The sequence below is a fragment of the Herbidospora cretacea genome (genome assembly GCF_001570605.1).
Taxonomy (GTDB): domain Bacteria; phylum Actinomycetota; class Actinomycetes; order Streptosporangiales; family Streptosporangiaceae; genus Herbidospora; species Herbidospora cretacea.
This window is the reverse complement of sequence record NZ_BBXG01000010.1, coordinates 12,592-68,229: the sequence shown is the minus strand read 5'-3', so window position 1 is coordinate 68,229 and position 55,638 is coordinate 12,592. Positions and strand designations below refer to the sequence as shown.

At 70.0% G+C, this 55,638-nt stretch carries 58 protein-coding genes (1 of these 58 only partly in view); 20 read left to right on the top strand and 38 right to left on the bottom strand.

Annotated features, from left to right (window positions below; all coding sequences use genetic code 11):
* A protein-coding gene (locus tag AW270_RS21270; protein ID WP_157522351.1) for a hypothetical protein crosses the window boundary here: on the top strand, positions 1-248 show its 3' portion. It extends 991 nt beyond the left edge of the window; the window shows 248 of its 1,239 coding nt (coding positions 992-1,239); its start codon lies beyond the left edge, outside the window; it ends in the stop codon at positions 246-248.
* A 143-nt stretch (positions 249-391) separates the two neighbouring features.
* Here the strand turns inward: AW270_RS21270 and AW270_RS21265 are convergent, their stop codons facing one another.
* The 3 genes from AW270_RS21265 to icmA all read right to left on the bottom strand — a co-directional run bounded on the left by AW270_RS21265 (position 392) and on the right by icmA (position 4,627).
* Positions 392-1,801, bottom strand: a complete 1,410-nt coding sequence (locus tag AW270_RS21265; protein WP_061296883.1) for an NAD-dependent malic enzyme — start codon at positions 1,799-1,801, stop codon at positions 392-394.
* 70 nt (positions 1,802-1,871) lie between these two features.
* On the bottom strand, positions 1,872-2,804 hold the full coding sequence (locus AW270_RS21260; RefSeq protein ID WP_061296882.1) for a tetratricopeptide repeat protein: 933 nt from the start codon (positions 2,802-2,804) through the stop codon (positions 1,872-1,874).
* 161 nt (positions 2,805-2,965) lie between these two features.
* Entirely contained in the window at positions 2,966-4,627 is a 1,662-nt protein-coding gene (gene icmA, locus AW270_RS21255) for a coenzyme B12-dependent isobutyryl-CoA mutase large subunit (protein WP_061296881.1), read from the bottom strand.
* 165 nt (positions 4,628-4,792) lie between these two features.
* Here icmA and AW270_RS21250 point away from each other — a divergent pair, with 165 nt between their 5' ends.
* Entirely contained in the window at positions 4,793-6,532 is a 1,740-nt protein-coding gene (locus tag AW270_RS21250) for a S8 family serine peptidase (protein WP_061296880.1), read from the top strand.
* A gap of 30 nt (positions 6,533-6,562) precedes the next feature.
* Here AW270_RS21250 and AW270_RS21245 read toward each other — a convergent pair whose 3' ends face one another.
* Positions 6,563-7,087, bottom strand: coding sequence for a MarR family winged helix-turn-helix transcriptional regulator (locus AW270_RS21245; protein ID WP_061296879.1), 525 nt, complete (start codon positions 7,085-7,087; stop codon positions 6,563-6,565).
* Positions 7,088-7,222: 135 nt separating this feature from the next.
* Between AW270_RS21245 and AW270_RS21240 the strand changes: the two genes are divergently transcribed.
* A complete protein-coding gene (locus AW270_RS21240) occupies positions 7,223-8,500 on the top strand; it encodes a hypothetical protein (protein ID WP_157522348.1) in 1,278 nt (425 codons plus the stop codon).
* Between the two features lie 73 nt (positions 8,501-8,573).
* A complete protein-coding gene (locus AW270_RS21235) occupies positions 8,574-9,215 on the top strand; it encodes a DUF4230 domain-containing protein (protein ID WP_061296877.1) in 642 nt (213 codons plus the stop codon).
* Here AW270_RS21235 and AW270_RS21230 read toward each other — a convergent pair.
* From AW270_RS21230 to AW270_RS21220, 3 genes are all read right to left on the bottom strand, one after another.
* Positions 9,212-10,105 carry a sulfotransferase family protein gene (locus tag AW270_RS21230; RefSeq protein ID WP_061296876.1) on the bottom strand — a complete coding sequence of 298 codons (894 nt, stop codon included), beginning with the start codon at positions 10,103-10,105 and terminating at the stop codon, positions 9,212-9,214. The two genes, AW270_RS21235 and AW270_RS21230, sit on opposite strands and share 4 nt — an antisense overlap.
* 65 nt (positions 10,106-10,170) lie before the next feature.
* The gene (meaB, locus tag AW270_RS21225) at positions 10,171-11,097 is read right to left on the bottom strand and encodes a methylmalonyl Co-A mutase-associated GTPase MeaB (RefSeq protein ID WP_157522345.1); all 927 of its coding nucleotides are present in this window, start codon (positions 11,095-11,097) and stop codon (positions 10,171-10,173) included.
* Positions 11,094-12,251, bottom strand: coding sequence for an acetyl-CoA C-acetyltransferase (locus AW270_RS21220; RefSeq protein WP_061296874.1), 1,158 nt, complete (start codon positions 12,249-12,251; stop codon positions 11,094-11,096). Before AW270_RS21220 ends, meaB begins: the two co-directional genes overlap by 4 nt.
* Before the next feature lie 82 nt (positions 12,252-12,333).
* On the opposite strand from AW270_RS21220, the gene mce reads away from it, so the two are divergent.
* Positions 12,334-12,756: a methylmalonyl-CoA epimerase gene (gene mce / locus AW270_RS21215; protein WP_061296873.1), complete on the top strand. Its 423-nt coding sequence runs from the start codon at positions 12,334-12,336 to the stop codon at positions 12,754-12,756.
* Between the two features lie 189 nt (positions 12,757-12,945).
* A complete protein-coding gene (locus AW270_RS21210) occupies positions 12,946-14,241 on the top strand; it encodes a DivIVA domain-containing protein (protein WP_061296872.1) in 1,296 nt (431 codons plus the stop codon).
* Between the two features lie 272 nt (positions 14,242-14,513).
* On the opposite strand, the gene AW270_RS21205 is transcribed toward AW270_RS21210, so the two are convergent.
* Both AW270_RS21205 and AW270_RS21200 read right to left on the bottom strand, forming a co-directional pair.
* On the bottom strand, positions 14,514-15,461 hold the full coding sequence (locus AW270_RS21205; protein ID WP_063819288.1) for a LuxR C-terminal-related transcriptional regulator: 948 nt from the start codon (positions 15,459-15,461) through the stop codon (positions 14,514-14,516).
* 219 nt (positions 15,462-15,680) lie between these two features.
* A complete protein-coding gene (locus AW270_RS21200; protein WP_061296870.1) occupies positions 15,681-16,076 on the bottom strand; it encodes an ATP-binding protein in 396 nt (131 codons plus the stop codon).
* Between the two features lie 193 nt (positions 16,077-16,269).
* Here AW270_RS21200 and AW270_RS21195 point away from each other — a divergent pair, with 193 nt between their 5' ends.
* The gene (locus AW270_RS21195; RefSeq protein WP_061296869.1) at positions 16,270-17,475 is read left to right on the top strand and encodes a helix-turn-helix domain-containing protein; all 1,206 of its coding nucleotides are present in this window, start codon (positions 16,270-16,272) and stop codon (positions 17,473-17,475) included.
* Positions 17,472-18,008: a GNAT family N-acetyltransferase gene (locus AW270_RS39665; RefSeq protein WP_061296868.1), complete on the top strand. Its 537-nt coding sequence runs from the start codon at positions 17,472-17,474 to the stop codon at positions 18,006-18,008. Before AW270_RS21195 ends, AW270_RS39665 begins: the two co-directional genes overlap by 4 nt.
* On the opposite strand, the gene AW270_RS21185 is transcribed toward AW270_RS39665, so the two are convergent.
* Genes AW270_RS21185 through AW270_RS21170 form a run of 4 tightly spaced genes read right to left on the bottom strand, consistent with a single transcriptional unit; the run spans position 17,995 to position 20,878 of the window.
* Positions 17,995-18,753 carry an alpha/beta fold hydrolase gene (locus AW270_RS21185; protein WP_061296867.1) on the bottom strand — a complete coding sequence of 253 codons (759 nt, stop codon included), beginning with the start codon at positions 18,751-18,753 and terminating at the stop codon, positions 17,995-17,997. The two genes, AW270_RS39665 and AW270_RS21185, sit on opposite strands and share 14 nt — an antisense overlap.
* 55 nt (positions 18,754-18,808) lie before the next feature.
* Positions 18,809-19,519, bottom strand: a complete 711-nt coding sequence (locus AW270_RS21180; protein WP_061296866.1) for an alpha/beta hydrolase — start codon at positions 19,517-19,519, stop codon at positions 18,809-18,811.
* Positions 19,520-19,535: 16 nt separating this feature from the next.
* Positions 19,536-19,829: an Rv1322 family protein gene (locus AW270_RS21175; RefSeq protein ID WP_061296865.1), complete on the bottom strand. Its 294-nt coding sequence runs from the start codon at positions 19,827-19,829 to the stop codon at positions 19,536-19,538.
* A gap of 5 nt (positions 19,830-19,834) precedes the next feature.
* Positions 19,835-20,878 carry a 3-hydroxyacyl-CoA dehydrogenase gene (locus AW270_RS21170; protein ID WP_061296864.1) on the bottom strand — a complete coding sequence of 348 codons (1,044 nt, stop codon included), beginning with the start codon at positions 20,876-20,878 and terminating at the stop codon, positions 19,835-19,837.
* A 57-nt stretch (positions 20,879-20,935) separates the two neighbouring features.
* Between AW270_RS21170 and nucS the strand changes: the two genes are divergently transcribed.
* From nucS to AW270_RS21135, 7 genes are all read left to right on the top strand, one after another.
* Positions 20,936-21,598 carry an endonuclease NucS gene (gene nucS / locus AW270_RS21165; protein WP_061296863.1) on the top strand — a complete coding sequence of 221 codons (663 nt, stop codon included), beginning with the start codon at positions 20,936-20,938 and terminating at the stop codon, positions 21,596-21,598.
* A 14-nt stretch (positions 21,599-21,612) separates the two neighbouring features.
* On the top strand, positions 21,613-22,296 hold the full coding sequence (locus tag AW270_RS21160) for a hypothetical protein (protein WP_061296862.1): 684 nt from the start codon (positions 21,613-21,615) through the stop codon (positions 22,294-22,296).
* A gap of 83 nt (positions 22,297-22,379) precedes the next feature.
* Entirely contained in the window at positions 22,380-23,210 is an 831-nt protein-coding gene (locus AW270_RS21155) for an ABC transporter ATP-binding protein (RefSeq protein ID WP_174549879.1), read from the top strand.
* Entirely contained in the window at positions 23,207-24,004 is a 798-nt protein-coding gene (locus AW270_RS21150; protein WP_061296861.1) for an ABC transporter permease, read from the top strand. Before AW270_RS21155 ends, AW270_RS21150 begins: the two co-directional genes overlap by 4 nt.
* Positions 23,980-25,209 (top strand): sensor histidine kinase, encoded by a 1,230-nt coding sequence (locus tag AW270_RS21145; protein ID WP_061296860.1) that lies wholly within the window; start codon positions 23,980-23,982, stop codon positions 25,207-25,209. The genes AW270_RS21150 and AW270_RS21145 overlap by 25 nt, the downstream gene beginning before the upstream one ends.
* Positions 25,206-25,823: a response regulator gene (locus AW270_RS21140; protein WP_061296859.1), complete on the top strand. Its 618-nt coding sequence runs from the start codon at positions 25,206-25,208 to the stop codon at positions 25,821-25,823. Before AW270_RS21145 ends, AW270_RS21140 begins: the two co-directional genes overlap by 4 nt.
* A 110-nt stretch (positions 25,824-25,933) precedes the next feature.
* A complete protein-coding gene (locus AW270_RS21135) occupies positions 25,934-26,542 on the top strand; it encodes a TetR/AcrR family transcriptional regulator (RefSeq protein ID WP_245674792.1) in 609 nt (202 codons plus the stop codon).
* 194 nt (positions 26,543-26,736) lie between these two features.
* Here AW270_RS21135 and AW270_RS21130 read toward each other — a convergent pair whose 3' ends face one another.
* The 4 genes from AW270_RS21130 to AW270_RS21115 are packed head-to-tail and all read right to left on the bottom strand — an operon-like array spanning position 26,737 to position 30,515.
* Positions 26,737-27,330, bottom strand: a complete 594-nt coding sequence (locus AW270_RS21130; RefSeq protein ID WP_061296857.1) for a response regulator transcription factor — start codon at positions 27,328-27,330, stop codon at positions 26,737-26,739.
* Positions 27,327-28,511, bottom strand: a complete 1,185-nt coding sequence (locus AW270_RS21125) for a sensor histidine kinase (RefSeq protein WP_082801721.1) — start codon at positions 28,509-28,511, stop codon at positions 27,327-27,329. Before AW270_RS21125 ends, AW270_RS21130 begins: the two co-directional genes overlap by 4 nt.
* Positions 28,512-28,530: 19 nt before the next feature.
* Entirely contained in the window at positions 28,531-29,640 is a 1,110-nt protein-coding gene (locus AW270_RS21120) for an ABC transporter permease (RefSeq protein WP_061296855.1), read from the bottom strand.
* Positions 29,637-30,515, bottom strand: coding sequence for an ABC transporter ATP-binding protein (locus AW270_RS21115; protein WP_061296854.1), 879 nt, complete (start codon positions 30,513-30,515; stop codon positions 29,637-29,639). Before AW270_RS21115 ends, AW270_RS21120 begins: the two co-directional genes overlap by 4 nt.
* A gap of 112 nt (positions 30,516-30,627) precedes the next feature.
* Here AW270_RS21115 and AW270_RS21110 point away from each other — a divergent pair, with 112 nt between their 5' ends.
* Positions 30,628-31,215 carry a cob(I)yrinic acid a,c-diamide adenosyltransferase gene (locus AW270_RS21110; RefSeq protein ID WP_061296853.1) on the top strand — a complete coding sequence of 196 codons (588 nt, stop codon included), beginning with the start codon at positions 30,628-30,630 and terminating at the stop codon, positions 31,213-31,215.
* On the opposite strand, the gene AW270_RS21105 is transcribed toward AW270_RS21110, so the two are convergent.
* Entirely contained in the window at positions 31,166-31,822 is a 657-nt protein-coding gene (locus tag AW270_RS21105) for a DUF998 domain-containing protein (protein WP_082801720.1), read from the bottom strand. The two genes, AW270_RS21110 and AW270_RS21105, sit on opposite strands and share 50 nt — an antisense overlap.
* Positions 31,823-31,956: 134 nt before the next feature.
* Between AW270_RS21105 and AW270_RS21100 the strand changes: the two genes are divergently transcribed.
* Positions 31,957-32,280: a YciI family protein gene (locus tag AW270_RS21100; RefSeq protein ID WP_061296852.1), complete on the top strand. Its 324-nt coding sequence runs from the start codon at positions 31,957-31,959 to the stop codon at positions 32,278-32,280.
* Positions 32,277-34,199 (top strand): RNA polymerase sigma factor, encoded by a 1,923-nt coding sequence (locus AW270_RS21095; RefSeq protein WP_061296851.1) that lies wholly within the window; start codon positions 32,277-32,279, stop codon positions 34,197-34,199. The genes AW270_RS21100 and AW270_RS21095 overlap by 4 nt, the downstream gene beginning before the upstream one ends.
* Here AW270_RS21095 and AW270_RS21090 read toward each other — a convergent pair.
* The 18 genes from AW270_RS21090 to rpmE all read right to left on the bottom strand — a co-directional run bounded on the left by AW270_RS21090 (position 34,164) and on the right by rpmE (position 50,038).
* A complete protein-coding gene (locus tag AW270_RS21090; protein WP_061296850.1) occupies positions 34,164-34,544 on the bottom strand; it encodes a DUF2550 domain-containing protein in 381 nt (126 codons plus the stop codon). The genes AW270_RS21095 and AW270_RS21090 overlap by 36 nt on opposite strands.
* 21 nt (positions 34,545-34,565) lie before the next feature.
* Positions 34,566-34,967 carry a F0F1 ATP synthase subunit epsilon gene (locus AW270_RS21085; protein WP_061296849.1) on the bottom strand — a complete coding sequence of 134 codons (402 nt, stop codon included), beginning with the start codon at positions 34,965-34,967 and terminating at the stop codon, positions 34,566-34,568.
* 54 nt (positions 34,968-35,021) lie between these two features.
* Positions 35,022-36,461 (bottom strand): F0F1 ATP synthase subunit beta, encoded by a 1,440-nt coding sequence (gene atpD, locus AW270_RS21080; RefSeq protein ID WP_061296848.1) that lies wholly within the window; start codon positions 36,459-36,461, stop codon positions 35,022-35,024.
* A gap of 1 nt (position 36,462) precedes the next feature.
* Entirely contained in the window at positions 36,463-37,365 is a 903-nt protein-coding gene (locus AW270_RS21075) for a F0F1 ATP synthase subunit gamma (RefSeq protein WP_061296847.1), read from the bottom strand.
* A gap of 3 nt (positions 37,366-37,368) precedes the next feature.
* Positions 37,369-39,018: a F0F1 ATP synthase subunit alpha gene (gene atpA / locus AW270_RS21070; protein WP_061296846.1), complete on the bottom strand. Its 1,650-nt coding sequence runs from the start codon at positions 39,016-39,018 to the stop codon at positions 37,369-37,371.
* Between the two features lie 22 nt (positions 39,019-39,040).
* Positions 39,041-39,844, bottom strand: a complete 804-nt coding sequence (locus tag AW270_RS21065) for a F0F1 ATP synthase subunit delta (protein ID WP_061296845.1) — start codon at positions 39,842-39,844, stop codon at positions 39,041-39,043.
* Positions 39,844-40,389 carry a F0F1 ATP synthase subunit B gene (locus AW270_RS21060; protein WP_061296844.1) on the bottom strand — a complete coding sequence of 182 codons (546 nt, stop codon included), beginning with the start codon at positions 40,387-40,389 and terminating at the stop codon, positions 39,844-39,846. The genes AW270_RS21065 and AW270_RS21060 overlap by 1 nt, the downstream gene beginning before the upstream one ends.
* A 32-nt stretch (positions 40,390-40,421) precedes the next feature.
* Complete coding sequence (gene atpE / locus AW270_RS21055) at positions 40,422-40,646, bottom strand: ATP synthase F0 subunit C (protein WP_061296843.1); 225 nt, start codon at positions 40,644-40,646, stop codon at positions 40,422-40,424.
* 67 nt (positions 40,647-40,713) lie between these two features.
* Entirely contained in the window at positions 40,714-41,508 is a 795-nt protein-coding gene (gene atpB / locus AW270_RS21050; protein WP_061296842.1) for a F0F1 ATP synthase subunit A, read from the bottom strand.
* 61 nt (positions 41,509-41,569) lie between these two features.
* Positions 41,570-41,785 (bottom strand): hypothetical protein, encoded by a 216-nt coding sequence (locus AW270_RS21045; protein ID WP_061297013.1) that lies wholly within the window; start codon positions 41,783-41,785, stop codon positions 41,570-41,572.
* Positions 41,786-41,836: 51 nt separating this feature from the next.
* Complete coding sequence (locus AW270_RS21040) at positions 41,837-42,256, bottom strand: Cg1360 family ATP-synthase-associated protein (protein ID WP_061296841.1); 420 nt, start codon at positions 42,254-42,256, stop codon at positions 41,837-41,839.
* 118 nt (positions 42,257-42,374) lie between these two features.
* Positions 42,375-43,538, bottom strand: a complete 1,164-nt coding sequence (locus AW270_RS21035; RefSeq protein WP_061296840.1) for a glycosyltransferase family 4 protein — start codon at positions 43,536-43,538, stop codon at positions 42,375-42,377.
* A gap of 57 nt (positions 43,539-43,595) precedes the next feature.
* Complete coding sequence (locus tag AW270_RS21030) at positions 43,596-43,982, bottom strand: hypothetical protein (protein WP_061296839.1); 387 nt, start codon at positions 43,980-43,982, stop codon at positions 43,596-43,598.
* A gap of 12 nt (positions 43,983-43,994) precedes the next feature.
* Complete coding sequence (locus AW270_RS21025) at positions 43,995-47,051, bottom strand: dermokine domain-containing protein (protein ID WP_061296838.1); 3,057 nt, start codon at positions 47,049-47,051, stop codon at positions 43,995-43,997.
* Positions 47,052-47,137: 86 nt separating this feature from the next.
* The gene (locus AW270_RS21020; RefSeq protein WP_061296837.1) at positions 47,138-47,785 is read right to left on the bottom strand and encodes an L-threonylcarbamoyladenylate synthase; all 648 of its coding nucleotides are present in this window, start codon (positions 47,783-47,785) and stop codon (positions 47,138-47,140) included.
* A 13-nt stretch (positions 47,786-47,798) separates the two neighbouring features.
* Positions 47,799-48,653 carry a peptide chain release factor N(5)-glutamine methyltransferase gene (gene prmC / locus AW270_RS21015; protein WP_061296836.1) on the bottom strand — a complete coding sequence of 285 codons (855 nt, stop codon included), beginning with the start codon at positions 48,651-48,653 and terminating at the stop codon, positions 47,799-47,801.
* Between the two features lie 4 nt (positions 48,654-48,657).
* Positions 48,658-49,707, bottom strand: a complete 1,050-nt coding sequence (prfA, locus tag AW270_RS21010; RefSeq protein ID WP_061296835.1) for a peptide chain release factor 1 — start codon at positions 49,705-49,707, stop codon at positions 48,658-48,660.
* Positions 49,708-49,819: 112 nt separating this feature from the next.
* The gene (gene rpmE, locus AW270_RS21005) at positions 49,820-50,038 is read right to left on the bottom strand and encodes a 50S ribosomal protein L31 (RefSeq protein ID WP_061296834.1); all 219 of its coding nucleotides are present in this window, start codon (positions 50,036-50,038) and stop codon (positions 49,820-49,822) included.
* A 325-nt stretch (positions 50,039-50,363) separates the two neighbouring features.
* On the opposite strand from rpmE, the gene AW270_RS21000 reads away from it, so the two are divergent.
* Both AW270_RS21000 and AW270_RS20995 read left to right on the top strand, forming a co-directional pair.
* A complete protein-coding gene (locus AW270_RS21000; protein WP_061296833.1) occupies positions 50,364-51,458 on the top strand; it encodes a hypothetical protein in 1,095 nt (364 codons plus the stop codon).
* A 143-nt stretch (positions 51,459-51,601) separates the two neighbouring features.
* Positions 51,602-52,702 carry a hypothetical protein gene (locus tag AW270_RS20995; RefSeq protein ID WP_061296832.1) on the top strand — a complete coding sequence of 367 codons (1,101 nt, stop codon included), beginning with the start codon at positions 51,602-51,604 and terminating at the stop codon, positions 52,700-52,702.
* Positions 52,703-53,495: 793 nt separating this feature from the next.
* Here the strand turns inward: AW270_RS20995 and AW270_RS20990 are convergent.
* A complete protein-coding gene (locus AW270_RS20990; RefSeq protein ID WP_061297012.1) occupies positions 53,496-54,140 on the bottom strand; it encodes a response regulator transcription factor in 645 nt (214 codons plus the stop codon).
* Between the two features lie 5 nt (positions 54,141-54,145).
* Positions 54,146-55,438 carry a sensor histidine kinase gene (locus AW270_RS20985; RefSeq protein ID WP_061296831.1) on the bottom strand — a complete coding sequence of 431 codons (1,293 nt, stop codon included), beginning with the start codon at positions 55,436-55,438 and terminating at the stop codon, positions 54,146-54,148.
* Positions 55,439-55,638 lie beyond the last annotated feature (200 nt).

Sequence of the window (55,638 nt, the reverse complement as noted above, 5' to 3'; positions counted from 1 at the left end):
ACTGGTGGGACCGCGAGGAGGACCACGGCCCCGGCCACGGGCCGGCAGAGGGTTGGGGCGAGGCCGAGGGCATCGGCTGGTGGAACCGCGACCGCCTTCACGACGCGGACACGCTCCCCTTCACCGGCCCGCCCGCCGACCTGTGGGGCAAGGTCGCCACGGCGGGCGGCCTGGTCATCATGGGCGGCGTCTTGTGGTGGCTCGCCCGCGTGTGGCCCCGCCACACGTTCCCGATGACCCGCCGCTAGAACGAACCACGGCCATGGCACGCGCGTCAACGTGCCGGGAGAAAACCGAAGCGGCTCGGCCCGGACAACCGGACCGAGCCGAATCCCGTGATCGGTCGCGGTGCCGGGCTTCGCGCGGCACCGCCCCCGTCACGTACAGAGGATCAGGCCTCGGTGAAGCCTCTGGCCTTGCCGCCCGCCGACTCACGGACCGCCGCCGCGACGGCACCCGCCACGTCAGGGTGGAAGACGCTGGGCACGATGTAGTTCGGGCCGAGCTCCTCCGGCGAGACGACCGCCGCCAGGGCATGGGCCGCGGCCAGGAGCATCTCCTGGGTCACCCCGTTGGCCTGGGCGTCGAGCAGCCCCCGGAACACCCCCGGGAAGGCCAGCACGTTGTTGATCTGGTTGGGGTAGTCGGACCGGCCGGTCGCCACGACGGCGGCGTGCTCGCGGGCGTCGTCGGGTGACACCTCGGGCTCGGGGTTGGCCAGGGCGAAGACCACCGCGTCGGAGTTCATCGTCGCGATGTCGTCGCCGTTGAGGATGCCCGGCGCGGACACGCCGATGAAGACGTCGGCGCCCTTGACCGCGCCGCGCAGGTCTTCGCAGTAGCCGTCGGCGTTGGTGTGCTCGGCGATCCAGCGCAGCGAGTCGTCGAGGTCGTCGCGGCCCAGGTGGACCGCGCCCAGGTAGTCGCACACGATGACGTTCCGCGCCCCGGCGGCGAGCAGCAGGCGCAGGACCGCCGTCCCGGCCGCGCCGGCGCCGGCCAGCGTGATGCGGACGTCGGACAGTTCCTTGCGGACGACGCGCAGCGCGTTGGTCAGCGCGGCCAGCACGACGATCGCGGTGCCGTGCTGGTCGTCGTGGAAGACGGGGATGTCGACGAGTTCGCGCAGACGGCGCTCGATCTCGAAGCAGCGGGGCGCCGAGATGTCCTCCAGGTTGATGCCGCCGAAGCCGGGCGAGATGGCCCGGACGATCTCGACGATCTGGTCGGCGTCCTGGGTGTCGAGGCAGATGGGCCAGGCGTCGATGCCGGCGAACCGCTTGAAGAGGGCGGCCTTGCCCTCCATCACGGGCAGCGCGGCGGCGGGGCCAATGTTGCCCAGGCCCAGGACGGCCGAGCCGTCGGTCACGACGGCGACCGAGTTGCGCTTGATGGTCAGGCGGCGGGCGTCTTCGGGGTTGCGGGCGATCGCCATCGAGACGCGGGCCACGCCGGGGGTGTAGGCCATCGAGAGGTCGTCGCGGTTCCGGAGCGGGACCTTCGACTTCATCTCGATCTTGCCGCCGAGGTGCATCAGGAAGGTCCGGTCGGAGACCTTGTGGATGGCCACGCCCTCGACCTCGCCCAGGCGGTCGACGATCGCCTGGGCGTGGTCGGTGTCGCGCGCGGCGCAGGTGACGTCGATGCGCAGCTTCTCGTGTCCGGCGTTGGTCACGTCGAGGGCGGTGACGATGCCCCCGGCGTTCTCGACCGCGTGGGTGAGCTGGCTCACCGCCTTGCCCCCCGCGGGCACTTCCAGACGGACGGTGATCGAATAGGACACGCTGGGCACGGTAGCCACGTCAACCCGCTCCTTTGCGCATTGGGTGTGGGTCCAATCGTGCCACCATCCAGCAGGTGATATGCCCGGATCAGAAGAGCGCCGAGGCGAGCCCTCGTCGTGCCTTGGCCACCGCGGGGTCGTCGGCGGGCAGGGTCTCGAACAGGCTGAGGAGATGGACGCGGGCCTTGTCGCGGTCGTCTCCGGCGGTCTTGCGGATCAGCGCGATGAGCCGGTTGAAGGCCTCGTCGACCTGACCGCCGAGGAGTTCGACGTCGGCGGCCTGGGTCTGGAGGGCGACGTCGGCGGGCGACTGGGCGGCGCGGGCCAGCACGTCGGAGGGGTCGAGGTCGAGGGTGCGGCTGAGCAGGCCGACCCCGGCCAGGCCGATCTTGGCCTCTTCGTTGCCGGGCTGGCGGGCGAGCAGCCGCTGGAAGGCCTGGGCGGCGGCGTCGAGGTCGCCGTCTTCGATGGCCATGTCGGCGGCCAGCAGGTCGGGGTCGACGGCCGGTTCCTGCGGGGTCTCCTCGTCGCCCTCACCGGGCGGCGGCAGCGCGACGCCGAGCTGCTCGAAGACCTGGGCGATGGCCTGGCGGAGCTGCGGCTCGGACAGCGGGCCCTCGAACAGCGGCATGAGCTGCCCCTGGAAGGCCAGGTAGACGGTGGGGATGGCGCGCATCCGCAGCGCCTGGGCCAGTTCGGGGTTGGCCTCGACGTCGACCCGGGCCAGCAGCCAGGCGCCCTTGGCCTCGGCGGCGAGCTGCTCCAGCGCGCGGCTGAACTCCTGCACCTGCGCGGCGCGCGGCACCGTCGCCTCGACGACGATCGGCACCCCCATCGAGCGTTCCACGACCTCGGCCGTGAACGTCGCGGCGTTCGCGTCGATGATCTCCGGCGCCGCTCCGGGGGCGGCCGGGTTCTGCGCGGCGGCCTCCCGCCGGGCCTGCGCGTCGAGGGCCTGCTTACGGGCGCCGAGATCGATGGCCCCATAGAGCGATCCTGGTCGAGAAAAGTCCGCTGCCATAAGCCCAATCCTGCCGTATCGGCGAGGGCCCCCACTCCCCACCCCGATCAACCCGGGATTCTTTCTTTCCGTTACGGCTCCGCCTGCCCCGGCCTCCTCCCGCCGCCCCGGGCGCCCGCCTGCCATGGCGCCCAGGGCCGCTGGAGTCCCCGCCGCGACGACTAGAAGCGGGGCGGTTCGGTGTAGGTCCCCCACTCGTCCCGCAGGACGTCGCAGATCTCGCCGAGCGTGGCCTCGCGCCGGGCGCACTCGATCATCGGCGGCACCATGTTCCCGGTCCCCCGCGCCACCTCGACGAGCTCGCGCAGGGAGGCGTCGACCGCCGCCTGGTCACGGGAGGACCGCCGGGCGGCGAGCACCCGGTTCTGCTCCTTCTCCACCTCGTGGCTGATCCGCAGGATCTCCAGCGGCTCCTCGGTGGTGGCGGTGTGGCAGTTGACCCCGACGATCTTCTTCTCGCCTTTCTCGAGCTTGCGCTGGTAGTCGAAGGCCGCCTCGGCGATCTCCGACATGAACCACCCGTCCTCGATCCCCCGCAGGATGCCCCCGGTCATGGTCCCGTCGGGCCCCATCCGGCGGATCTTCGCGAAGATCGCCTCGGCCTCCTCCTCCAGGCGGTCGGTCAGCGCCTCGACGTACCAGGAGCCGCCGAGCGGGTCGGCCACGTTGACGACCTCGGTCTCCTCCATGATCACCTGCTGGGTGCGCAGCGCGATCTCGGCCGCCTTGGCCGACGGGAGGGCCAGCACCTCGTCGAGGGCGTTGGTGTGGAGCGACTGCGTCCCCCCGAGCACGGCGGCCAAGGCCTCGATGGCGGTCCGGACGATGTTGTTGTCGGGCTGCTGCGCGGTCAGCGACACCCCGGCGGTCTGGGTGTGGAAGCGCAGCCACTGGGCCTTGTCGGTCTTGGCGCCGTAGACGTCGCGCATCCAGCGCGCCCAGATGCGGCGGGCGGCCCGGAACTTGGCGATCTCCTCGAAGAAGTCGACGTGGGCGTCGAAGAAGAACGACAGGCCGGGGGCGAACACGTCGACGTCGAGCCCCCGCGACAGGCCCAGCTCCACGTAGCCGAACCCGTCGGCGAGGGTGAAGGCGAGCTCCTGCGCCGCCGTGGAACCGGCCTCGCGGATGTGGTAGCCGGAGACCGACAGCGGCTTGTAGGCGGGGATCTCGGCGGCGCAGTACTCCATCAGGTCGCCGATGAGGCGCAGGTGGGGCTCGGGGGCGAACAGCCACTCCTTCTGCGCGATGTACTCCTTGAAGATGTCGGTCTGCAGGGTCCCGTTGAGGGCGCGGGCCGGGACGCCCTGGCGTTCGGCCGCCACCACGTACATGCAGAAGATCGGCACCGCCGGGCCGCTGATGGTCATCGACGTCGTCACCTCGCCCAGCGGGATGCCGTCGAAGAGCAGGTCCATGTCGAGGGCGCTGTCGATCGCGACGCCGCAGTGGCCGACCTCGCCGAGCGAGCGGGCGTCGTCGGAGTCGCGGCCCATCAGGGTCGGCATGTCGAAGGCGACCGACAGGCCGCCGCCGCCCGCGCCGAGGATCATCTTGTAACGCTCATTGGTCTGCCTGGCGTTGCCGAAGCCGGCGAACTGGCGGATGGTCCAGGGCCGCCCCCGGTAGCCGGTCGGGTGGAGGCCCCGGGTGAAGGGGAACTCCCCCGGCCAGCCGATGCGCCCGAACCTCGGATCAGGCGCGGTGGGCCCGTAGACCGGGTCGACCGGCAGCCCCGACAGGGTGCGGAACTCGCGGTCGCGTTTCGGCGCGGCGTCGAACCTGGCCTGCCAGCGTGCCCGGCCGGAGTTGATCTCGTCCATGTGACCTCCCGCCCAGATACTAGGACGTCCTACTAGTTATCGCCACAGTTGGAGAGATCAACACCGCAATGTCACACCTTGGTAGCGAATTTCAACAGGGCTATGACACAGCCCGTCAATCACCAAATATGAGCGTCGTCCCAATCTGCCTACAGGGAGGTGGCAGTGAAGCGCAGCATCGTCATCGCGTCCGCCGTGGTGTTAGCCGCAGCGGCGCTGGCGGCGCCCGCAGCGACGGCGCAGGCTCAGGCCCCAGCCGTCGCGGCCGACACCACTAGTGAGTACGTCGTCCTTTACAAGGAAGGCGCCGATCCCGCCCAGGCCCAGAAGGCCGTCCAGGCGGCCGGCGGCTCCATCGTCAAGGTCAACACCGCCGTCGGCGTCGCCACGGTGACCAGCGGCAACGCCGCTTTCGCGACGGCCGTCACGGCGAGCCCGCTGATCGAGGGGGTCGCCCACAACCGGGCGATCGGCCATGCCCCCGCGGTCAACGCGCGCGCCAAGGCCGCGCTCAAGAAGGCCGTCGAGTCCCGCGCCGTCGAGAAGGACGGCCGCGGCCACGGGCAGGGCCCGCTCGGCATAAAGTGGGGCAAGAAGCCCTCCGCCGAGCCGCTCGACGAGGCCCAGTGGGACCTCGACCAGATGAAGGCCAACGAGGCGCACAAGTACGAGACCGGCGACAAGCGGGTCCTCGTCGGCATCCTCGACACCGGCGTCGACGGCACCCACCCCGACATCGCCCCGAACTTCAGCAACCGGCTGAGCCGCAACTTCACCACCGACGTCCCGGTCGACGCCAACGGCGACGTGATCGACGGTCCGTGTGAGGACGAGCCGGACCAGTCGTGCAGCGACCCGGCCAACGTCGACGAGGACGGTCACGGCACCCACGTCGCCTCGTCGATCGCCTCGCCGCTGAACAAGCTGGGCATCGCGGGCGTGGCCCCGAACGTGACGATCGTCAACATCCGGGCCGGCCAGGACTCGGGCTACTTCTTCCTGCAGCCCTCGGTCGACGCGCTCACCTACGCCGGCGACATCGGCGTCGACGTCGTCAACATGAGCTACTACATCGACCCGTGGCTCTTCAACTGCGTCGACAACCCGGCCGACTCCCCCGCCGCCCGCGCGGAGCAGGCGACCATCATCAAGGCCACCCAGCGGGCGCTGAACTACGCGCACCGCAAGGGCGTCACCCTGGTGGGCGCGGCCGGCAACGAGGCGATCGACTACACCAAGACCAACGTCGACTCGGGCAGCCCCGACTTCGCCAGCGAGCCGGGCGAGGTGGCCTACGACCGGACCATCCCGCCGAGCTGCATCTCGCTTCCGGGCGAGGGCGAGCACGTGATCTCCGTCTCCTCGACGGGCATCAGCAAGCGCAAGTCGTACTACTCCAGCTACGGCAACGGGTACATCGACGTCGCGGCCCCCGGCGGCGACGTCTACGACACGCCCGGCAACACCCGTGACATCACCCGGGCGACCCTGTCGGCCTACCCCGAGTCGCTGGCCCGCGCCAACGGGGAGATCGACGAGAACGGCGACCCGACCGTCGAGTACGTGGTGAAGGACTGCAAGGGCACGACCTGCGCCTACTACCAGTACCTCCAGGGCACCTCGATGGCCTCGCCGCGCGCGGCGGGCGTCGCCGCCCTGATCGTCAGCAAGTACGGCCGCCCGACCTGGGGCGGCGGCTTCGGCCTCGACCCCGACCAGGTGGAGGCCCGCCTCAAGGCGACCGCGGTCAAGACGCCGTGCCCGCCCGGCGGCGTGTACAACTACACCCGCATCACGCCGGCCGGTGCCACCGTCACCGCGTCGCACACCTGCGAGGGCAACACCTTCCGGAACGGCTTCTACGGTTCCGGCATCGTGAACGCGCTCAAGGCCGTGGGCCACTAGCCCGATCGGACGACCACGGGGCCCGTCTCGCTACCGCGAGGCGGGTCCTTCGCCGTCGGGGTGGAAGTCGCCGGCCGAGACCCGCAGGGTCCGCAGGTTGTCGAACATCTCCTTGAGGGCGGTGTCGTCGTACATGCCGAGACCGAAGTCGGCCCCCATCAGGTCGGCGGTGGCTCCCCTGACGGCCGCGCGCCCGGCCTCGGTGATCTCGGCGAGGACGCCGCGCCCGTCGTGGGGGTTGCGCATGCGCCTGACCAGGCCGGCCTTCTCCAAGCGGTCGACGGTGTTGGTCACGCTCGTCGGGTGGACCATGAGCCGCTCCCCGATCTTGGACAGCGGCAGGGAACCGGTCCGGCTGAAGGTCAGCAGGACGAGTGCCTCGTAGCGGGCGAAGGTCAAGTCATAGGGCTTGAGCAGCGCGTCCAGTTGCGCGATCAGGATCTGGTGGGCTCTCATGATCGAGGTGACCGCGGCCATGGCGGACGACGGACCGAACCGCTCCCGCCACGTCTCGGCGGCGCGCTCGATGGGGTCGAACGGCAGGTTGAGGGGCACGCGCCTACCGTAGCGCGGGGATAGTCCGGTTTGGGACTTCACGCACCGTGACCAAACTCAGTCCTTGACCTGAAGAAGCACCCCCCAAACATTACGCTCCGTTATGGTTATCGGGGTTCGGACGGGGGGTCCTACATGGGGCGTGAGCACAGGGGCGTGTCACGCGAGGAGCTGAAGCAGAGCGCGGTCGTGACGGTCACCGTGCTGCTCGCCCTCGGTCTGGTGACGGCCTGGACGGTGCTCATCCCCGGCGTGATGGCCTGGGACAACATCGTGCTGGCGGTGATCGGCTCGGTCCGGCTGACCGGGCCGGTGGCGTGCGCGTTCGCGGCCTGGGTGGCGGTGCGCAAGCGCCGCGTGAAGAACCGTCCCGAGGGCTGGCGGGTGCTGAAGGCGCCGCTGGCGATCCTCGCGGTCGTGGTCGGCTCATTCGGCGCGACCATGCTGGTGCTGTCGCTGCGGGCGGTCACCGACGAGCAGGCGGGCCGGCTGCTGCCCAGCGGCCTGGCCATGGGGGCGGCGGGCCTGGTGCTGTACGTCGTCCTCGGCTGGCTCATCGGCTGGCTGGTGCCCTATCCGATCACCCCGATGCTGGCCGGCTTCACCGTCTACGCGGTCTTCGCCTGGATCTCCGGCCGCACGACCTGGGCCGACCGCCTGGCCCCCGGGACCCGGGAGCCCTACGACCTGTTCGAGGGGCTGAGCGCCACCGCGTTCATCGACCAGACCCTGTGGCTGCTGGGTCTCAGCCTGGCGCTGCTCATGGGCTGGATGGCCGCGGTGACCCGCCATTCGCTGGCGCTGGCCGCCGCGATGCTGTCGGTGCTCGCCGCCGGGGTCGGGGTCGCCCGGCTGGTCGCCGACCACCGCACCCATCCGGGTCAGGTGGCCTACTCGTGCCAGGACTGGCCGATCACGGTGTGCGTCCACCCCGGCATGAAGGAGGGCCTGCCCGAACTCGGCACCGCCTTCACCGGCATCGCCGCCCGGCTGAGCGGCACCCCGGCCGCGTTCAACCGGGTCGAACAGCACTCACGCAAGACCGACGGGACGCTGGGGAGCGGTGTGGTCCCCATCCATGTCGACGACCTCGGCGCCGGCTACGCCGACCGGGCCGCGCGCGAGTTCGTCGAGCGTCTGTCCCATCCGTGTCCCGCGCAGCGCGGCGCGGGCTACCGCGAGATCGTGCTGGCCTGGCTGCGCGGCGAGCCGCTGCCGCCGGGCGACTACCCCGAACACCAGACCGCGTCGGCCTGGTTCGCGGTGCTGACCGAACAGCAGCGCCGCGAGTGGCTGCGCATGTACTACGCCGACTTCGCCAACTGCCGGTTGCAGGCGGCCCACTTCGGCGCGTCGGCGTACACCCATCCGGTTCCGAGTCCTACCGTCATGTCTGGCCCGCAAGCGAGGTGAAACGGCGGGGTTTGCGGGAAGATGTGACACCGTGACCGGACAGACTCGCGCACCGCTCTCGCAGCCTGCCCCCGTGAGGCGTGGCCCCCGCCGCGCCTGGCGCTGGCTCGCCGGGCTGCTGTTCGCCGCGCTCCTCCTCGTGGTGGGCGGCCGGCTGGCCTGGACGTGGCTCGACCCCTTCGGGGAACAGTCCATCGACCGCAGCCAGCCCGCGCTGCTCCAGTCGATCCAGAACATGAGCCGCTACCAGGCCGCGACCGGGAACTTCCAGGTCATCGTCGACCTGGAGAAGGACGCGGCGTACCTGCCCGACGCCATCAAGGGCAGCCGCACCCTGTTCGTCGGCGCCGGCACGGTCGACGCCTACGTCGAGTTCGGCGGCCTCACCGGCGACGCCATCACCGTCTCGGAAGACCGCAAGTCGGTGACGGTGACCCTCCCGCACGCCGAGTTGGAGAAGCCCAGCCTCGACAACAGCCGCTCCTACGTCTACGCCCAGGAGCGCGGCCTCATCGACCGCGCCCAGGACTTCCTGTCGTCGAACCCGCCCAGCCAGAACGAGCTCTATCTGCTGGCCGAGAAGAAGATCACCGAAGCGGCGACCGCCAGCGACCTGCGCAACCGCGCCGACCAGAACACCAAGTCGGCCATCGAGGGCATGATGAAGGCGCTCGGCTTCACCAACGTCACGGTGAACTACGGGGCCGAGCCCTAGATGTAGCCCCACTTCTCGGCGACGTCCCGGAGCATCTCCGGGACCTCCTCGGGGGCGGGGAGGGCGCGGCCGGGCTGGACCTTCCCGGTCTGGATCTTGTCGCGCCAGTCGCCGATGCCCTTGGTGAAGTCGGTCGGCTTGTTGTGGCGGCCGTAGTCGAGCATCGCCTCCTCGAACGGGATGCGCAGGGTGGCGCACAGCGCGCGCAGTTCGTTCTCGGGGTCGGTGGTCAGCTTCTCGTAGCTGATCTCGTGGCCCGGCAGGCGGTGGCGCGCCTCCTCCAGGTACTTCATGTACTGGAAGGTGTGGCGCACCGCTTCGTGCATCGGCCGCTTGACCGGGTCGGCCTCGTGCCACGAGCGGGCGATCGAGAGCGGGTGGCGGAGCAGGAAGACGAACCGCGCGTCGGGCCAGCAGACCGACAGGCGCTTCCAGGCGAACACGTTGCTCGGGGTCTTCTCCACCAGCGTCGGCTTGCCCGAGCGGATGAGCTCGCGGTGCAGCAGCCGGTCCCACAGCAGGTGTTCGACGTCGCTCTGGTTGTGGCCGAGCGCCACGACCGCCTGGCGCACCGGCTCGGTGTTCAAATTGGTGGATATACGGCGGAAGTGGGTCTCAATAGGCGAGTGCAACTGGGAGTGGCTGTTCATCATCGCCCGCAGCAAGGTCGACCCCGACCGGGGCGGCGAGAGGATGAACACCGGCGCGCGCAGCAGCCGGTCAGACTCAAGATCGGCCGGGGGCCGGGCCACATCGCCCTCAAGACGCGCCGGCAGCGCGGGGGTCATCGGCTTCGGCGGCGGAGCCGGCCGCGAGGGCAACTTCTGGCGCTGGATCGAATACCCGGTTACGCCCTCAAGGGTCGTATTGACCACTTGCTTCCACTTCATGGCTGGCACCGTAGGCACACCAAGTTAATCGGGGGTGAACTTCGACTGGGAAACGCCGAAGTCGGTCACAGGTCGGCGATCAGATCGTCAGCCGCAGTATAAGGGTCGGCAAGTCCGTCCAAGACGTGTTGAGCGAGACGGTCTAGCCGCAGGTCACGGGCCGGATGACCGAATCTGTGACGCAGCGCGCGCAGGGCGACGGCCTGGATCTCGTCGCGGGCCCGGGCGAGACGCCGGGACCTGCCCTCCCCCGTTACGTCCAGATGACGGGCGTGGTCGTCGAGCGCCTTCAGCAGGTCGCCGATCCCCTCGTCGCGGACGGCCACCGTCGGCACCACCGGGGGCCGCCACGCCGCGCCGCCCAGCGCGATCATGCTGCGCAGGTCGCGCACGGTCGACTGGGCCCCGTCGCGGTCGGCCTTGTTCACGACGAACACGTCGGCGATCTCCAGGATGCCCGCCTTGGCGGCCTGCACCCCGTCGCCCATGCCGGGGGCCAGCAGCACGACGGTGGTGTCGGCGAGGTCGCGGACGTCCACCTCGGCCTGGCCGACCCCGACGGTCTCGACGAGCACGACGTCGAAGGCGGCCGCGTCCAGGACGCGCAGCGCCTGGGGCACCGCCCACGACAGCCCGCCGAGGTGGCCCCGGGTGGCCATCGACCGGATGTAGACGCCGTCGTCGAGCGCGTGGTCCTGCATGCGCACCCGGTCGCCGAGCAGCGCGCCGCCGGTGAACGGCGACGACGGGTCGACGGCCAGCACGCCCACCCGCTCGCCCCGCGCCCGCAGCGCCTTGACCAGGGCCGCCGTCGAGGTCGACTTGCCGACGCCCGGCGAGCCGGTCAGGCCGATCACGCGGGCGCGACCCGGTGCCCTCAGCAGCGCCGCGGCCTCGCGGAGCTGCGCGTCCGACCCGCTCTCGACCAGGGAGATGAGGCGCGCGACGGCACGGGTGTCGCCGGCGCGCGCCCGGTCGGCGAGCTCTCTCACGCGGGAACGCTGATGATCAGGGCGTCGCCCTGCCCGCCGCCGCCGCACAGGCCCGCCGCGCCGCGCCCGCCGCCCCGGCGGCGCAGCTCGTGGGCGAGCGCCAGCACGATCCGGGCGCCCGACGCGCCGATCGGGTGACCGAGGGCGATGCCGCCGCCGTTGACGTTCACCTTGTCGAGGGAGATGTCCAGCTCCTTGGCCGACTGGAGCACGACCTGCGCGAACGCCTCGTTGATCTCGACCAGGTCGAGGTCGGCGGCCGACAGTCCCTGCTTGCCGAGCGCCTGGGCGATGGCGTTGGCGGGCTGCGACTGCAGCGAGTTGTCGGGGCCCGCGACGTTGCCGTGGGCGCCGATCTCGGCCAGCCAGCTCAGGCCCAGCTCCTCGGCCCTGGCCTTCGACATGACGACGACCGCGCACGCGCCGTCGGAGATCTGCGACGACGAACCGGCGGTGATGGTGCCGTCCTTGGTGAAGGCGGGGCGCAGCCGGGCCAGCTTCTCGGCCGTGGTGTCGGGGCGGACGCCCTCGTCGGTGGTGACGTCGTCAACGGCCACGATCTCGTCGTCGAACACGCCGTTCTTGACGGCGGCGGCGGCGAGCTGGTGGGAACGGGCGGCGTAGGCGTCCTGGTCCTCGCGCGAGATCTTGAGGCGGGCGTTGTGGCGCTCGGTCGACTCGCCCATGGCGATCTGGTCGTAGGCGTCGGTCAGCCCGTCGAACGCCATCGAGTCGAGGATCTCGGCCGAGCCGTATTTGACGCCCTTGCGCAGACCCGGCAGGAGGTGCGGCGCGTTGGACATCGATTCCATGCCGCCGGCGACGACGATGTCAAATTCCCCGGCCCGGATGAGCTGGTCGGCGAGCGCGATGGCGTCGAGGCCCGACAGGCACACCTTGTTGATCGTCAAGGACGGCACCGACATGGGAATGCCACCCCTAACGGCCGCCTGGCGTGAGGGCAACTGACCCGCGCCGGCCTGGAGGACCTGCCCCATGATCACGTACTGTACGTCGGCAGGGGCGACGCCGGCCCGGTCGAGGGCGGCCTTGATGGCGACACCGCCGAGCTCGACGGCGGACAGACCTGACAGGGCGCCGAGCAAGCGGCCGATGGGCGTGCGAGCTCCGGCGACGATGACGGAACCGGACATTGGAGGGCCTCCTACGCGATATGGGGGCGACGGTGTCACCATACCCAGCAGTCTTGAACGCACAGTCAAGGAGGGCCCCAGCATGTTTCTGCGCATCGACCACGTGGGCATCGCGTGCCACAACCTGGAAGAGAAGATCGAGTTCTACGAGTCGACCTTCGGTCTCGTCGTCGTCAGCCGCGAGGTCAACGAGGCGCAGGGGGTCCGCGAGGCCATGCTGCACGTGGCCGACGGCGAGGGTGGAACGAGCTACGTGCAGCTGCTCGAACCGCTGAGCCCGGAGACGGCCGTCGGCAAGTTCCTGGCCAAACGAGGCGAGGGCGTACACCACATCGGTTACGGAGTGGAAGACGTCACCAAGTCCATGGCAGAAATCGCCGCAAAAGGCGTCAGACTGATTGATGAACGCCCACGTCACGGCTCTATGGGTGCCTCTATCGCGTTTCTCCACCCCAAGGATGTGGGAGGAGTGCTGACAGAGCTGGTCGAGGCTCCGAGGGCGTAATGGAACGTAAGAAAGGTTCATACGTAACAAGTCGCGCAGAAAGTCCGTGGAGGCCTCCAACGGCGCACGCTCGGAGTACGCTGGCCTTCCACCGGACGTGGATCCCACCCTATTGGGCTCCTCGCCTCGGATGTCCGAAACCCCCCGTCCGGCCCGTGTAGCCGTCTCGACAACCCAGGATCGAGCCTCATGCAGTCCGACATCGATGCCCAGCTGAACAATTTCTTCGAAGACGCTCCCTCTCGGGAATTCGACGTGGTGCTCCGTGGCTATGACCGCCACCAGGTCCACGACCACTTGAAGCAGCTCGACACTGATTTGCGGCAGGCGCGTGAGCAGGTCGGATCACTTCAGCGTGATTTGTCCGACTCGCAGCGTCAGCTCCAGGAGCAGGAGCGTCCGACGTATTCGGGCCTCGGCGCCCGGATCGAGCAGCTCCTTCGTCTCGCGGAAGAGCAGGCCACCGAGCTGGTGCAGGCCGCACGGTCGGAGGCCAACGAGATCAAGGCGGCCGCCAAGGTCGACGCCGCCGACACTCGGGCCGCCGCTGAGAACGAGGCCGCCGAGAAGCGCGCCCTCGCCACTCGCGAGGCCGACGAGATGCGGACGGCCGCCGAGCGCGACGCCGAGGAGATCCGGGGCACGGCCAAGCGTGAGGCCGACGAGCTGACCAACACGACCGAGCGCGAGGTCGCCAAGCAGCGCGCCACGGCCGACCACGAGGTCGCCGAGAAGCGGGCCGACGCCGAGCGTGAGATCGCCAAGCTGCGCACCACCACCGAGCGTGAGGTCGCCCAGCTCCGCGCCAGCACCAAGCGCGAGCGCGACGAGATCCTGACGACCGCCAAGCGCCAGGCCGACGAGATGCGCGCCCAGGCCCAGCGGGTCCTGGAGGAGTCCGAGGCCAAGCGCGCCCAGGACGAGGCCGAGTTCGAGATCCAGCTCGCCAGCCGCCGCGAGGACGCCGAGCGCCAGGAAGCCGAGCGCCACGCCACCGCGCAGGCCAACACCCAGAAGCTGGTCGCCGAGGCCGAGCAGCGGGCGGCCACCGCCGAGCAGCGCGCCACCAAGGCCACCCAGCAGGCCGAGCAGACCCGGCGCGAGGCCGACACCCACGCCAAGCAGCTGCTCGCCAACGCCCGCAAGAACGCCGACCAGCTGGTCGCCGAGGCCAAGACGAGCGCCGAGTCGATCACGACCGACGCGAAGAACGAGGCCGAGCGCACCCGCAGCTCGATGCAGCGCCAGGTCGACGAGCTGACCCGCCAGCGCGACAGCATCACCAGCCACCTCGCCCAGCTCCGCCAGCTCCTCGGCGGCGCCGCCCTCCCGGGCATGGAGCCGGAGCCCGCGCCCGTCGTGGCCGCGCCGGTCAAGCCCGCCCTGTCGGCGGCACCCCCGGTGGAGCACAAGCCCGCGCCGAAGCCGGCGCCCGAGCCGGTCGCGGCCAAGGCCGACGACGACGCGGAGTGGTGGCAGGAGTAGCCACTAGGGATCGGTCTCGGGGCGAACGGACATAAAGCAGAGCCCGGCGGGGTTTCCCCGCCGGGCTCTGCTTTTGCTTCACACGGGGGGACGACCCCCCGAACCCCCGGTGCGAAAGGGCTTGCGCCCCCTCGCGCTCCCCCCGGCGTCGCGGGGGAGGCGGGAGCGGGCGGTTGGCGCCGGTTGCGGTGCGGGGCGGGAGCGGCGGGCGGGGCCGTGGTAGGCGGAGCCGTAACGGAGAAAAGAGCTTTCGGCCGTGCGCGGAGATACGTCTAGATCCAGCCCTTGCGGGCCGCCTGGACCCCGGCCTGGAAGCGGCCGGTCGCGCCCAGGCGGCTGAGGAGGGTCGCGATGCGGCGGCGGAGGGTGCGCTCGGACATGCCGAGCTGGCGGAGGATCGCCTCGTCCTTCATGCCGACGGCGAGCAGTTCGAGGATCTGCTGGTCGACCCCGTCGATCGCGCCCGTCCCGTTGCCCCACACGGGGGAGGCCTCCTGCCACAGGGTCTCGAACAGGGCGACGAGGGCGTTGGTGAGGGCGCTGCGTCCGACCACGACCGAGGTGAACCGGACCCCTTCCTCCCGGTCGGTGAGGGGGAGCAGCGCGGTGGACCGGTCGACCAGGATGAGTTTGATCGGCACCTCGGCCAGCACCCGGGCCTGCTCGCCCAGCGCGGTGACCTGGCGGATCTCGTCGAGCTTCTTGGGGATGTCGAGCACCAGCGAGGAGTAGAGCGCCCTGACCCGGACGCCGCGCGCCAGCGCGGACGACTCGGCCTCGATGGAGGTGCCGCTGGTGGCGTAGGGCGGGGTGTCGATGGCGAGGATCTCCTCCTGCGCCCCCGCGAGCAGTTCGGCCACCTTGCGCCCGGCCGCCGCGGCGCCCTCGACGACCTCGATGACCCGCCCCGGGTCGGCCCGCAGCAGGCCCTCCTGGAAGTCGGTCGCCAGTTCCTCGGCCTCGGCGGCGAGCCGGTCGAGCTCGGCCCGGCGGCGTCGGATCGCCGAGCCGATGGCCATCCGGGGGTCGGCGGGCCGGAACCCGTAGAGCGGGTCTGACTCCATGAGGCCGGTCTCCTGGAGACGCGACGAGGCGGCCTCGACGGCGTCCGGCGAGGATTCCAGGCGGCGCGCCGCCTCATCCGGCGTGATCTTGGGGTCACGCAGGAGGAGCCGGTAGAGACGCTCTTCGAGGGAGCTCAAGCCAATGGCTTCCCACATGGGACAACCTTGGCAGATTCCGGTCACTGACCGGTACCGGCCACCACAATTCGCGCAATCCACAAGGAATTCACGCCATCGTTGATACGTCTTCAGACCGGTGGCGCCGGTCCTTGAGGGAGGAAGACAAGTGCGGCCGGCGTTGAGGGAGGCGCCGGCCGTTCTTTTTTCCGCCGGACATGAGGCCGCGTCACTTTTCCGGCGCGAATGCGACCGATCTCACATCGGCGCGTCGACCACGGCCCAGACCACCTTGCCGCCCGTGACCGGCCGGCGGAAACCCCACCTCCGGGTCAGCACGGCCACGAGCATCAGCCCCCGGCCGCCGATGTCGTCGGGGCCGGGGTCCATGGGCCGGGGCGGCTCGCGTTCGGCGTCCCAGACCTCGATGACCACCTGCGCCGCCACCCGGTAGACGCCCAGGGCGACGTGCCCTTCGGGTTCGCTCACCTTCACCGCGTTGGAGATCAGCTCCGCGGTGACCAGTTCGGCCGCGCCCGCCAAATCGCCGAGACCCCAGGCGGCGAGCAGCGCGCGGACGCGGTCACGCGCGAGCGCGGCCGATCTCGGATGAGCGGGGAGCAGTTCGTATCGCGTCGCGACTTCGAGTGCCATGTGCGCATACCGCCCGCCCGATCGGAGCTCTCTTTTACGACATTTACCTCGAGAATTACATTCCGCCGCTTGCCAGATTCCTGAGCGTAAGCATCCCTACACTCGGAGTCAGCGTCCATTCATCGGCTGTCCAGTCGTGTCCCGTCGAATGCAGGACAGCGTTCCCCCCTGACGGCAGGGAGCTGTGCGCACTATGGAGTCATTCGGAGAGGCGCTTCGCCGCCTGAGAGGCGATCTCTCCATCCGGGGCCTCGCCCGCCGGTCCAACTGCTCTCCCAGTTACATCTCCGCCCTCGAATTCGGGAAGAACATCCCGAGTCCTCAGGTGGTCGCGGCGCTGGACGCCGCCCTGGGAGCCTGTGGAGAGTTGATCAGGCTGCACGACGTGGAGGTGGGTCCGACGGAACGACGCGAGGCTCTCGGCCTGATCGGGATCGTGCTGGGGAGCGCATCCGGAGCCCTTCCGGGGGCCGACGGGCTGGAACGCATCCGGATGCTGGTCGAACGCAGACTGGGCGGCCCCGACCTCGCCTTCTGGAAGGAGGTGGCCTGGGAGCACTCCCACGGCGTCGGCGCCCATCCCGCCACCGACGGGGTCGGCCGGCTCTCGGCCGACATCCTCGCCCTGGAGACGGCGCTGCCCCACGTGACGGGAGACCTCCGGCCGTGGGCCCGGGTGCGCGTCCGCCTGCTCTATCTGCTCGCCTACGCCCTCGCCGGGGCCGGGCGCGAACACGAGTCGCGCCGCTGGTGGGCCGCCGCCCGCCGCGCCTCCGCCGACGCGGGCGCCGACATGCGCGCGTTCGTCTCCGCGCAGGAGGCCATTCAGGCCCTGTACGAACGGAGGCCGCTCAGCCTGGTGCTGTCCCGGACCGACGAGGCCCTGGCGAGCGACCGGCCCTCCATCGCGCGGGCGCGGGCACTGGGCGCGCGGGCCCACGCGCGCGTGCTGCTGGGCGACCTCCCGGCGGCCTACGCCGACCTCGACGAGCAGGCCAGGGTCTTCGACCGGCTGCCCGACGAGATCACCCGCGACGCCGCGTCGGCCGAGGGCTGGCCGGTCACCCGCCTGCTGCACAGCCGCTCGCTCGTCTACACGCTGGCCGGACACCCCGGCACCGCCGCCGCCCAGGCGGAGGCCATCGCCGCCTATCCTCCCGGCACGGTCCGCCCGGTCGCCCAGATCAGGCTGCACGAGGCGATGACGGTCGTGCGCGCCGGACAGGTCGAAGACGGGCTCGCCCTCGCCGAGAAAGCGCTGGCCGCGACACAATCCACCGGATACTCCTGTTTTGTGGGGCAACTGGCGGCTATGGTCGCGGATCAGGCGCCCGCCGGACACGAGGCAGTCCGCTCCTTCCGCGACCGGTTGGCCGGCTTACGCGGAGGCATCCTGTGAACGTCACCTTCACCCACCTGACCGGTCCCGACGCGGCCGCCGTCGTCAACGACGACTTCACCGCCGTCTACACCCTCATCCGGGCCGAACCGCCCTACGACTCGGGCCCCCTCTACCACCCCGACCGCTACCGCGAACGCACCCGCGGCCAGCTCGACCGGCCCGGCTTCGAGGTCGTCGCGGTCGAAGACGGCGCCACCCTGGCGGGGTTCGCCTTCGGCCTGTCGATGCCGCCGGGCCGCTGGTGGGGCGGCGAGACGACCCCCGGGCCGCCGGAGATCGTCGAATCGTCCAAATACGCCGTTATCGAACTCAATCTGCGCGCCGAATATCGCGGCCGGGGAATCGGCAGACGTCTGCTCGCCGAATTGCTCAAGCGACGGAATGAGCCTTATGCGACATTACTGTCGCTTCCCGAGGCGGCCGCACACGACATTTATGAACATTGGGGCTGGAAAGTGGCGGGCACCTGCCGTCCGGCCCCCGACACGATGCGCGCCGACGTCATGGTGCTGGAGCTCAGAGCTCCTTGAGGAACGCCGAGACCGTGCGGTTGAAGGTCTCCGGGGTCTCGATCGCCGACAGGTGACCCGCCCGGCCGATCACCACCAGCCTGCCGTCGGGCAGCGCCTTCGCCATCGCCTCGGCGTCGGCGACCGGGGTGACCTTGTCCTCGTCGCCCACGATGACGAGCGCGGGCACGCTCAGCGCGCGCAGGGTGTCGAACGAGTCGGGCCGGGCCGCCATCGCGCGCTGCGCCCAGGCCGACGCCTGGGCCGGGGCCGCGCCGACCAGGCCGCGCACCCGGCCGACGACCATGCCGCGCCGCTCCAGCGAGGTGGCGCCGAGCAGGTTGGGGACGGAGTCGAGGAGGTCTCCCCCGTCGAGCACCCGCCGCGCGACGGCCTCGCGGTTCGCCGCCGCCTCGGGGGTGTCGGGCGACGCCTTCGTGTCGGCCAGGATCACCCCGGAAAGGCGCGACGGGTGGCGGCGGGCCAGCGCCATCGTGACGTAGCCGCCCATCGACAGGCCGCCGACGACCGCCTTGTCGAGACTCAGCGTGTCGAGGAGCTCGGCCACGTCGTCGGCCATCGCGTCGATCGAGGGCTCGTCGTCGCCGAGCCGCGAACCGCCGAACCCGCGCAGGTCAGGGGTGATGACCTGGTGGTCGCCCGACAGGCCCTCCCGCTGGGCCAGCCACATCGCCGACGACAGCGGGAAGCCGTGCAGCAGCACGAGCGGGGGGCCGGTTCCGGTCGTGCGCGTATGCAACTTCACCCCGCAACCGTAGCCCGGTCTGTCGCCGGGTCACCACCGGTTGTCAGGCGCGGCATCAAGCCGGGATCGTCGTCGGCAGCGGCGCCGCCGACGGGTTCACCCGCTGGACGATGTGGTCGAGCACGATCCGGACGTAGGGCTCCCCCACCCACAGGTGCTTGGCGCCCTCGACCCCGACGACCTCGGCCTGCGGCACCCGCTTGAAGCGTTCGGCCGCCTCGGCGGGGCGCAGGTAGTCGTCGAACTCGGGCACCAGCGCGACCAGCGGCCTGCCGAAGTCGGCCCAGGCGTCGAGGTCGGCGTCGGTGGCCCGCCTGAGCGGCGGCGACAGCAGGATCGCGCCCTCGACCAGCGGGTCACGCCCCCACCGCAGCGCGAGCTCGGTGCCGAACGACCACCCGACCAGCCACGGCCGGGGCAGGTCGTGGAACTCGGCGTACTCCAGCGCGGCGGCGACGTCGAGCCGCTCCCCCACGCCGTCTTCGAACTCGCCCTGGGAGGCGCCGCGCTCGGAGGAGGTGCCCCGGGTGTTGAAGCGCAGCACCGCGACGTCGGCCAGCGCGGGCAGCCGGAACGACGCCTTGCGCAGCACGTGGCTGTCCATCATGCCGCCGTGGGTCGGCAGCGGGTGGAGGCAGACGAGGGTGGCGACGGGGGGCGTGTTCTCGGGCACCGCCACCTCGCCGACCAGGGTCAGCTCGTCGGCGGTGTACAGCTCGATGTCGGTGCGGCGGGCGGGAAGCACCGTCGACGCCCGGATCTCCACTGTGGTCGTCTCCTCTTCAGTAGCGGGTGCGGCCGGGGCCGCGGTTGAGGCGGTTGCGCCAGCAGGCGGTGTGCCAGTGGCGGCGCTCCTCCTCGCCGCCGGCCCAGTGGGGCCAGCTCACGATGTGGGGCATGCCCGGACGGATCGCCTGGTCACATCCCGGGCAGCGGTAGGGCCGGTCGGCGGAGCCGCCGGTGACCGTGCGGACCACCCAGTCGCCGTCGGCCGCCTCCTCGACGCGGTCGATCCCCGCGGGGCGGATCGGCCCTTTGGGGGTCTCGTCGGCTCGGCGGGCACGGCGGGGGCTCATACGTCCTATTCTTCCAGCTCGGGAAAACTGTCCAGCGACCGCATCCGGAGTGCGGCGATGGTCTCGAAGGGCCCCGAACGGTAGCCGCAGCCCAGCTTCATGGCCTCGTCGATGTCGTCCTGGGAGGCGTAGCCGCTGGTGAACATGTCGATGGCGTCCACCAGGTAGGGCCGCAGCAGGACCATGGCGTCGAAGCCCTCCTCCGCTTCCGGCTCGCCGTCGTGGAAGCCGCCGCCGGACTTGCGGCCCAGCCGGCCCCTGCCGACGAGCTCGGTGAGGATCTTCGCCGGTTCGTGGCGCGGGTCGCCGCCGTCCCGGTGGAGGACGCCGCAGATCTCCAGGGCGGTGTCGAGCCCGATGAGGTCGAGCAGGGCGAAGGGTCCCATCGGGAGCCCGGCCTGGACGACCATCGCGGTGTCGATCGCCTCCTTGCTCGCCGCTTTCTGATCGAGCAACTGGCAGGCGTGGTTGAGGTAGCCCAGCAGGAGGCGGTTGACCACGAACCCCGGCCGGTCGCCGACGACCACCGGGCGCTTGCCGATCCGGCGGGCGAGGTCGGCGACCTCTCCGGTGACGGTGCTGCGGGCCGTGCCGACGACCTCGACGAGCCGCATGACCGGCGCGGGGTTGAAGAAGTGCATCCCCACGACCCGCTCCGGCCGGCCGGTGCGCAGCGCGATCTCGGTGACCGGCAGCGAGGAGGTGTTGGTCGCGAGGATCGCCTCCGGCTTGCAGATCCGGTCGAGGTCGGCGAACAGCGGGAGCTTGAGCTCCATGAGCTCGGGGATCGCCTCGACGACCAGGTCGGCCTCGGCGAAGGCCGCCCGGTCGGCCGACAGGGTGACCCGCCCGAGGATCGCCTCCCGCTCCCCGGGCGACAGCTTGCCCCGGGCGACCGCCCTGCCGGTCGAGCCCTCCAGGTGACCGCGCCCGCGCGCCAGCGCCGCCTCGTCGGCCTCCACCCCGATGACCCGCAGACCCGCGCGGGCGAAGACCTCGGCGATGCCCGCCCCCATCGTGCCGAGCCCGGCGACCCCAACGGTCTCCACGCGACCACCTCCTGAACCGCAGTCTCCCAGAGGCCCGTTCGCCGGTAGGGTTCGGGCATGCGGCTGGTCATCGCGCGATGCAGCGTGGATTACGTGGGGCGGCTGACGGCACACCTGCCGATGGCGCCCAGGCTCATCCTCATCAAGGCCGACGGCAGCGTGTCGATCCACTGCGACGACCGCGCCTTCAAGCCCCTCAACTGGATGAACCCACCGTGCAAGATCCGTGAGGCCGAGGGCACCTGGACGGTCACCCACAGCAAGACCGGCGAGAAGCTGATCCTCACGATGGACGAGATCATGCACGACTCCAAGCACGAGCTCGGCGTCGACCCCGGCCTGCAGAAAGACGGCGTGGAGGCCCACCTCCAGGAGCTCCTGGCCGAACACATCACCACCCTCGGCGCGGGCTACACGCTGGTGCGGCGCGAATACATGACCGCGATCGGCCCGGTCGACATCCTCTGCCGCGACCAGTCGGGCGCGACCGTGGCCGTCGAGATCAAGCGCAGGGGCGAGATCGACGGCGTCGAGCAGCTCACCCGCTACCTCGAACTGCTGAACCGCGACCCCCTGCTCGCCCCGGTCCGCGGCGTCTTCGCCGCCCAGGAGATCAAGCCCCAGGCCAAGGTCCTGGCCAACGACAGGGGCATCGACTGCGTCACCCTCGACTACGACGGCCTGCGCGGCATCGAACCGGAGAACCCGACGCTCTTCTGACGCGTCATAGGGGAATGACCAGACGACTGGCCCCGCTGCTCGCCCTGATGCTCGCCGCCTGCGGCACCGCGACCCCCGGCACGGGCGGCGAGGTCCGCGTCGAGGCGGCCGACTATCCGGTCACCACGCTCGTGGTGACCGGCACGGCCGCCCCCGACGAGCCGACCAAGGCCGAACTGCAGGACCTCACCCGCTCGGCCGAGCAGTCGGGCGAGAAGCTGGAGACCCTGCTCCACAAGTACCGGGGATCCGCCACCTTCCAGGCCCTGGTCTCGCAGCTGGCGACCGACCAGCCCGACCTCTACGTCAGCTCGGGATACCTCGACGACGGCCGGGCCGACGTGTGGCTGCGGCTGACGCGCGAGCCCGACCGCGCGCTCCTCGACCGGATCCGGGCCACCCCCTACGACGTCGAGGTCCAACACGGAACCCCGCTCGGCTCGGACGCCCTCGTCAAGATCATGGAGAAGATGTTCGCGGCGGTCTCGGCCTTCCCCGGCGTTCGGGCGGGCACCGGCCGAGTCGACCACGACGACGACTCGATCAGACTCACCTACGCGATCGAGAAGGGCGCGACCGTCGACGAGGCCGAGCTGAGAGACGCCGCCCTCGAAGCGGGCGGCGGCGCGGGGAGCATCCCGGTGGACGTGGTCTTCGTGAACGACCCCGGCTCCATGGTGGAGCCTCTGGCCGGATGACGCCGATCGTCCTCCGAATGGAGGACAGGACAGTCGATCGGTCGTAGGTCCCGTGGATCAAGGATTTTCGCGACATTTGATCCATGACGACAGCGATCCACGTTCGCGGCCTGACCAAGCGCTACGGCGCGGTCCAGGCCGTCGGGGGCCTGGACCTCGACATACGCACCGGCGAGGTGTTCGCCATCCTCGGCCCCAACGGCGCCGGGAAGTCCACCACGGTGGAGATCCTGGAGGGCTACCGCAAGCGCGACGCCGGGGAGGTCTCCGTCCTCGGCGTCGACCCGGGTCAGGCGACGAGCGCGTGGCGGGCCAGGGTCGGCATCGTGCTGCAGACCGCCAACGACGCCGCCGAGCTCACCGTCCGCGAGACGGTCCGCCACTTCGCCCGCTACTACCCCGACAGCAAGGACCCCGACGAGGTCATCGCCAAGGTCGGGCTGACCGAGAGGGCCGGGGCCCGCATCCGCCAGCTCTCCGGCGGCCAGCGCCGCCGGGTCGACGTCGCCCTGGGCATCGTGGGCCGCCCCGAACTGGTCTTCCTCGACGAGCCCACGACCGGCTTCGACCCCGAGGCCCGCCGGCAGTTCTGGGACCTCATCAGGTCGCTGGCCGCCGAGGGCACCACGATCGTGCTGACCACCCACTACCTCGACGAGGCCGAGGCGCTCGCCGACCGGGTCGCGGTCATCGCGAAGGGGCGCATCGTCGCCGAGGGCACCCCCCGGACGCTGGGCGGGCGGGCCACCGCCAGCGCCCGCGTCACCTGGGCCGACGGCTACGCCGAGACCGACACCCCCACCGCGCTGGTGCGCACCCTCGCCGACAAGTACGACGGCGAGATCCCCGGCCTGCAGATCGTGCGGCCCTCCCTCGAAGACATCTACCTGGACCTGATCGGGGACGCAGAATGACCGCCACCCTGAACATCGGCCTCGCCCGCGCGGCGCTGGAGACCAAGCTCTTCTTCCGCCAGCGCGACGCCGTCATCTTCACCTTCTCCTTCCCGATCATCCTGCTGGTCCTGTTCGGCTCGATCTTCGAGGGCGACCTGGAGGGCACCGGCATCACGGTCGCCCAGCTCTACTCGGCCGGCCTGATCGGCGCCGGCGTGATGGGCGTGGCGTTCCAGAACCTCGCGATCGGCATCGCCATCGACCGCGACGACGGCACGCTGAAGCGCCTGGCGGGCACGCCGATGCCGCGCCCGGCCTACTTCGTCGGGAAGCTGGTCAGCTCGCTGGTGCTCGCGGCGATCGAGGTGGCGCTGCTGCTGGCGGTCGCGGTGCTCCTGTTCGACCTGGAACTACCCACCGATATCGGCCGATGGGCGACACTGGTCTGGGTGCTCACGCTCGGCCTCGCCGGTGCGGCCCTCCTGGGGATCGCGGTCAGCAGCCTGCCGCGCAACGCCAAGAGCGCCGCCGCGGTGGTCTCCATGCCCTACGTGCTGCTCCAGTTCATCTCCGGTGTCTACATCCCCTTCACGGAGCTTCCCTCATGGCTGAACAACGTCGCGGCGATCTTCCCGCTGAAGTGGATGTGCCAGGGCCTTCGGTCGGTGTTCCTGGGCGACGCGGGGGCGGCGCTGGAACTGACGGGCTCCTACGAGCTGCCGAAGGTGGCGCTGGTGCTGGGGCTGTGGCTGGTCGGCGGGCTGGTGCTGTGCCTGGTGACGTTCCGGTGGACCAACCGCGGCGAAAGCTGAGGGCCTTCCTGGGCAGGCGGCCCGAGGTCCGGGCCGCCTTCCCCGAGGAGACCAACGCCTGGGAGTCCTTCCGAGGCTGGGAGATCCTGTTCGGCCTGGCCTGGACGACCGCCGTGCTCTTCGTCGTGTACGACGAGGAGGCGACCCCCGTGAAGCGGGCCGTCACCATCGGGCTGATGCTCCTGTGCGCGGCGGCCTACCTGCTCATGGGCCGGAGCCTGATCATCGGCGACAAGGAGGACAGCCCCCAGGCGATCCTCTACGTCGCCGTCCTCTGCCTGGCGTTCATCCCGGCGACGCTGATCGTGCCGAACGCGTCGTTCGGTCTGTTCACCCTGTGCCCGCAGGTGTTCATGCTGCTCAGCGGGCGGCTGGCCGCCGCGACGGTGGTGCTGCTCAACGTGTCGCCGGTGGCCTGGTTCATCGGGCAGGCCGACCTGGAGTTCCCCGACCTGGTCCGGTTCACCGGCACCACTCTGATCGCGATCACCTTCTCGCTGGTCTTCGGGCCGTGGATAACCCGCATCATCCGCCAGAGCGCGGAGCGGGCCGACCTCATCCGGCAGCTGGAGGCCAGCAAGGCGGAGGTCGCCCGGCTGTCGACCGAGAAGGGCGCCCTGGCCGAGCGGGAGCGGCTGGCCGGGGAGATCCACGACACCATCGCCCAGGGGTTCACCAGCATCATCATGCTCATCCAGGCGGCCCAGGCGGGGCGTGAACCGGCGCGGCATCTGGGTCTGGCCGTACAGACGGCCCGGGAGAACCTGGCCGAGGCCCGCGCGCTGGTCGCGGCGCTCAGCCCGGCGCCGCTCGACGGATCCACCCTCGACGACGCGCTGCGGAGGCTCTCGCTGCGGCTGTCGGAGGAGCTCGGCGTCGCGGTGTCCCACACGGTCGAGGGCGAGTCGCGCAAGCTCCCGCCGAGCAGCGAGGTGGTGCTGATCAGGACCGCCCAGGAGGCGCTGGCCAACGTGCGCAAGCACGCCGCCGCCCGCTCCGTGAAAGTTTCAGTCCGGTACGGCTCCGCCGAGGTCACGCTGACGGTCCGCGACGACGGAGCCGGCTTCGACCCGAGCACGGGCGCCGGGTTCGGCCTGCGGGGCATGCGCGCCAGAATCGAACAGCAGGGCGGGCTCCTCCAAGTGGTGAGCGCGCCGGGGGAAGGGGCGTCGGTGCACGTGACGCTCCCGATGGGAGAGAAATGATCCGGCTCATGATCGTCGACGATCACCCCGTGGTCCGCGAGGGCCTGCGCGGGATGATCGACGGCCACGAGGGCATCACCGTCGTCGGCGAGGCCGGGTCGGGCGACGAGGCGGTGGCGCGGGCCCGCGAGCTCACGCCCGACGTCGTGCTGATGGACCTGCGCATGCCCGGCGGCGACGGCGTGGGCGCGACGAGCCGCATCCTCGCAGGTCAGCCAAGTTCCCGGGTGATCGTGCTGACCACCTACGAGACCGACCAGGACATCGTGCGGGCCGTCGAGGCGGGCGCGGCGGGTTATCTGCTCAAGGACACCTCGCGGGCCGACCTGCTGGGCGCGATCAAGGCGGCGGCCCGGGGCGAGACGGTGCTGTCGCCGAGTGTGGCGACCAGATTGGTCACGCGGATGCGGGCGCCCGTAATCGAGTCACTGTCCCCCCGCGAGAGGGAGGTACTGTCTCTGGTGGCGCGCGGACTGACCAACGGGGAGATCGGGCGGGAGTTGTTCATCAGCGAGACCACCGTGAAGACCCATCTCCTGCGCGTGTTCGGCAAGCTGGGTGTCTCCGACCGGACCGCCGCCGTCACCACGGCGCTGGATCGGGGTCTGCTTTAGTGACATCCGATAACCAGGTTGCATAAAAGCTGCTATTTTCCCGATACTTCCGTTAAAAAGATCTTGCGTCCATAATGGTGGCTTCTGGGGGGCCAGGACGGCGAGGTGAGATGGTGACGGGACGAGAATATCGGGGGATGTCGGCGGCCGAACGGGTCGCCGATCGCCGGGAGCGGCTCATCACGGCCGCTTACGGCCTGTTCGCCACTCCCGGATTCCACGCGACCACGATCGAGCGGCTCTGCTCGACCGCGCACATCTCCAACCGGGCGTTCTACGAGTGCTTCGCGGGCCGCGAGGAGCTGATGCGCGCCGTCTACGAGCGCTGCGTCGACGACACCCTGAGCGCGGTCGGCGCCGCCATAGAGAACGCCCCGCCCACCCTGGAAGGGCGCATCGTCGCCGGGATCACCGAGTATGTGCGGTTCGTGACGCTGGACGTGCGCCGGGCCCGCATCATGCACCTGGAGGTGCGCCGCGCGGGCGACGTGCTGTCGGGGTCGCGGCAGAAGGCGGTCGCCGGGTTCACCAACATGATCGAGAGCTCGCTCAAGGGGCTCCAGGAGGAGTTACCCGCCGAGCTCCACCTGCTCGCCCTGGCGCTGATAGGGGCGCTCACCGAACTGCTCATCGAGTGGGTCCTGTCCGACGACCGGCCGGAGAAGGAGCTGCTGGTCGCCACCGCCGTGCACGTCTTCCGCCGGTCGTTCCAGACCTGACCCCCAACACTCACCCCCGACACCGGCCCCTGGCCCGCCCGCAGAGCCTGACCTGAAGACCCTGTGAGGCGGCGAGCCAGGGGACAGCGCGAATATGTGAACACCGGGATCGACACCCCGGAGCGGGCGAAACGCGTTCACGTTCCGTAGTCACACCATGACACAGCAAGCCGGGCGGAGCCGGGAACGACCCGTCAGATCCAGCCCATGTCCTGAGCCGTCCGGATCGCCCCGATCCGGTTGACCGCGCCCAGCTTGGCGATCGCGTTGGACAGGTAGTTGCGCACCGTGCCCTCGCTGAGGTGCAGCGACGCGGCGATCTCACTGACCGACGCGCCCGAGGCGGCCAGCGCGAGCGCGTCCCGCTCACGGTCGGTCAGCGGCGACTCCCCGGCCATCATGGCCGAGGCGGCCATCTCGGGATCGAGGTAGCGGCCGCCGGCGTGCACCTTCCGGATGGCGGCGGCCAGTTCATCGGCGGAGGCGTCTTTCGGCACGAACCCCCGCACCCCGGCCGCCAGCGCGCGGCGCAGGTAGCCGGGGCGGCCGAAGCTGGTCAGGATCAGCATCGCCTGGCCGGGCAGCGACTCGGCGACGCTCAGTCCGTCGAGGCCGGGCATCTCGACGTCGAGCACGAGCACGTCGGGCGCGTGCTCGGCGACCGCGGCGGCCACGAGATTGCCCCGGGCGACCTGGGACACGACCGTGATGTCGGGCTCCAGTCCGAGCAGGGTGGCGATGGCCTGCCGGATGAGGTGCTCGTCGTCGGCCAGCAGGACCCTGATCACGGCTGGGCCACCAGGACCGGCTTCGCGGCCGAGGGCGCGCAGGCGCGGAGCAGGAACCCGCCCTTCCCGTCGGGCTCGGCCGTCAGGCTGCCGCCGACGGCGCCGAGCCGCTCGGCCAGCCCGGCCAGGCCGCTGCCCCCGTCGTCCTTGCCGGCGTCCTTCCTGACGCCGTTGTTGCGCACCTCGAGGATCGTCTCCCCCGGGGTGAGCCGCAGGGTGATGTCGCAGGTGGTGGCGTTGCTGTGGCGCAGCACGTTGGTGACGGCCTCGCGGACCACCCAGGCGAACACCGGGGCGGTGTCGCCGGGGGCGTCGCGGTAGGGCAGCATCAGGCGGCAGGTGATCCCGGCCGCCTCCAGCACGCCGCGCACGCTGGCGAGCTCGGCGGTCAGGTCGAGTTCCCGGTAGCCCTTGACCGCCTCGCGCAGCTCGCGCAGGGCGGTCCGGGCCAGCGCCCGCACCTCGGCCATCTCCTCGCTCGCCGGCGTCTCCCCGGCGAGCCGGACGGCCAGTTCGCTCTTGACCGCGATGGCCGAGAGCTGGTGGCCGACCAGGTCGTGCAGGTCACGGGCGAACCGCAGCCGCTCCTCGGCGACCGCGAGCCGGGCCTGCGCCTCGCGACCCTCGTGGGCCTCCTCGGCGACCCGCCACATCCACACCCACAGACGGTTGGTCCAGGGCAGGAACGAGGACATGAGCGCGCTGTAGAACACGACGCCGACCATGACGCCGACGAGGGTGGCCGTGTCGGCCCCGGGCAGCGTCTGGACGAGGCCCCAGTAGCTCAGCGGCGCCATCACCGCGAAGGTCCCGAGCGCCTGGAACACCGCGGTGCGCCGCCGCACCCCCACCGCCGCGATCGACAGCCAGGCGTAGGAGGTGAAGCTCCACCAGGCCGCGGGGCCCGCGCTCATGACGGCCAGCACGATCGCGATCACACCCATGGTGACGATCTCGCCCCTGGGGTAACGCCGTTCGAGGATGTTCCTGGTGACCCGCAGGAACAGGAAACTGAACGCGAGGAGCAGGATCAGCCCGGGGACGAGCCGCCACACCGTGACCGGCTGGACACCAGGGTTGGCGACCATGCCGAGGGCGGCGAAGAGCCAGACCAGCCCAAGCGTCGTGTTGAGCGTGAACCGGACCACCCGCCGGGCTCTTTTGATCCCTTTGTCCATCATCGCCAGCCCATCTTAGGTGTCACTTCGTGCGGAGAACCTCGGTGATCTTCAGCCGCTTACCGGTCCGCAGCACCGCCCGCTCGTAGATGCGCCCGCCCATCATCAGCACGGCCGCGACCGCGACCACCATGAGGGCTCCCGACAGCAGGATCTCCCACAGGGCCACCTCGGAGGCGGCCACCCGCACCGGCATGACCATCGAGGAGAACGGCGGCACGAAGGAGAGGATCTCGGCCACCGGGTGGTCGGGGCTGGCGGAGGCGAAGAACGAGACACCGTACGAGATCATGAACAGCAGCATCATCGGCTGCAGCACGTTGCCGACCTCCTCCTGCCGCGACACCAGCGAGGCGAGCGACCCGGCGAGGGCGGCGAAGAAGGCGTAGCCGAGCACCCACCAGAGCAGCGCGCTCACCACGATCCCGGCCATGCCGGGCGGGAAGTCGGCGGAGAAGCCGGAGAGGAACGCCCCGGTGAGGCCGGCGGCCAGCACCACCGCCAGGTTGATGAACCCGACGACGCCCAGGCCGAAGATCTTGCCGCCGAGTAGCTGCCAGGGCCGGACCGAGATGAGCAGGATCTCCACGATCCGGCTGCCCTTCTCCTCGACCACGCCCATCGCGACGATCATCACCGAACCGATGATCATGAAGAACAGCAGCAGCACGAGCACGGTCGAGATCCCCCGCCGCGCCCCCTCATACCGGGTGTCCGCGCCGACCGACTGCATCTGGAGCGGCGTCACGGTCACCCCGGCGGCGCCGATCTGCGCCTCGCGGTTGGCGCTCTGGAGCAGCAGCCCGAGCTCGCTGTCGATCTCCCCGTTGGTCAGCACGCGGGCGGAGTCGACGACGGCGACGTCGACGTCGCCGTCGAGCACCGCCGCGGTGGCCGCCTTCTCGTCGGGGAAGGCCTTCCAGGTGATCTTCGCGTCGGGGGCGAGGGACTGGAGGGGCAGCTCCTGCCCGCCCACGCGCCCGAGGTTGTACTCGTCGGGCCCGCCGAACAGCTTGGGCGCGAACGCGATGCCCCCGACGAGCACCGCCGAGATGACGAGGCTGATCACGAACGCCCGGGTCCTGACCTGGGTGCTGATCTCCCGCTTGGCCACCAGCCACAGACCGCTCATGCCACTGCCTCCCTGAAGATCTCGACCAGCGTGGGGCGCTCCACCCCGAAGAACTCGACGTGCCCGGCCTCGGCGGCCTTCCTGAGCACGGCCTGGTCATCGCCCCCGGCGACCGTCAGCACGTCACGGTCGCCGTCCTTGCTCAGCTCCCCGGCCAGCCCGTCGGCCCAGCCCGGCTTCGCGTCCCGGACGACGACCCGCAGCCGCCGCGCCTCCGCGTCGCGCAGTTCGTCGACGGTGCCGCTGGCCACCATGCGCCCGGCCGACACGATCCCGACCGCGTCGCAGAGCCGCTCGACCAGTTCGAGCTGGTGGCTGGAGAAGATCACCGGCACCCCGCCCCGGGCCCGCTCGTGCAGCACCTCGGCCAGCGCGTCGACCGCGATCGGGTCGAGCCCCGAGAACGGCTCGTCGAGGATGAGCAGCTCGGGGTCGTGGATGAGGGCGACCGCGAGCTGCACGCGCTGCTGGTTGCCCAGGGAGAGCGACTCGACGGCGTCGCCGACGCGGGCGGCCAGGCCGAGCCGCTCGACGAGCGCCTCACGCGCCTTGACCACCGCCGCGGCGTCCATGCCGTGGAGGCGGCCGAAGTAGTCGATCTGCTCCCCGACGCGCATCTTCTGGTAGAGCCCGCGCTCCTCCGGCATGTAGCCGAAGGTCCGCCGCTCGGTGAAGGTGAGCGGGCGCCCGTTCCAGAGCACCTCGCCCTCGTCGGCGGTGAGGACCTTCATGACGATCCGCATCGTCGTCGTCTTGCCGGCCCCGTTGGCCCCCACGAAGCCGAACATCTGGCCGGCCGGGACCGCGAAGCTCACCCCGTCGAGGGCGACCTTGCCGGCCCCGAATGTCTTGCGCAAACCCCTGATCTCCAACATGCCCTTATCCTCGCTTTACCGGGACATGGTGCGTAGACGTGGAAATCAGCGGCTCGCCGGGGATTCCGCAGCCGATCGGTATGACATTTGCCACATGGCTACGCTTGTCGCCATGACGCGTGACAACGACCAGCCCGTGGTGCTCTCGAAGATCTACACCAGGACCGGGGACGACGGCACGACCGCGCTCGGCGACATGAGCCGCACCGCCAAGACCGACCCGCGCCTGGCCGCCTACGCCGACGTGGACGAGGCCAACGCGGCCATCGGCGTGGCCCTGGCGATGGGCGGCCTGCCCGAGGACATCGGCGCGGTGCTGCTGCGCGTCCAGAACGAGCTGTTCGACGTGGGCGCCGACCTGTGCACCCCGATCGTCGACGACCCGGAGTTCCCCCCGCTGCGCGTCGACGCGTCCTACGTGGAGTGGCTGGAATCGCGGTGCGACGAGTTCAACACCCGCCTGAAGCCCCTGCGGTCGTTCATCCTCCCGGGCGGCTCCCCCGGCACCGCCCTGCTCCACGTGGCCCGGACCGTCACCCGCCGGGCCGAACGGTCGACGTGGGCGGCGCTGGAGATCCACGGCGACATGAACCCGCTGACGGCCACCTACCTCAACCGCTTGAGCGACCTGCTGTTCATCCTGTGCCGGATCAGCTCCGACGGCGCGGAGATCCTGTGGAAGCCGGGCGGGACCCGCTGAGCCCACGGGCGGCGGCCCAGGCCACCCAGGAGATCCAGAGCATCGCGCTGATCGCGCCGACGGCGAGGGTCAGCGAACCCGCCTTCCCGCCGCTCATCGCCCAGAGGTTCCCGGCGAGCAGGGCGGTCCCGGCGACACGGGAGGCGAGGGCGGAACCGCGGTCCCCCGCACGGGAGAACCGTCGTCCGAGCACGTAGCAGGCGGCGATGAGGGCGGCGAAGGTGATCGACCCGGCGGCCATGTGGCCGATGCCGCTCACCCCGAGGGTGCCCGGCCCGGCCGGGGTTCCCGCCGGGAAGCCGTCGCCCGGTTCCATGACCAGGACCCCGGCGGCGATCATGCCCAGGCCGGAGACGCCGACCAGCCGGGGCAGCCACGCGCCGTCCGTCACACGGCGGAATCCGGCCGCTCCGGCGAGCATCAGGAGCCCGGCGACCACGAAGTTCGCGATCTGCACCCAGCCGGGCGATCCGGTGCTGAGCAGGCTGAGCGGGTGGCGGGTCAGGTCGAAGCCCTCGCGGGTCGCGGCCTGGGCCAGCGACACCGCCGACCAGAGCGGCCCGGCGACGGCGGCGCAGAGGAGCAGGGTGCGAGTGGTGACGGTCATGGTGGGCCTTTCGGTTCGATGCCTTCGCCCCAGACGTCGAAGATGCGATATGACAGGGAATGACCCGGTTCCCTGTCACATCCGCCGATCGACGTGAGGGCAGAGACAACGAACGGACAAGGGAGAGACCCGAGATGCGCTACCTGCTGCTGAGCCTGGCCGACGAGAACACCCCCGCCCCCGACGAGAGGCTCTTCGCCGAGATGGGCGCCTTCATCGAGGAGATGAGCGCCAAGGGGATCCTGCTGGCCACCGGCGGGCTGGAGCCGGGCGGCCTCCGGATGACCTCGGCCGGCGGCGAGACCACGGTCACCGACGGGCCGTTCACCGAGGCCAAGGAGGCCGCCGTCGGGTTCGCCCTGGTGGAGGTGACCTCCGAGGAGGAGGTGCTGGAGCTGACCCGCCGGTTCCGCCGCGTCGTCGGCGACGGGGTGAGTGAGATCCGCAGGGTCCTGTGATCGAGGCCGTCTGGAGACTGGAGTCGGCGAAGATCATCGCCGGGCTGATGCGGGTCGTCCGCGACGTCGGCCTGGCCGAGGAGTTCGCCCAGGACGCCCTCGTCGCCGCCATGGAACAGTGGCCCGGCGAGGGCGTGCCCGACAATCCCGGCGCCTGGCTGATGGCGGTGGCCAGGCGCCGCGCCGTCGACCACGTCCGGCGGGAGCGGCGGCACGACCGCACCCACGAGCAGATGGCGCACGACCTGCGCGACGGCGAGGAGCCCGCGCAGGAGGACACGCAGGACGACACGCTGCGGCTGATGTTCCTGTCGTGTCACCCGGTGCTGCCGCCACCGGCGCGGGTCGCCCTCACCCTGAAGCTGGTGGGCGGGCTCAGCACGGCGGAGATCGCCCGCGCCTTCCTCACCGGCGAGCAGGTCGTCGCCCGGCGCGTCGCCGACGCCAGACGCATCCTCGCCGACCACCGGGTGGACTTCGAGCTGCCCGGCCCACCCGAGACGGCCGACCGCCTCGGGTCGGTGCTGGAGGTCATCTACCTGATCTTCAACGAGGGATACTCGGCGGCGTCCGGCGACGACCTGATGCGCCCGCACCTGGCTCTGGAGGCGCTCCGCCTGGGCGGCACGCTGGCCGAGCTCGCGCCGGAGCCGGAGGTGCTGGGGCTGCTGGCCCTGATGGAGATCCAGACCTCCCGCGCCGACGCCCGCACCGGCCCTTCGGGCGAGCCCATCCCGCTGCACGAGCAGAACAGGGGCCGCTGGGACCGGCTCCGGATCCGCCGGGGCTTCACCGCGATGCTGCGCGCCCGCGAGATCGGCGGCCCGCCCGGCCCCTACCTCGTGCAGGCCGCCATCGCCGTCTGCCACGCGCAGGCGCCCACCGCCGAGGAGACCGACTGGGGGCAGATCGCCTCGCTCTACGAGATCCTCGTGCGGCTGACCCCGACCCCGGTCGTCCGGCTCAACCAGGCCGTGGCGGTCGGCATGGCGTACGGGCCGCAGGCCGGGCTCGACCTGGCCGACGGCCTGACCGCCGACCCCGCGCTGCGGAACTACCACCTGCTCCCGGGCGTCCGCGCCGACCTGCTGCTCCGTCTCGGCAGGCACGGTGAGGCGCGCGGGGAGTTCCTGCGGGCCGCTCAGCTCACTGACAACGCGGCCGAACGGGCCTTCCTCGAACGGCGCGCCGACCGGATCCCGCCCGACGACCACGCGGGCGTCCTGCTGGGCGAGGCGGTCGGGGAGTTCCTGGCCGGTCTCACGCCGTCGACCGCGCGGTCCTACGGCCAGACGCTGCACCGCCTGTGCGTGGCCCTCGGCGCGCGGACGCCGCTCGCGACGGTGACCGCCGCCGAGGTGGGCCGGGCGGCGACGACAGCGTGGGGCGCGACGGCGGCCCGGACCTGGAACCGCCATCTGGCCGCGATCGGCTCGTTCTCCGCGTGGGCGCAGGGGCCCGGCCTCACCGGTGACCTGCGACGCCGCGAGCAGCCGCCGCCCGTCCGGAGACCGGCGCTCCAGGGAGAGCCGCCGTGGGACCGGCCCGGGGTGGCGCTGCGGGAACGGGTGCTGTGGTGCCTGCTGCACGAATCGGCCGCGCCGGTGAGCCGGGTGCTGGCGCTCGACGTCGACGACCTCGACCTGGACGACCGCCGCTCGCGCACCGGCGTCTCCTGGCGGTCCCGGACGGCCCGGCTGCTGCCCGAACTGGTCGCCGGCCGCACCCGGGGGCCGCTGTTCCTCTCCGACCGGCGTCCCGCGCCCGCCCGCCGACCGGCGGAGAAGGACCTGTGCCCCGACACCGGGCGGCGACGGCTGTCCTACGAGCGCGCCGAGCACCTGTTCAAGCAGGCCACCGGACGCACCCTGCGCGCCCTGCGCTCAGACGGCGTCGAGGTGGGCGCTGGGCGGGGCTGACTCCAGCCAGGCCAGGAAGCCCGTCAGGGCGTCTTCGCTCATGGCCAGGCTGACCGCGCCGGCCTCGACCATCCAGTGGCCCTGGGGGCCCTCCCCCGCTTCCAGGGGGCGACGCCGGGAAACGACAAGGCCGCGCCTCGCGATTGCGTGGCGCGGCCTCAGACGGATTCCGGCGAGAGGGACCCAGTGGAGCTCTCCTCCGGCGTAGCGGGCTACCCCGCTCTGCCATTTCCCGGTCCCGGTCCGTACGTGACAGATGACCGTCCCCCGGCGCGAGGCCAGGGCGACGACACGAATACAGAACAGGACAGCGAGCAGAGCCAACCCTATGAGTAGTAGCTCCACCGCTGCCCCTCCTTCTGGAACTCAGACCTCTTCGCCGGCCGCCCGGAGGCGGGCCGTGTTGCGCTTGGCTTCCAACTGGGCGTCCGCGTCGTCCTGACTGGCCTCGATCGCGGCCTGGGCCCGCTGGAGCGCGTCCTTCGCCGCGGCCACGTCGACCTCGGAACCGAGCTCGGCCGCTTCGGCGAGGATGGACACCTCGTTGGCGGCGACCGAGATGAAGCCGCCGTGTACGGCGGCGACCAGGTCGTTGGCGCCGTCACGCTTGACGCGCAGCACGCCACCCTCGACGAGGACGCCGATAACGGGCGCGTGATTCGGCATAATACCGATCTCGCCCTCGACGGTCTTGGCAATCACCATGTCGGCTTCGCCAGACCAGATCTCACGCTCCGGTGAGACCACGCCCACCTGCAGCTTTGCCATCTCTTCCCTCCAAGAACACCGGCGCGGCCCGGAGGCCGCGCCGGCGCCGCACGATTAGCGGGTCAGGTCCTTCGCCTTGGCGATGGCCTGCTCGATGCCGCCGACCATGAAGAACGCCTGCTCGGGCAGGTGGTCGTACTCACCCGCGCACAGGCCCTTGAAGGAGGCGATGGTCTCGTCGAGCGGGACGAACTCGCCCGGCTGACCGGTGAACGCCTCGGCGGCGTACATCGGGTGGGACAGGAAGCGCTCGATGCGGCGGGCCCGCTGAACGGTGACCTTGTCCTCTTCGGAGAGCTCGTCGATGCCGAGGATCGCGATGATGTCCTGCAGTTCCTTGTACTTCTGCAGGATCCGCTTGGTCTCCTGCGCCACCGCGTAGTGCTCGTCGCCGACGATGGTCGGGTCGAGGATGCGGGAGGTGGAGTCGAGCGGGTCGACCGCCGGGTAGATGCCCTTCTCGGAGATCGGACGGGACAGAACCGTCTGAGCGTCGAGGTGGGCGAACGCGTTGTGCGGGGCCGGGTCGGTGATGTCGTCGGCGGGCACGTAGATCGCCTGCATCGAGGTGATCGAGTGACCGCGCGTCGAGGTGATGCGCTCCTGGAGCACACCCATCTCGTCGGCCAGCGTCGGCTGGTAACCCACGGCGGAGGGCATGCGGCCGAGCAGCGTCGACACCTCGGAACCCGCCTGGGTGAACCGGAAGATGTTGTCGATGAACAGCAGCACGTCCTGCTTCTGCACGTCGCGGAAGTACTCCGCCATCGTCAGCGCCGACAGCGCCACGCGCAGACGGGTGCCCGGGGGCTCGTCCATCTGGCCGAAGACGAGCGCGGTGTCCTTGAGGACGCCCGCCTCTTCCATCTCCAGCCAGAGGTCGTTGCCCTCACGGGTGCGCTCGCCGACGCCCGCGAAGCACGAGGTGCCCGAGAACTTCAGCGCGACTCGACGGATCATCTCCTGGATCAGAACCGTCTTGCCGACGCCCGCGCCGCCGAACAGGCCGATCTTCCCACCCTTCACGTAGGGGGTGAGGAGGTCGATGACCTTGATGCCGGTGGGCAGCATCTCGGTGCGGGACTCGAGCTGGTCGAACGCGGGAGAGGGACGGTGGATGCCCCACTTCTCGGTGATCTTCAGCGACGCGGTGGGCACGTCGAGCGACTCGCCCAGCGTGCTCCACACGTGGCCCTTGACGACGTCGCCGACCGGCACCGAGATCGGCGCGCCGGAGTCGGACACCGCCGCACCGCGGACCAGGCCGTCGGTGGGCTGCATGGAGATGGCCCGGACCAGGTTGTCACCCAGGTGCTGGGCGACCTCGAGGGTCAGGGTCTTGGTCTGCGCCTCGCCGTCGACCTCGAGGGTCACGTCGACGTTCAGGGCGTTGTAGATGTCCGGCATCGCCTCGACGGGGAACTCCACGTCGACGACGGGACCGGTGACACGGGCGACGCGGCCCACGCCGGTCTCAACAGTCTGTGCGGTCATTTCACTCTTTCCCCGCGGCGGAGTCGGCGAGCGCGTTCGCGCCACCGACGATCTCGCTGATTTCCTGGGTGATCTCCGCCTGACGAACCTGGTTCATCTGCTGGGTGAAAACCCGGATGAGCTCGTTGGCGTTGTCGGTCGCGGACTTCATCGCGCGGCGCCGGCTGGCCTCTTCGGAGGCGGCCGACTGCAGCAGCGCGGAGAAGATGCGCGATTCCACGTAGCGCGGCAGCAGCGAGTCGAGCACGGCACCGGCCGAGGGCTCGAACTCGAAGTAGGGCAGCGGGCCGTCCTTGGGCGCCTCGGTCGTCTCGACGACCTCCAGCGGCAGGATGCGGTTCACCACCACGTTCTGCGTCAGCATCGAGACGAACTCGGTCGAGACGATGTGGATCTCGTCGATCCCGTCCTCGGCCTTGAACGACTCGATGAGCGTGTCGGCGATGTCCTTGGCGTCCTGGTAGGACGGCCGGCGGGAGAAGCCGACCCACTGGCCGCCCATCTCGCGCTGACGGAACGCGTGCCAGCCCACGCCCTTGCGTCCGGAGACGAAGGGCGTGACCTGGATGCCGCGCGACTCCAGCAGGCCACGAAGGGCCTCGGCCTCGCGCAGCAGGTTGGCGTTGAAGCCGCCGCAGAACCCGCTGTCACTGGTGATGATCAGCACACCGGCCCGGGACGGGTTCTCCTTGGCGACCGTGAGCGGGTGGTCGACCGAGGAGGTGTTGCTGACGACACCCGTGACGGCGCGGGTGATCTCCCGCTCGTAGGGCACGGCGGCCTGCATGCGCTGCTGAGCCTTGACGATGCGCGACGAGGCGATGAGCTCCTGCGCGCGGGTGATCTTCGCCGTGGACTTGACCGACTTGATCCGCCGCCGCAGCAGTCGAAGCTGGGCGCCCATCGGCTACTTCGCCTCCGGCTTCCGCACGTGCTTGACGATCTTCTCCTGGCCGACCTCGTCGGCACCGAGCGGGGCCACCGGCTCGTCCTTGACCAGCAGGTCACCGGACGAGGTGGTGAAGCCCTTCTTGAACTCGGTGATCGAGTCCTTCAGCACGGTGACGGTGTCGTCGGACAGCTCGCCGCTCTCGCGGATGCCGTCGAAGACGCCCTTCTGGGTGCTGCCGACGTAGTCGAGGAACTCCGACTCGAAGCGGCGGACGTCTTCCAGAGGAACCTCGTCGAGCTCGCCGGAGGTACCCGCCCACACCGAGACGACCTGCTTCTCGGCCGGGAACGGCGAGAACTGCGGCTGCTTGAGCAGCTCGACGAGCCGGGCGCCACGGTCGAGCTGGGCGCGGGAGGCGGCGTCGAGGTCGGACGCGAAGGCGGCGAACGCCTCCAGGTCACGGTACTGCGACAGGGACAGCCGGAGCGTGCCGGCGACCTTGCGCATCGCCTTGATCTGCGCCGAGCCACCGACTCGGGAGACCGAGACACCGACGTTGATCGCCGGGCGGACGCCGGCGTTGAACAGGTCGGTCTCCAGGAAGCACTGGCCGTCGGTGATCGAGATGACGTTGGTCGGGATGAACGCCGACACGTCGTTGCCCTTGGTCTCGATGATCGGCAGACCGGTCATCGAGCCGCCGCCCATGTCGGCCGAGAGCTTGGCGCAGCGCTCGAGCAGACGTGAGTGCAAGTAGAAGACGTCGCCGGGGAACGCCTCACGGCCCGGCGGACGACGCAGCAGCAGCGAGACGGCGCGGTAGGCGTCGGCCTGCTTGGTCAGGTCGTCGAAGATGATGAGGACGTGCTTGCCCTGGTACATCCAGTGCTGGCCGATGGCCGAACCGGTGTAGGGGGCGAGGTACTTGAAGCCCGCGGCGTCGGACGCCGGAGCGGCCACGATGGTGGTGTACTCCATCGCGCCGGCCTCTTCGAGGCGGCCCTTCACCTGGGCGATCGTGGAGCCCTTCTGGCCGACGGCGACGTAGACGCAGCGGACCTGCTTGTCCGGGTCGCCGGAGAGCCAGTTCTCCTTCTGGTTGAGGATCGTGTCGACCGCGATGGCCGTCTTGCCGGTGCCACGGTCGCCGATGATCAGCTGTCGCTGGCCACGGCCGATCGGGGTCATCGCGTCGATCGCCTTGAGGCCGGTCTGCAGCGGCTGCTTCACGGGCTGCCGCTGGACGACCGACGGCGCCTGGGTCTCGAGGGCACGACGGCCCTCGGCCTCGATCGCGCCCTTGCCGTCAAGGGGGTTGCCCAGGGGGTCGACCACGCGGCCCATGAAGCCGTCGCCCACCGGGACGGAGAGGACCTGGCCGGTGCGGCGCACCTGCTGGCCCTCCTCCACCTTGCTGAAGTCGCCCAGAATAACGACACCGATCTCCCGGACGTCCAGGTTCAGTGCCAGGCCACGCGTGCCGTCCTCGAACTCGAGCAGCTCGTTCGCCATCGTCGAGGGAAGGCCGGAGACATGGGCGATACCGTCGCCACAGTCGACGACGGTCCCGATCTCCTCACGTGCCGCGCCTTCCGGCTCGTACGCCTGGACGAAGCGCTCAAGCGCGTCCCGGATCTCGTCCGGCCGGATCGTCAGCTCCGCCATCTCTTCCTGTCTCCCTATTCGCCTAGCCGGCCAACCGGCGGCGGACTTCTTCAATACGTGCGGCGATGGTGGTGTCGATGATCTCGTCCCCGATCTTGATCGAGAACCCACCGAGCACCTTCGGGTCCACCTCAACGTTCAGGTGGACGTCTCGGCCGTAGGTGGCCCGCAGCCAGGTGGCCAGGCGCTGCTTCTGCGCGTCGGACAGCAGCACCGCGCTGGTGACGACCGCCACCAGACGCTGCCGCTGAAGGGCGACGAGGCGGCCGAACTCCTCCAGGCCTCGTTCCAGGCTACGTCCGCGCGGGTGTGCGGCGACCTGGGAGACGAGGCGCAGGGTGGTCGGCGCGACCTTGGCCCCGAGCAGGTCCGACAGCAGTGAGGCCTTGCCGGTCGCGGCCGGGTCGGCCAGCGCGCGGCGCAGATCGGGGTTGGCCGCGAGGATCCGGCCGAAGCGGAACAGCTCGTCTTCGACGTCGTCGAGACGGCCGGCCCCCTCTGCCTCGCTCGCGGCCGCGATCACACCGAGCCGCTCCACGGCGTCGGCCAGGTCACCGGAGCGCGACCACTTGGCCTCGACCACGGCGACCGTCGTCTCCAGCGCCTCGGCCGACACCTTGCCCTGCAGGAGGGCGCGGATGGTCTGCGCCTTCTGCGCGGCGGGGCGCGACGGGTCGGAGAGCGAACGGCGCAGGCCGGGCTCCCGGTCGAACAGCGCGGCCACCGCGAAGAGCTCGTCGGCCAGCGTGCCCAGGTCGGCCGACCCGGCCACGCTGTTGAAGCGCTCCTCGACCTCGATGAGAGAGGTCCTGCTCAGGCCACGCATCAGCGGACCGCCGTGCCGGAGCCCTCAAGCTCATCGAGGAACCGGTCGACGACGCGGCGCTGGCGCGCCTCGTCCTCCAGCGACTCGCCGACGATGCGGCCGGCGAGGTCGGTCGACAGGCGGCCGATCTCGGCGCGCAGCTGCGCGAGCGCCTGCGCCTTGTCGGCCTCGATCTGGGCGTGGGCGGCCTCGACGATGCGACGGGCCTCGGCCTGCGCCTCCTCGCGGAGTTCGGCCTTGATCTGCGCGCCCTGCTCGCGAGCTTCCTCCCGGAGGCGGGCGGCCTCCTGGCGGGCCTCGCTCAGCTGGTCGCGGTACTGCTGAAGAGTTGCCTGGGCCTCGGCCTGGGCGTCCTCCGCCTTCTGGATGCCGCCTTCGATGGCCTCGGTGCGCTCGGCCAGCGTCTTCTGGATGCGCGGGGTAAGGATCTTACCGACGACGATGAAGACGAGCAGGAACGCGAGACCACCGATGACCAGCTCATAGGTGTGCGGGATGAGCGGGTTGTTCTCCTCCGCCGCCAGGAGCGTAGCTGCCAGTGTCATGGGCGCAGCCTTCCGTCAGATGGGTGAACTCGTCAGCCGTAGATGAACGGCGCGACAAGACCGATGAGGGCGAGGGCCTCGGTCAGAACGAAGCCGAGGAGCATGTTCTGGCGGATGAGGCCGTAGGCCTCGGGCTGGCGGGCGATGGCCTGCACACCCTGGCCGAAGATGATGCCCACGCCGATGCCGGGGCCGATCGCCGCGAGGCCGTAACCGATCGCGCCGATGTTGCCGGAGACTTCAGCGAGAACGCTCATTGCGGTTTCCTTTACTGGTCGGCCGGTGAGCTTCCTTACTCACCGGTCTGGTCACGTCAGTGGTGGTTCAGTGGTCCGCGTGCAGCGAGCCGCCGATGTACATCGCGGCCAGCATCGTGAAGAGGAACGCCTGCAGGAACTGGATGAAGATCTCGAAGCCGGTCATGATCGTCGTCATGACGAAACCCACGAGGCCGAGCGGCGCACCAAGCGGGGTGAGCTGCTCGAAGAGGAAGTGGAAGCCGACGCTCGCGAAGAAGGCCAGGATGAGGTGGCCGGCGAACATGTTCGCGAACAGTCGGACCGCGTGGGTGAACGGCGCGAGAACGAGGTTCGAGATGAGCTCCAGCGGCGCCATCAGGACGTAGACGGCCTTGGGCAGACCGGGCGGGAACATCATGTTCTTGAAGTAGCCGATGCCGCCCTGGTGCTTGATGCCCAGGTAGATCTTGATCACGTAGACGGTGACCGCGAAGATGATCGGGAACGCGATGTGCGAGTTCACCGGCAGCTGCAGAACCGGGATCACACCGAAGAAGTTCCACAGCAGGATCAGCAGGAAGATCGAGAGCAGCAACGGCATCCAGCGCTCGGCGTCCTTGCCCAGGAACGGGCGGGCGCACTGGTCGCGGACGAACGTGTAGCCGTATTCACCGATGTTCTGAACGCCGCGCGGCACCAGCTTCGGCTTGGCGAAAGCGGTCCAGGCGAACACACAGACGATCAGGGCTCCCACGACCGCCAGAATGGCGGGCTTGTTGAGCCATTCGGGCGCCCCCGCGTAGAGAGGGGGGAAATTGAAGATCTCCGGCCCGGGAGCCTGGAATTCTCCGTCAGCGGCGAGGAGCGTCAGCGTAGTCACGCGGCGTTCCCTTCAACGTCGTGGACCATCATTGGAAGAATCAGAGCATGTGCGGGCGCGTTCAGCGGCCGTGCTTGAGGTAGACCAGCCAGCAGGCCAGGCCGACCCCGATAACCACACCTATGGGGATGAACGCGTGCACGCCCGTCCAATGGCTCAGCAACCAGCCGAGGCCACCCCAAAACAGCATTCCCGACAGCAAATAGCTCGGTACTGACCAGGCGGCGTCGGCGAAGTCGCGGCCGTCGTCCTCGGGCCTGCGCTGCTTCTCGCTCATCGCGGGCACGACGATAGCAGGCACCGCAAGGACTAGTCATATCGGACCCCATCAGTTCCCCTGACCGGGAACTTTGGAGTCTGGTTCGACGTACAGGAGCTTCAGCTTCATGAAGCCCCGCATCTCGCCGAAGGTCCACACGACGGTGAGGACGATCACACTCCAAGCGAACGCTTTGGGGTCGAAGACGGTGGTCGTCTCGAATGCCCTAAGGGTGATCATGATAGCGATCACCTTGACGAGATAACTCAAAACCGCCGCGGCGAACATGGCCATCGGCGAGATCCGGCCCGCCCAGGTGACCACGAACAGCCCGACGGTGAAGAAGACGGCCACCAGGACCAGCCCGATGACGGAGCCGAGAGCGCCCTCGAATCCGGCGAGGATCGCCGTGACGATGACGGCGATCAGCCCGACCGCCACCGTTGGCACGGCGGCGCCCTTGAGAACGCGCACGTCGTTGGCCTGCATCACGACTCCAGAACATGTTGTCAACCGAGCGTTTGCTTCGCCCAGGCTACGGGTTGCTGTTAGTGAAAGCTATCACAAGCTCCACGTCACGGGCTTTACCTGGCTTTTCGCGGCGAATTCACCCAGTTGTCGCACGGGAGTGGTTCGCCGTCGGCTCGTCGGGACGGCCCACGGCGTGGACGCCCTTGCGCCCCTTGGGCCTCGACAGCACCAGCAGCACCGCGATCGCGACGACGCTGATCAGCGGGAACAGGATGAGTGGCACCCCTTCGAGGGACAGCCCGACGATCGTGAACGCGAAGATGAACGTCCACGCGTACATGATCAGGACGCTCCGCCGGTGGGAGTGGCCGATGTCGAGCAGCCGGTGGTGCAGGTGCCCCCGGTCGGGCGCGAACGGCGACAGCCCCGCGCTCGTGCGCCGGATCACCGCCATGACGAGGTCGGTGAGCGGCAGCACGACCACCGCCAGCGGCAGCAGCGGCAGGACCAGCGCGAACCGGTTCACGTCGAGCGCGGTCGTCGGCACCGACGAGGTGATGGTCACCAGCGACGTGGCCAGCACCAGCCCGATCAGCATCGAGCCGGTGTCACCCATGAAGATCTTGGCCGGGTTGAAGTTGTGGGGCAGGAAGCCCAGGCACATCCCGACCAGCAGGGCCGCGACCACCGCCGTCAGGTTGATGCGCGTCTGCTGCTGGTCCTGCGACAGGACCATGGAGTAGACCAATGTGGCCAGGGCCGCGATGCCGACGATGCCGGCCGCCAGGCCGTCGAGCCCGTCGACGAAGTTGACCGCGTTGATGGCGACCACCACGACCAGGATCGTCATCACGGCCTGGAGGTTCAGGTCGAGGAAGACGTTGCCGCCCATGCTCTCGGGCAGCGGCAGCGACCGCAGTGACACTCCGTAGTAGAACAGCAGGCCCCCGGCGGCGATCTGGCCGCCCAGCTTGACCAGGGCGTCCATCCCCAGCCAGTCGTCGAGGAAGCCGGTCACCACGATCAGCCCGCCGGCGGCGAGCAGCGCGCTCGTGGTCTGACCCGACTGTTCGAGCGACAGCGCGGAACCGACCCAGGGCAGGTGGGAGGCGGCCAGCAGCCCGGCGGCCATGCCGCCGAACATCGCCAGGCCCCCCAGCCGGGGCGTCGGCACCTTGTGCACGTCGCGCTCCCTGACCTCGGGAGCGGCGCCGATGCGCAGCGCGAAGGCCCGGACCGGAGGCACCAGCAGGTAGGTGACAACGGCCGTCACAAGGCCCACGAAGAAATATTCGCGCACGGCACCAGTTTCCCGGATCAACGGACCAGTCGAGACGGCTCCGACGCTAGCGCAGGTTCAGGAGTAGGCGTGCGGCGCGCCCGCATTGCTCGGCACCCACCGGGGCGTGTCAGCCGCCTCGTCGCTGATCGCCGTCAGCACCGCCTGCCGGTAGAGCCCGATGCGGGTCCGCCACTCGGAGATCTGCTCGACGTACCGCTTCGCCACCGGCGCGTCCCACGTCTCGGCACTCCGAGCCATCGTGTACGGCTGCTCCAGCAGCTTCGTGATCCGCTCCATCTCCGGCATGACCTGCTTCCACAGGTCGACCAGCCGCTGGTATTCGGGATTGAACACCCAGGCCGTCGGCTGCCCGTCCGGAATGAGCAGGGTGTTCCCGCTCGCCGCGGGCGGCGTCTCCCCCAACTGCAACGCCCGGGGCGCGGGCGGGTCGGCATAACTCACGATCGCATCTCCTTAAGCGGGCTGACCAGGAGGAACGGACCCGGAGGGACCGTCGGGCCCGACGTCCATGGGCACCCACTCACCGGTGCCCCACTTCCCTTCCGGTACGGAGACACTGGGCATGTCCATGGGCTCGATCTGGGCGTGGTTCTTGATCAGCGCGGCGATGGCCTCGTCGGACGCGGGGTCGGCCGGAACGGACAGGACATCGCCGGGCTGCTCGGCGGCCAGCCTCCGGGGATCGACATCGGCACCGCTCCGACCGCCGGAGGATTGGTCTGAACCACTTGGCGACGGCCCCTGCCCCGGCCCGCCCTCAGAACCCGAACCGCCCGTCGTCATGGACGGCATGTCCTGCGGCGCGATCCGGTCGTCGAAGTTCAACAGGGCGCCGAGCGCCTGGTCGGAAATGGGGCTGACCTGGGCGGAGAGGACATCGCCAGGCTGTTCGGCGGCCAGCTTCCGGGGGTCGACCTCGGTGCCTTCCTGTCCGGCGGATCCGGATTGGGAAGCTGACGCGGATTGGTCTGAACCACTGCCCGAGGGCCCGTGTCCCGCCCCGCCCTCCGAACCCGCACCACCTGTCGTCATCGACGGCATGTCCTGTGGTGCGATCCGGTCGTCGAAGTTCAGCAGGGCACCGAGGGCTTGATCGGAGATCTGGTTCGCGGGAGCCGAGAGGACGTCTCCGGGCTGCTCCGCGGCCAGCCTGCGGGGATCGATGTCAGCACCGGCCTGACCGGCGGAGCCACCCTGACCGCCGTCACCGGTGTAGTTGGCGAAACCCGAACCGGCTTGACCATCTGCCGACATGCCGGCGGGGCCGTAGTGGGCCATGGTCGGACCGGTCACGAGCCCGCTCTGGCCGGTGGCCGAACCAGCGGAGAGCCCGTGGTGACCGGCGTTCGCACCATTGGCCGCCGGCTTGTCACCGCCCTGCGGGCCGCACTGACCGTCGTTGCCACCCTGCGAGTTGCCGGGGTTTCCCTCGCTTCCGGTCAGCGGACCGTTGGGAATGCCCGCGTTCCCGGTCTGCCGGTAGCCACTGTCGCCACCGGACTGAGGGTTGCTACCGGCCTGGGAGTTCACACCGGACTCGGAGGTCCCGCCAGGCTGAGAGTGCCCCCCGGCCTGCGCGTTGCCACCTGCGTGGGAGTTCGCACCCGACTCGGAGGTCCCGCCGGGCTGAGAGTGGCCCCCGGCCTGCGCGTTACCACCTGCGTGGGAGTTCGCACCAACCTCGGAGCTCCCGCCGGGCTGTGAGTGGCCGCCAGTTTGCGAGTTCGCGCCGGACTCGGAGGTTCCGCCGGGATGGGCATGGCCGCTGGGCTGGGTGCCGTCGGCCGCAGACGGGTTGCCGCTTGTCGCGGTGGGGTTGCCGTCAGCGCCCTGGGGTGCGCCCACGCCCGTGTCGGTGACCGTTGGCATGTTCTGAGGGGCGATCTGGTCGTCGTGGTTGAGCAGGGTGCCGAGGGCCTGGTCGGAGATCTGGTTGGCCGGGGCCGACAGCACGTCGCCGGGCTGGGCGGCGGCCAGGGCCCTGGGGTCGACGGCCTCGCCGGCCGCTGTCGGCACTTCCGCCTGGATCTGCGGGGCGACGGCCGAGTCCGAGGCAGTGATGAGGACCGTGTCCTCGGGCAGCGTGTTCGTCGGGTTGCCCGGCGCATCCCCGGATGTCCCGGCCGGGGTGCCCTGAAGGAAGGGGTCTTCGGTCACGTTGTCGGCCGGGGTCCCGACATAGGCGCCCATCGGGTCACCTGGTGCCAGGCCGGGCTGCGGTGCGGGCTGGGTGACCGGGTTGTGCTTGAGATAGGGGTCTTCGGTCACGTTGTCGGCAGGGGTTCCCACGTATGCGCCCATGGGGTCGCCCGGTGCCAGGCCGGGCTGGGGGGCGGGCTGCGAGACGGGGTTGCCCTTGAGGTAGGGATCCTCGGTGACGTTGTCGGCCGGAGTCCCGACATAGGCACCCATGGGATCGCCGGGAGCCAGGCCCGGCTGGGGGGCGGGCTGCGAAGCCGGGTTGTTCTTGAGGAAGGGGTCTTCGGTCAGGTTGTCGGCCGGAGTCCCGACATAGGCGCCCATGGGGTCGCCCGGATCCAGGCCGGGCTGCGGCGCGGGCTGTTTGACCGTCGGCTCCAGGGGCTCGACGTAACCAGGTTTGCCATCGGGCTGGGGGCCGCTGGAGGAGGGCGTACCGGCGGACTGACCAGGCATGTCGACAGGCCGGACAGTGTCCAGGTCGTTGTCGAGCCGCAGGTCGTCGGGCAGGTTGAGCGGGTAGGTGACCACCTTGGTGCCATCGACGTTGATCTCGACCCGTCCCCGGGTCTGGTCGATGTCGTCGGGATGGTCCTTCTTCGGTGTGTCGATCGGCTCCTTCTGCGGAGCCGGAGACTCGCCTTCACTCTTCTTCGGAGGCGTGCTCTCCTCGTCGCTCTTCTTGGGCGGCGCGCTCTCGTCGTCGGCCTTCTTCGGAGCAGCGCCCTCCTCATCGCTCTTCTTCGGAGGCGTGCTCTCCTCGTCGCTCTTCTTGGGCGGCGCGCTCTCGTCGTCGGCCTTCTTCGGAGCAGCGCCCTCCTCGTCACTCTTCTTCGGAGGCGTGCTCTCCTCATCGCTCTTCTTGGGAGGAGCGGTTTCCTCGGTGCTCTTCTTCGGGGGGTCGGAATCGCCCGACGTCTGCTTCGGAGGGTCGGTGTCGCCCGACGTCGGCTTCGAGGGCTCCGAGCCGCCTGAGGTCGGCTTGGGGGGGTCCGTGTCGCCGGTCGTGGGCTTCGGGGGTTCGGTGCCGCCGGAGGGCTTGGGGGGCTCGTTGCCCGTCGGGGTCGGACGCGCGTTCGGGTCGCGTTCGCGCTTCTCCAGCAGGGCCAGGCGGGCGGTGACATCCTTGTCCATCTCGGCGATGGCATCGGCCACCGCCGAGGGGCGGTAGGTCACCGCGGCGGGGACGCCCGCGTTGCGGACCGTGGTGGTCACCCTGGCCTCGATGGCCTCCATCTGCTTGGCCGCGCCTCGCAGCTCGGCGAGGAGATCGCGGACCAGCTTGGGGTCCATCCCGTCGATCTTGGGCATGCGAGGGCCTCCCGGGGTCGAAAACCTCACTCACGCTAGGCCTCGGCACCCGGGCCCGTCTGGCGCGATAGCCAGACGGTATGGATCTAGTCCTCGGTCGCCAGATAGCCCACGACGCCGCGGAGTTTCTCGACCGGAATGCCGCCCTTGCGCAGCACGCGGGGCACCGAGGCGGTCAGGTCGAGGATCGTCGACGGGGTGTTGTCGGCGCAGGGTCCGGCGTCGAGATAGACGGCCACCGACTGGCCGAGCTGCTCCTCGGCCTCGGCCGCCGTGGTGGCGGGCGGGTTGCCCGTGCGGTTGGCGCTGGAGACGGCCATCGGGCCGGTCTCCTTGAGCAGGTCGAGGGCGACCTGGTGGAGCGGCATGCGGATGGCGACGGTGCCCTTGGTCTCGCCGAGGTCCCACTGGAGCGACCGGTTGGCCTTGAAGATGAGAGTCAGCGGGCCGGGCCAGAAGGCGTCGATGAGGTCCTGGCCGTGCGGGCCGAGCGACTCGGTGAGCGCCCCGGCGGCCCGGACCGTCCCGACGAGGACCGGGACGGGCATGTCGGAGCCGCGGCCCTTCGCCGTCAGCAGGGCCGAGACGGCCGAGGGCGTGAAGGCGTCGGCGCCGATGCCGTAGACCGTGTCGGTCGGGAGGACGATCAGGTCGCCGGCTCTGATGACCGACGCGGCGTCGATGAGGCCCGACTCGCGCTCGCCGGGGTTGGAACAGAGGTATCGGCGGGTCATGTGAACTCCCTTGTCACTCCAGGCCGAACTTGGCCGTCACGAAACGGTCGCGGCCGGTCAGATCCTGACGGAGGCGGGCGTCGCGCCAGCCGTTGTCCTCCGAGAACAACCAGTAGACCGCGTTGCCCTGCTCATCGGCGTGTTCCACCGCGACCAGGCCGCCGGGCCGCAGCAGGCGCGCGGCCGTGCGCTCGACCGCCCGGACCTCCCCGAGGCCGTCGTCACCCGAACCGAACAGGGCCCGGCGGGGATCGTAGTCGCGCACCTCGGGGTCGCGCGGCACCGCCCCCGGCGGAATGTAAGGGGGGTTGCTGATGACCAGGTCGACCTGGCCTTCGAGCTCGGGCAGGCAGTCGGACAGGTCCTCCGGGTGGAGGGAGGTTCGGCCCTGGCCGTGTTCGAGGATGTTGCGCTTGGCCCAGCGGTAGGCCGCCGGGTCGATCTCCACGGCGTGGACCTGCGCGAGCGCGACCTCCTGGGCGATCGACAGCGCGATCGCGCCTGAGCCGGTGCCGAGGTCGACCACGATCGGGGAGGCGACGTCCATCTCGTTGAGGCGGTCGATGGCCCAGCCGACGACGACCTCGGTCTCCGGCCGGGGGATGAACACCCCGGGGCCGACCTCGAGCGACAGGTAGCGGAAGAAGGCGCGGCCGGTGATGTGCTGCAGCGGCTCGCGCGACTCCCTCCTGGAGACGCCCTCCCAGAAGAGGGCGTCGAACTCGGAGTCCTTGACCGTGTGGAGGGTGCCGCGCGTCACGCCGTGGACGAACGCCGCGATCTCCTCGGCGTCGGCGCGCGGCGACGGCACACCTGCCTCGGCGAGCCGGGCGGTGGCCAGCGCTATCTCGTCCAGGAGGAAGGTCATCGGCTCAGGTGGACGCGGCGGCGAGCTTCTCTGCCAGTTCGGCGTCGAGCAGGGCCTGGATGACCGCGTCGAGGTCGCCGTCGAGGACCTGGTCGAGGTTGTAGGCCTTGAACCCGACGCGGTGGTCGGAGATCCGGTTCTCGGGATAGTTGTAGGTGCGCACCCGCTCGGACCGGTCCACTGTTCTCACCTGCGACTTGCGCTCGGCCATCGCGGCGGCGTTGGCCTCTTCCTCGGCGATGGCCTGCAGCCGCGCGCGGAGGATGCGCATCGCCGACTCCTTGTTCTGGAGCTGGCTCTTCTCGTTCTGGCACGACACCACGACGCCCGTCGGGACGTGGGTGATGCGCACCGCCGAGTCGGTGGTGTTGACGCTCTGGCCACCGGGACCGCTGGAGCGGTAGACGTCGATCCGCAGGTCGTTGGGGTCGATCTGGACGTCGACCTCCTCGGCCTCGGGGTAGACGAGCACCCCGGCGGCCGAGGTGTGGATGCGCCCCTGCGACTCGGTCGCGGGCACCCGCTGCACCCGGTGGACGCCGCCCTCGAACTTCAGCCGCCCCCAGGCGCCGTCGCGCCCCTTGATGGCGACCGTGACGTCCTTGTATCCGCCCAGGTCGGAGTACTGCGCGTCGATGATCTCGGCCTTGTAGCCGGCCCGCTCGGAGAAGCGCAGGTACATGCGCAGGAGGTCGCCGGCGAAGAGCATCGACTCCTGGCCGCCCTCGCCCGCCTTGATCTCCATGATGATGTCTTTGTCGTCGTTGGGGTCACGGGGCACCAGCAGGTGACGCAGCCGTTCCTCCAGCGCGGGGACGCGGGCCTCCAGCTCGGCCGCCTCGTCGGCGAACGACGGGTCCTCACCGGCGAGTTCGCGCGCGGCCTTGATGTCGTCGCGCACCTGGCCGAGTTCCCGGTAGGTGCCGACGATCGGCGTGAGCTGGGCGTAACGCTTCCCGAACTGCCTGGCCTTCGCCTGGTCGGCGTGCACGGCCGGATCGGCGAGCTTCTGCTCGAGATCGGCGTATTCGCTGATGAGCTCGTCGAGGTTCACCGCGCGTCCCTCCTGCAATGACGAATCGAGTAGGCCCTTTCACCACGAACGCCGACCCGGGCGCGCCCACCTGAGTGAGGGGGACGGTTCCGAGCCGGCGTCTGGGAAAGAGCTACTTGCCCGCGGGCTTCTTGCCGAACCGGGCCTCGAAGCGCGCCACGCGGCCGCCCGTGTCGAGGATCTTCTGCTTGCCCGTGTAGAACGGGTGGCACGCGGAGCAGACGTCGGCGTGGATCGTGCCGTTCTTGGCGGTGCTGCGCGTGGTGAACGTGTTACCGCACGAACACGTCACATTGGTGACGGTGTACGTGGGGTGGATGTCGGCCTTCATACCCTTTTCCTCTCCGGGGCGCGGTCGCCGGGTCGCTCTGTCAGCCTGGATCTCCGCTTGAGAACCAGGGGGCGGGAACCGGAACCGCAACGGTTCGGCTACCAGTGTGCCAGATCGGAGAACCCTCCCAGGCCATCGCGCATTCCCGGGGCCGACTCTGAACGATGCCTGGGAAGTCCGTGAGAAGGTCACCGCGCATGTGGACTGGTCACAGGGGCCCCACTAGGCTCTCCCTGCTCAAACCCGAGCTTTTCCCTCAAAATTACCTCAGATTGGGGATTCGATGAGGAAAGGCCTGCGACTGCTGATTGCAGGCGCCTGCGGGGTGGCACTCTTCGCCAGCGGTACGGCCATTACCGCAACCCCCGCGCTCGCCGCCGACGGCGACGTGACCAACGTCGCACTGGCAGACACGTTCATCCCGCCGGTCAGCCAGGACACGATCCCGTTCTCCTTCGACCTCGAGAACGCGTACCAGAAGGTCGGCAACGAGTGGCTGCCCCGGTACAAGGTCTGGGTCCGCGTCACGCCGGACAACAACCCCGGCGCGGGCGTCACGGTCAACTACCGCCTCGGCACCGCCAACGCGCTGCCGAAGCTGACCACCGCTCCCCCCGCCACCTCCAAGGTGACCGGCACGGTCAACGCGCTCAACAACGACAAGCCCGGTGACCGCTGGCAGCTCGAGGTCGCGCTGGAGACCCTGGCCGCGACGGCCACTCCCACCCCGTCGTCCACCGCTCCGACCACCGGCTGGAAGGCCGTCAAGACCTTCGCGGTCACCGCGGCCACCCGGGTGTCGAACGTCCGCATCGACCCGAACCCCGTCGTCCTCAAGGCGGCGACCGACGTCGGCTTCAGCGCGACGATCGAGAAGTTCGGCGGCGAGACGCTCAAGCAGGTGCGCGCCCTGCACCCGTCGAGCGGCGAGTACTACTCGCTCGGCACCTCCCTGGAGGGCGACGACAAGAGCTACTACAACTTCGTGACGATGGGCACCGACGCTCCGGCCGGCGCCTGGCAGATCAAGTTCACGATCACGCGTGGCGGCAAGACCTACGCCTTCACCAAGGGCTTCACCGTCAGCAAGACGACCGCACCCGCGGCCAAGGCCAAGTCGAAGATCACGATGTCCATCGCGCCTGCCAAGGTGAAGAAGGGCAAGTCGATCAAGGTCTACGGCAAGGTCTACCGCGGCGTTAAGTCGTGGGGCGCCTGGAAGAAGAAGGTCCTCAAGCTCTACTTCAAGAAGAAGGGCACCAAGAGCTGGAAGTTCGTCGGCTACGTCGGTGCCAACAACTCCGGGAAGTACAGCAAGACGATCAAGCCCAAGTACGACGGCTACTACCGGATGGCGGCCACCGCCACCTCCGCGACGAAGTCCTCGTACTCGCCGTACAAGCTCGTCGACGTCCGCTGATCCTGTACGGCTCGCGCCATCAACCCCTGGCGCAAGCCGTGCAGGGTGACGAATGGGCCCATGTGCATGCACGTGGGCCCATATCACGTTATTCTCACAAGTCACATTTCTCCCACCATATGACTCATGTAAAGGGGCCCTACATGCGTAAGAGCCTGCGGCTCATGGTCGCGGCCGCAACGGGGGCGGCGCTCTTCGCCACCGGTGCCGTCGTCGCCGCCGCGCCTGCCTTCGCCGGTTCCGTCGAAGCCAGCGGCACGGGTTTCACCGACCTCTTCATCCCGCCGAGCGGCAGCGACAAGATCCCGTTCAAGGTGAAGGTGAACTCGCCTTACTCGGCCGGCTTCGACAAGCCGGGCAAGGTGCACGTCCGCTTCCTGAAGACCGATGAGGCCGAGTCCGCCGCCCACGCGGGCACCGCGGCCGACATCCCCACGATCCCCGCGTCCCCGGCCCCCACCCCTGTTCCCTCCCTCGACGTCGCCGCTTCCATCCCGGTCTCGTCGAGCGACAAGCCGGGCAAGTGGAAGTACCAGGTCGCCTGGACCGAGAACGGCGTCACCGCAGCGCCGACCTGGCCTACGGCCTGGAACGAGATCACCGTCGCCACCGCGACCCGGGTGAACTCCGCGAGCGTCGACCCCGACCCCGTCGTGCTGAAGAAGGGCGCGGACGTCGACGTCTTCGCCAACTTCAAGCTGGAGAAGTACGGCGACGAGAAGCTCACCGGCGTCCGCTTCGAGCACGTCTCCTCGGGTGACTACTACTCGCTGAACAGCGGCCTCGAGGCCGACGACAGCTACCACGGCTCGGCCTCGTTCGACGACCAGGCCCCGACCGGCAGCTGGCAGCTCAAGGTCAACGTGACCCGCGGCTCGAAGAGCTACAGCTTCGTCAAGGGCTTCTCGGTCAACGGCCCCGGCTCCAAGGCCAAGGCCAAGTCGAAGATCACGATCGCCGTCTCGCCCGCGAAGGTGAAGAAGGGCAAGACGGTCAAGATCTACGGCAAGGTCTACCGCGGCACCAGCAAGTGGGGCGCCTGGTCGAAGAAGATCCTCAAGCTCTACTTCAAGAAGAAGGGCACCAAGACCTGGAAGTTCGTCGGCTACGTGGGCGCCAACTCGACGGGCAAGTACAGCAAGACCGTCAAGCCCAAGTACGACGGCTACTGGCGTCTCCAGGCCACCGGCACCAGCGCGACGAACTCGTCGCTCTCGGCCTACAAGCTGGTCGACGTCCGCTGACGTCCCCCCGCTGAACAAGAAGGGCGTCCCGCAAGGGGCGCCCTTTTTTGCGCCCGCCCGCCTCAGGTCCTCCCAGCACGCGACCGCGCCGACTTTCCACAGGGCTTGGTCACCCGGGGCAGAAATGTCAGCCATCCCGACGATGATGGGCCGACCCCCGGGCGGGTGGGCCGTTGCCTGTTCGCGCCAAACTCTGATGGCGACGCGGCGCAGGCTTCTTGTTCCAGATCATCTGAAGTCCCTTACGGGACGCCACAGCGCGAGCTTCCACGGGGCCGGGCGCGCGCAGCAGAAATGTCGGCCACCCCGGCGATGATGAGCCACCCCCGGGCGGGTGGGCCGTTGCCCGATCGCGCCAACTTCCGACAGCGCTGCGGTGTGGGTTCCGCTCCAACTACAGGCGACGTCACGGCGCCGAATTCCCACTGGGTTCCGGCGGTGCGGCGGGGCCGATCTCACGCCGACCACGAGCAACGTCGAGCCCCGACCTCCCACCGGCTACCGGCGGGGCCGCCGTGCCAGCCTCACGCCGACCACGGGCGGTGTCACAGTGCCGCTCTGCGCTGGCTTCCGGTGCCCTTGGGGTGCCGACCTCACGCCCACCACGGGCGGTGTCACAGTGCCGCTCTGAGCTGGCTTCCGGCCAAGTGCCCGTTGGGGGTGCCGATCTCACGCTGGCTTCCTCCGGCGTTGCGGTGGCGAGGGACAGCGGGCGGTTGGCGCCGCTTACGGCGGGGCTGGAGACGGCGGGCGGTGCCGAAGTAGGCGGAGCCGTAACGGAAGAAAAAAGCTTTTACTGCCGGTGGCCCAGGTACGCGAGGACGGCCAGGACGCGGCGGTGGTCGTCGGGGGCCGGGTCGAGGCCGAGTTTGAGGAAGATGCTGGAGATGTGCTTCTCGACCGCGCCCTCCGACACGGTCAGGCGGGCCGCGATGGCGCTGTTGGAGCGGCCTTCGGCCATCAGGCCGAGGACTTCGGTCTCGCGGGCGGTGAGGCGGTCGCTGGGGAGTCTGCGGCGGCCCAGGAGCTGGACGACCACGTCGGGGTCGATGACCGCGCCTCCGGCGGCGACGCGGCGGACCGCTTCGAGGAATTCCGTCACCTCGGCCACGCGCTCCTTGAGCAGGTAGCCCACGGCCTGTGCGCCGGCGCCGAGGAGGTCGGTGGCGTAGCGCTCCTCGACATACTGCGACAGGACCAGGATGGGGAATCCCGGCTTCTCGCGTCTGATCGTCAGGGCGGCGCGCAGGCCCTCGTCGGTGTGGGAGGGCGGCATGCGCACGTCGACGACGGCCAGGTCAGGGTCGTGGACGCGGACCGCCTCCACCAGCGCGGGACCGTCACCGACTACGGCGACGGTCTCGATGCCCCCGTCGGCCAGCAGGCGGGCCAGGCCCTCGCGCAGCAGGACCGAGTCTTCGGCGATCACGACACGCATGCCCGTCACCATACGCAGGGCAGTTCGGCCCTGACGGTCGTCGGGCCGCCGGGCGGGCTGTCGACGACCAGGACGCCGTCGATCGTGGCGGCGCGGTCGGCCAGGCCGTCGAGTCCGCCTCCCGGGCGGACCACCGCTCCCCCGACGCCGTTGTCGCCGACCTCGACGACGACCCGGCCGACGGCCCGGCCGACGCGGACATGGGCCTCGGTGGCCTGGGAGTATTTGGCCATGTTCGTCAGCGCCTCGGCCACGACGAAGTAGGCGATGCTCTCCACCGCGGCCGGCGGGCGGTCGGTGATCTCGACGGTCACCTCGACCCTCACCGGCGCGCGGGCGGCCAGCGAGCTCAGGGCGGCGTCGAGGCCCCGGTCGGTGAGGATGGCCGGGTAGATGCCCCGCGCGAGGTCCCGCAGCTCGCCGATCGCCGCCTTCGCCCCCGCCGCGGCGCTCTGGACGAGCATTCTGGCCTGCTCGGGGTCGTCGTCGAACTTGGTCTGGGCGCGGCCCAGGTCCAGCGCGACGGCCAGCAGGCGCTGCTGGGCGCCGTCGTGGAGGTCGCGTTCGATGCGGCGGCGTTCGGCCTCGGCGGCGTTGACGCCTCTGGCCCGGCTGGTCCTCAGATCCTCGTTGCGGGCCAGCAGGAGACGGCGGTCGTCGGCGCCCAGGAGTGCCCTGGCCAGCCACGCGTGGGCCAGCGAGAGGCCCCTGAGGGCGTAGAGCGCCGCGAAGAGGGAGACCACGCCGAACAGCATGACCACCACCGCTTCATGGACGGTCGAGACGTCGACGAACCAGAAGGTCATGTCCCGGCCGTTGAGGACCATGGGGAGCGGGAGGCCGAGCAGTTCGAGGCCCAGCGACCACAGGCCGAAGACGACGACGAACTCCAGCAGGCCCAGCGGGCACAGCAGCAGCAGGTAGCCGAGGTCCTTCCAGGTGGCCAGGTCGGTGAAGAGCCAGCGCAGGTGGGCGTGGAGGCCGCCCTCGGGGCGGGGCCGGTAGGGGTCGGGGACGTCGACGCCGAGCGTCGCCCGGAGGAACCGGCGCTCCACCACGGCGATCCCCCGCCAGACCAGGATCAGCACCGCCAGCATCGGCAGACCGACCCAGAGCAGGACGAACACCAGCGACAGCGGCAACGCGAAACCGAGGCCGACCAAGCAGGCCGTGCCGACGACGGGGGCCCCGATGAAGTAGGGCACCGCCTTCCAGGTCGCCGGATCGACGGCGACCCCCAACGGCCCCCACGGCCCGAAGGGCACCCGGTCCCGTAACCGTCCTCGAATCGCCACCATGCCCTTGAGGATGCCAAAGCCCAGGCCATCGGGGGTATGGAGCGACCGGGGTGGGGCTAACCCCCCGTTTTGCCCGAGTATGTCGCCTCAGTGGGACCGTATTGCCTATTCGCGCCCACTTTCCCGACGGCGTCGCGGCGGGCGCGGCCGGTCGGCACCGGAGACGGCGGGATGCGGAGGCGGCGGGCGGGGCCGGGGTG

Bases quoted from the DNA above. Each gene is read 5' to 3' on its own strand.
- AW270_RS21260 (WP_061296882.1), bottom strand. From the start codon at position 2,804: ATGGCAGCGGACTTTTCTCGACCAGGATCGCTCTATGGGGCCATCGAT.
- icmA (WP_061296881.1), bottom strand. From the start codon at position 4,627: ATGGACGAGATCAACTCCGGCCGGGCACGCTGGCAGGCCAGGTTCGAC.
- AW270_RS21240 (WP_157522348.1), top strand. From the start codon at position 7,223: ATGGGGCGTGAGCACAGGGGCGTGTCACGCGAGGAGCTGAAGCAGAGC.
- AW270_RS21230 (WP_061296876.1), bottom strand. From the start codon at position 10,105: ATGAAGTGGAAGCAAGTGGTCAATACGACCCTTGAGGGCGTAACCGGG.
- AW270_RS21220 (WP_061296874.1), bottom strand. From the start codon at position 12,251: ATGTCCGGTTCCGTCATCGTCGCCGGAGCTCGCACGCCCATCGGCCGC.
- mce (WP_061296873.1), top strand. From the start codon at position 12,334: ATGTTTCTGCGCATCGACCACGTGGGCATCGCGTGCCACAACCTGGAA.
- AW270_RS21210 (WP_061296872.1), top strand. From the start codon at position 12,946: ATGCAGTCCGACATCGATGCCCAGCTGAACAATTTCTTCGAAGACGCT.
- AW270_RS21205 (WP_063819288.1), bottom strand. From the start codon at position 15,461: ATGTGGGAAGCCATTGGCTTGAGCTCCCTCGAAGAGCGTCTCTACCGG.
- AW270_RS21200 (WP_061296870.1), bottom strand. From the start codon at position 16,076: ATGGCACTCGAAGTCGCGACGCGATACGAACTGCTCCCCGCTCATCCG.
- AW270_RS21195 (WP_061296869.1), top strand. From the start codon at position 16,270: ATGGAGTCATTCGGAGAGGCGCTTCGCCGCCTGAGAGGCGATCTCTCC.
- AW270_RS21175 (WP_061296865.1), bottom strand. From the start codon at position 19,829: ATGAGCCCCCGCCGTGCCCGCCGAGCCGACGAGACCCCCAAAGGGCCG.
- nucS (WP_061296863.1), top strand. From the start codon at position 20,936: ATGCGGCTGGTCATCGCGCGATGCAGCGTGGATTACGTGGGGCGGCTG.
- AW270_RS21160 (WP_061296862.1), top strand. From the start codon at position 21,613: ATGACCAGACGACTGGCCCCGCTGCTCGCCCTGATGCTCGCCGCCTGC.
- AW270_RS21155 (WP_174549879.1), top strand. From the start codon at position 22,380: ATGACGACAGCGATCCACGTTCGCGGCCTGACCAAGCGCTACGGCGCG.
- AW270_RS21150 (WP_061296861.1), top strand. From the start codon at position 23,207: ATGACCGCCACCCTGAACATCGGCCTCGCCCGCGCGGCGCTGGAGACC.
- AW270_RS21140 (WP_061296859.1), top strand. From the start codon at position 25,206: ATGATCCGGCTCATGATCGTCGACGATCACCCCGTGGTCCGCGAGGGC.
- AW270_RS21135 (WP_245674792.1), top strand. From the start codon at position 25,934: ATGGTGACGGGACGAGAATATCGGGGGATGTCGGCGGCCGAACGGGTC.
- AW270_RS21125 (WP_082801721.1), bottom strand. From the start codon at position 28,511: ATGATGGACAAAGGGATCAAAAGAGCCCGGCGGGTGGTCCGGTTCACG.
- AW270_RS21120 (WP_061296855.1), bottom strand. From the start codon at position 29,640: ATGAGCGGTCTGTGGCTGGTGGCCAAGCGGGAGATCAGCACCCAGGTC.
- AW270_RS21115 (WP_061296854.1), bottom strand. From the start codon at position 30,515: ATGTTGGAGATCAGGGGTTTGCGCAAGACATTCGGGGCCGGCAAGGTC.
- AW270_RS21110 (WP_061296853.1), top strand. From the start codon at position 30,628: ATGACGCGTGACAACGACCAGCCCGTGGTGCTCTCGAAGATCTACACC.
- AW270_RS21105 (WP_082801720.1), bottom strand. From the start codon at position 31,822: ATGACCGTCACCACTCGCACCCTGCTCCTCTGCGCCGCCGTCGCCGGG.
- AW270_RS21100 (WP_061296852.1), top strand. From the start codon at position 31,957: ATGCGCTACCTGCTGCTGAGCCTGGCCGACGAGAACACCCCCGCCCCC.
- AW270_RS21085 (WP_061296849.1), bottom strand. From the start codon at position 34,967: ATGGCAAAGCTGCAGGTGGGCGTGGTCTCACCGGAGCGTGAGATCTGG.
- atpD (WP_061296848.1), bottom strand. From the start codon at position 36,461: ATGACCGCACAGACTGTTGAGACCGGCGTGGGCCGCGTCGCCCGTGTC.
- AW270_RS21075 (WP_061296847.1), bottom strand. From the start codon at position 37,365: ATGGGCGCCCAGCTTCGACTGCTGCGGCGGCGGATCAAGTCGGTCAAG.
- atpA (WP_061296846.1), bottom strand. From the start codon at position 39,018: ATGGCGGAGCTGACGATCCGGCCGGACGAGATCCGGGACGCGCTTGAG.
- AW270_RS21065 (WP_061296845.1), bottom strand. From the start codon at position 39,844: ATGCGTGGCCTGAGCAGGACCTCTCTCATCGAGGTCGAGGAGCGCTTC.
- AW270_RS21060 (WP_061296844.1), bottom strand. From the start codon at position 40,389: ATGACACTGGCAGCTACGCTCCTGGCGGCGGAGGAGAACAACCCGCTC.
- atpE (WP_061296843.1), bottom strand. From the start codon at position 40,646: ATGAGCGTTCTCGCTGAAGTCTCCGGCAACATCGGCGCGATCGGTTAC.
- AW270_RS21045 (WP_061297013.1), bottom strand. From the start codon at position 41,785: ATGAGCGAGAAGCAGCGCAGGCCCGAGGACGACGGCCGCGACTTCGCC.
- AW270_RS21040 (WP_061296841.1), bottom strand. From the start codon at position 42,256: ATGCAGGCCAACGACGTGCGCGTTCTCAAGGGCGCCGCCGTGCCAACG.
- AW270_RS21025 (WP_061296838.1), bottom strand. From the start codon at position 47,051: ATGCCCAAGATCGACGGGATGGACCCCAAGCTGGTCCGCGATCTCCTC.
- AW270_RS21020 (WP_061296837.1), bottom strand. From the start codon at position 47,785: ATGACCCGCCGATACCTCTGTTCCAACCCCGGCGAGCGCGAGTCGGGC.
- prmC (WP_061296836.1), bottom strand. From the start codon at position 48,653: ATGACCTTCCTCCTGGACGAGATAGCGCTGGCCACCGCCCGGCTCGCC.
- rpmE (WP_061296834.1), bottom strand. From the start codon at position 50,038: ATGAAGGCCGACATCCACCCCACGTACACCGTCACCAATGTGACGTGT.
- AW270_RS20995 (WP_061296832.1), top strand. From the start codon at position 51,602: ATGCGTAAGAGCCTGCGGCTCATGGTCGCGGCCGCAACGGGGGCGGCG.
- AW270_RS20990 (WP_061297012.1), bottom strand. From the start codon at position 54,140: ATGCGTGTCGTGATCGCCGAAGACTCGGTCCTGCTGCGCGAGGGCCTG.
- AW270_RS20985 (WP_061296831.1), bottom strand. From the start codon at position 55,438: ATGGTGGCGATTCGAGGACGGTTACGGGACCGGGTGCCCTTCGGGCCG.